This is a genomic window from Pseudomonas sp. LM13 (genome assembly GCF_041381355.1).
Taxonomy (GTDB): domain Bacteria; phylum Pseudomonadota; class Gammaproteobacteria; order Pseudomonadales; family Pseudomonadaceae; genus Stutzerimonas; species Stutzerimonas frequens.
Genome location: NZ_JACBXH010000025.1, coordinates 1 through 54,044 on the forward strand (window position 1 = coordinate 1; position 54,044 = coordinate 54,044).

At 66.5% G+C, this 54,044-nt stretch carries 58 protein-coding genes and 1 pseudogene (1 of these 59 running past the window's edge); 32 read left to right on the top strand and 27 right to left on the bottom strand.

Translation table 11 applies throughout. From position 1 onward, the window contains the following. Window positions 1-273: hypothetical protein (locus HZR81_RS15425; RefSeq protein ID WP_500128618.1), on the bottom strand; the 273-nt coding region annotated here is incomplete at its 3' end. A gap of 559 nt (window positions 274-832) precedes the next feature. On the opposite strand from HZR81_RS15425, the gene HZR81_RS15430 reads away from it, so the two are divergent. From HZR81_RS15430 to HZR81_RS15450, 5 genes are all read left to right on the top strand, one after another. Next, the gene (locus tag HZR81_RS15430; RefSeq protein ID WP_500128619.1) at window positions 833-2,668 is read left to right on the top strand and encodes an ABC transporter ATP-binding protein; all 1,836 of its coding nucleotides are present in this window, start codon (window positions 833-835) and stop codon (window positions 2,666-2,668) included. A gap of 150 nt (window positions 2,669-2,818) precedes the next feature. Beyond that, window positions 2,819-3,439: a Type 1 glutamine amidotransferase-like domain-containing protein gene (locus HZR81_RS15435; protein ID WP_500128620.1), complete on the top strand. Its 621-nt coding sequence runs from the start codon at window positions 2,819-2,821 to the stop codon at window positions 3,437-3,439. Between the two features lie 143 nt (window positions 3,440-3,582). Continuing rightward, complete coding sequence (locus tag HZR81_RS15440; protein ID WP_500128621.1) at window positions 3,583-3,876, top strand: GNAT family N-acetyltransferase; 294 nt, start codon at window positions 3,583-3,585, stop codon at window positions 3,874-3,876. Between the two features lie 170 nt (window positions 3,877-4,046). Continuing rightward, complete coding sequence (locus HZR81_RS15445) at window positions 4,047-4,451, top strand: hypothetical protein (RefSeq protein ID WP_208217080.1); 405 nt, start codon at window positions 4,047-4,049, stop codon at window positions 4,449-4,451. 162 nt (window positions 4,452-4,613) lie between these two features. Continuing rightward, complete coding sequence (locus HZR81_RS15450; protein WP_285360507.1) at window positions 4,614-5,117, top strand: DUF4126 family protein; 504 nt, start codon at window positions 4,614-4,616, stop codon at window positions 5,115-5,117. A gap of 149 nt (window positions 5,118-5,266) precedes the next feature. On the opposite strand, the gene HZR81_RS15455 is transcribed toward HZR81_RS15450, so the two are convergent. Together HZR81_RS15455 and yghU are read right to left on the bottom strand one after the other, a co-directional pair. Beyond that, a complete protein-coding gene (locus HZR81_RS15455; RefSeq protein ID WP_500128622.1) occupies window positions 5,267-6,043 on the bottom strand; it encodes a hypothetical protein in 777 nt (258 codons plus the stop codon). A gap of 228 nt (window positions 6,044-6,271) precedes the next feature. Next, window positions 6,272-7,114, bottom strand: coding sequence for a glutathione-dependent disulfide-bond oxidoreductase (gene yghU / locus HZR81_RS15460; protein WP_500128623.1), 843 nt, complete (start codon window positions 7,112-7,114; stop codon window positions 6,272-6,274). Window positions 7,115-7,373: 259 nt separating this feature from the next. Between yghU and HZR81_RS15465 the strand changes: the two genes are divergently transcribed. The 4 genes from HZR81_RS15465 to HZR81_RS15480 all read left to right on the top strand — a co-directional run bounded on the left by HZR81_RS15465 (window position 7,374) and on the right by HZR81_RS15480 (window position 9,572). Further along, window positions 7,374-7,610 carry a helix-turn-helix domain-containing protein gene (locus tag HZR81_RS15465; protein ID WP_500128624.1) on the top strand — a complete coding sequence of 79 codons (237 nt, stop codon included), beginning with the start codon at window positions 7,374-7,376 and terminating at the stop codon, window positions 7,608-7,610. Further along, window positions 7,607-8,848, top strand: a complete 1,242-nt coding sequence (locus HZR81_RS15470) for a type II toxin-antitoxin system HipA family toxin (protein WP_500128625.1) — start codon at window positions 7,607-7,609, stop codon at window positions 8,846-8,848. Before HZR81_RS15465 ends, HZR81_RS15470 begins: the two co-directional genes overlap by 4 nt. A gap of 161 nt (window positions 8,849-9,009) precedes the next feature. After that, window positions 9,010-9,381, top strand: coding sequence for a hypothetical protein (locus HZR81_RS15475; protein WP_316958704.1), 372 nt, complete (start codon window positions 9,010-9,012; stop codon window positions 9,379-9,381). Then, on the top strand, window positions 9,381-9,572 hold the full coding sequence (locus HZR81_RS15480) for a DUF1289 domain-containing protein (protein WP_500128666.1): 192 nt from the start codon (window positions 9,381-9,383) through the stop codon (window positions 9,570-9,572). The genes HZR81_RS15475 and HZR81_RS15480 overlap by 1 nt, the downstream gene beginning before the upstream one ends. Before the next feature lie 170 nt (window positions 9,573-9,742). On the opposite strand, the gene trpA is transcribed toward HZR81_RS15480, so the two are convergent. After that, window positions 9,743-10,564, bottom strand: coding sequence for a tryptophan synthase subunit alpha (trpA, locus tag HZR81_RS15485; RefSeq protein WP_500128626.1), 822 nt, complete (start codon window positions 10,562-10,564; stop codon window positions 9,743-9,745). After that, window positions 10,561-11,772 (bottom strand): tryptophan synthase subunit beta, encoded by a 1,212-nt coding sequence (trpB, locus tag HZR81_RS15490; RefSeq protein ID WP_500128627.1) that lies wholly within the window; start codon window positions 11,770-11,772, stop codon window positions 10,561-10,563. The genes trpA and trpB overlap by 4 nt, the downstream gene beginning before the upstream one ends. Window positions 11,773-11,979: 207 nt before the next feature. On the opposite strand from trpB, the gene HZR81_RS15495 reads away from it, so the two are divergent. Further along, window positions 11,980-12,879: a LysR family transcriptional regulator gene (locus HZR81_RS15495; RefSeq protein ID WP_500128628.1), complete on the top strand. Its 900-nt coding sequence runs from the start codon at window positions 11,980-11,982 to the stop codon at window positions 12,877-12,879. A gap of 119 nt (window positions 12,880-12,998) precedes the next feature. On the opposite strand, the gene HZR81_RS15500 is transcribed toward HZR81_RS15495, so the two are convergent. Then, window positions 12,999-13,988 carry a GlxA family transcriptional regulator gene (locus HZR81_RS15500; protein WP_500128629.1) on the bottom strand — a complete coding sequence of 330 codons (990 nt, stop codon included), beginning with the start codon at window positions 13,986-13,988 and terminating at the stop codon, window positions 12,999-13,001. A 102-nt stretch (window positions 13,989-14,090) separates the two neighbouring features. On the opposite strand from HZR81_RS15500, the gene HZR81_RS15505 reads away from it, so the two are divergent. After that, complete coding sequence (locus tag HZR81_RS15505; RefSeq protein WP_152482021.1) at window positions 14,091-14,642, top strand: cysteine hydrolase family protein; 552 nt, start codon at window positions 14,091-14,093, stop codon at window positions 14,640-14,642. Window positions 14,643-14,704: 62 nt separating this feature from the next. Here the strand turns inward: HZR81_RS15505 and galE are convergent, their stop codons facing one another. After that, window positions 14,705-15,766 (bottom strand): UDP-glucose 4-epimerase GalE, encoded by a 1,062-nt coding sequence (gene galE / locus HZR81_RS15510; RefSeq protein ID WP_500128630.1) that lies wholly within the window; start codon window positions 15,764-15,766, stop codon window positions 14,705-14,707. Window positions 15,767-16,185: 419 nt separating this feature from the next. Here galE and HZR81_RS15515 point away from each other — a divergent pair, with 419 nt between their 5' ends. From HZR81_RS15515 to HZR81_RS15540, 6 genes are all read left to right on the top strand, one after another. Then, window positions 16,186-17,370, top strand: coding sequence for a glycosyltransferase family 1 protein (locus HZR81_RS15515; RefSeq protein WP_500128631.1), 1,185 nt, complete (start codon window positions 16,186-16,188; stop codon window positions 17,368-17,370). Further along, window positions 17,358-18,578, top strand: a complete 1,221-nt coding sequence (gene glf, locus HZR81_RS15520) for a UDP-galactopyranose mutase (protein WP_500128632.1) — start codon at window positions 17,358-17,360, stop codon at window positions 18,576-18,578. The genes HZR81_RS15515 and glf overlap by 13 nt, the downstream gene beginning before the upstream one ends. Before the next feature lie 86 nt (window positions 18,579-18,664). Then, window positions 18,665-19,819, top strand: a complete 1,155-nt coding sequence (locus tag HZR81_RS15525; RefSeq protein ID WP_500128633.1) for a glycoside hydrolase family 1 protein — start codon at window positions 18,665-18,667, stop codon at window positions 19,817-19,819. Beyond that, window positions 19,816-21,621: an ABC transporter ATP-binding protein gene (locus HZR81_RS15530; protein ID WP_500128634.1), complete on the top strand. Its 1,806-nt coding sequence runs from the start codon at window positions 19,816-19,818 to the stop codon at window positions 21,619-21,621. Before HZR81_RS15525 ends, HZR81_RS15530 begins: the two co-directional genes overlap by 4 nt. After that, window positions 21,618-21,833, top strand: coding sequence for a KTSC domain-containing protein (locus HZR81_RS15535; protein WP_500128635.1), 216 nt, complete (start codon window positions 21,618-21,620; stop codon window positions 21,831-21,833). Before HZR81_RS15530 ends, HZR81_RS15535 begins: the two co-directional genes overlap by 4 nt. 277 nt (window positions 21,834-22,110) lie before the next feature. After that, on the top strand, window positions 22,111-22,326 hold the full coding sequence (locus HZR81_RS15540) for a dodecin (RefSeq protein WP_003303828.1): 216 nt from the start codon (window positions 22,111-22,113) through the stop codon (window positions 22,324-22,326). Window positions 22,327-22,346: 20 nt separating this feature from the next. On the opposite strand, the gene HZR81_RS15545 is transcribed toward HZR81_RS15540, so the two are convergent. From HZR81_RS15545 to HZR81_RS15560, 4 genes are all read right to left on the bottom strand, one after another. Next, complete coding sequence (locus HZR81_RS15545) at window positions 22,347-23,699, bottom strand: cation:proton antiporter (protein WP_500128636.1); 1,353 nt, start codon at window positions 23,697-23,699, stop codon at window positions 22,347-22,349. Window positions 23,700-23,824: 125 nt separating this feature from the next. Beyond that, the gene (locus tag HZR81_RS15550; RefSeq protein ID WP_500128637.1) at window positions 23,825-24,823 is read right to left on the bottom strand and encodes an LLM class flavin-dependent oxidoreductase; all 999 of its coding nucleotides are present in this window, start codon (window positions 24,821-24,823) and stop codon (window positions 23,825-23,827) included. Window positions 24,824-24,863: 40 nt separating this feature from the next. After that, window positions 24,864-25,280: a PA0061/PA0062 family lipoprotein gene (locus HZR81_RS15555; protein ID WP_011915133.1), complete on the bottom strand. Its 417-nt coding sequence runs from the start codon at window positions 25,278-25,280 to the stop codon at window positions 24,864-24,866. Window positions 25,281-25,374: 94 nt separating this feature from the next. Further along, a complete protein-coding gene (locus HZR81_RS15560) occupies window positions 25,375-25,800 on the bottom strand; it encodes a PA0061/PA0062 family lipoprotein (protein WP_011915132.1) in 426 nt (141 codons plus the stop codon). Window positions 25,801-25,942: 142 nt separating this feature from the next. Here HZR81_RS15560 and HZR81_RS15565 point away from each other — a divergent pair, with 142 nt between their 5' ends. From HZR81_RS15565 to HZR81_RS15575, 3 genes are all read left to right on the top strand, one after another. After that, window positions 25,943-27,001, top strand: coding sequence for an aminopeptidase (locus tag HZR81_RS15565; protein ID WP_500128638.1), 1,059 nt, complete (start codon window positions 25,943-25,945; stop codon window positions 26,999-27,001). A 216-nt stretch (window positions 27,002-27,217) separates the two neighbouring features. Then, window positions 27,218-28,387 (top strand): hypothetical protein, encoded by a 1,170-nt coding sequence (locus HZR81_RS15570; protein WP_011915130.1) that lies wholly within the window; start codon window positions 27,218-27,220, stop codon window positions 28,385-28,387. A gap of 10 nt (window positions 28,388-28,397) precedes the next feature. After that, a complete protein-coding gene (locus HZR81_RS15575) occupies window positions 28,398-29,117 on the top strand; it encodes a ferritin-like domain-containing protein (RefSeq protein WP_500128639.1) in 720 nt (239 codons plus the stop codon). 968 nt (window positions 29,118-30,085) lie between these two features. Here the strand turns inward: HZR81_RS15575 and HZR81_RS15580 are convergent. The 3 genes from HZR81_RS15580 to HZR81_RS15590 all read right to left on the bottom strand — a co-directional run bounded on the left by HZR81_RS15580 (window position 30,086) and on the right by HZR81_RS15590 (window position 33,604). Continuing rightward, a complete protein-coding gene (locus tag HZR81_RS15580; RefSeq protein WP_125867457.1) occupies window positions 30,086-30,493 on the bottom strand; it encodes a DUF1850 domain-containing protein in 408 nt (135 codons plus the stop codon). Continuing rightward, a complete protein-coding gene (locus HZR81_RS15585; protein WP_500128640.1) occupies window positions 30,490-32,514 on the bottom strand; it encodes a TRAP transporter permease in 2,025 nt (674 codons plus the stop codon). Before HZR81_RS15585 ends, HZR81_RS15580 begins: the two co-directional genes overlap by 4 nt. Before the next feature lie 136 nt (window positions 32,515-32,650). Next, on the bottom strand, window positions 32,651-33,604 hold the full coding sequence (locus HZR81_RS15590; RefSeq protein ID WP_500128641.1) for a TAXI family TRAP transporter solute-binding subunit: 954 nt from the start codon (window positions 33,602-33,604) through the stop codon (window positions 32,651-32,653). A 371-nt stretch (window positions 33,605-33,975) separates the two neighbouring features. Between HZR81_RS15590 and HZR81_RS15595 the strand changes: the two genes are divergently transcribed. Both HZR81_RS15595 and HZR81_RS15600 read left to right on the top strand, forming a co-directional pair. After that, window positions 33,976-34,404, top strand: coding sequence for a DNA methylase (locus HZR81_RS15595; protein WP_500128642.1), 429 nt, complete (start codon window positions 33,976-33,978; stop codon window positions 34,402-34,404). 71 nt (window positions 34,405-34,475) lie between these two features. Beyond that, window positions 34,476-34,718, top strand: a complete 243-nt coding sequence (locus HZR81_RS15600) for a hypothetical protein (RefSeq protein ID WP_046617387.1) — start codon at window positions 34,476-34,478, stop codon at window positions 34,716-34,718. Window positions 34,719-35,031: 313 nt separating this feature from the next. On the opposite strand, the gene phnP is transcribed toward HZR81_RS15600, so the two are convergent. The 13 genes from phnP to phnC all read right to left on the bottom strand — a co-directional run bounded on the left by phnP (window position 35,032) and on the right by phnC (window position 45,602). Next, window positions 35,032-35,781, bottom strand: a complete 750-nt coding sequence (phnP, locus tag HZR81_RS15605; RefSeq protein WP_500128643.1) for a phosphonate metabolism protein PhnP — start codon at window positions 35,779-35,781, stop codon at window positions 35,032-35,034. Continuing rightward, window positions 35,772-36,326, bottom strand: a complete 555-nt coding sequence (phnN, locus tag HZR81_RS15610; RefSeq protein ID WP_102839038.1) for a phosphonate metabolism protein/1,5-bisphosphokinase (PRPP-forming) PhnN — start codon at window positions 36,324-36,326, stop codon at window positions 35,772-35,774. Before phnN ends, phnP begins: the two co-directional genes overlap by 10 nt. Window positions 36,327-36,422: 96 nt before the next feature. Then, complete coding sequence (locus HZR81_RS15615) at window positions 36,423-37,568, bottom strand: alpha-D-ribose 1-methylphosphonate 5-triphosphate diphosphatase (protein WP_500128644.1); 1,146 nt, start codon at window positions 37,566-37,568, stop codon at window positions 36,423-36,425. After that, window positions 37,558-38,262, bottom strand: a complete 705-nt coding sequence (phnL, locus tag HZR81_RS15620; protein WP_500128645.1) for a phosphonate C-P lyase system protein PhnL — start codon at window positions 38,260-38,262, stop codon at window positions 37,558-37,560. The genes HZR81_RS15615 and phnL overlap by 11 nt, the downstream gene beginning before the upstream one ends. An 11-nt stretch (window positions 38,263-38,273) precedes the next feature. Next, window positions 38,274-39,086: a phosphonate C-P lyase system protein PhnK gene (gene phnK, locus HZR81_RS15625; protein WP_500128646.1), complete on the bottom strand. Its 813-nt coding sequence runs from the start codon at window positions 39,084-39,086 to the stop codon at window positions 38,274-38,276. Further along, window positions 39,083-39,952, bottom strand: coding sequence for an alpha-D-ribose 1-methylphosphonate 5-phosphate C-P-lyase PhnJ (locus HZR81_RS15630; RefSeq protein WP_500128647.1), 870 nt, complete (start codon window positions 39,950-39,952; stop codon window positions 39,083-39,085). Before HZR81_RS15630 ends, phnK begins: the two co-directional genes overlap by 4 nt. Then, window positions 39,949-41,058 carry a carbon-phosphorus lyase complex subunit gene (locus HZR81_RS15635; RefSeq protein ID WP_500128648.1) on the bottom strand — a complete coding sequence of 370 codons (1,110 nt, stop codon included), beginning with the start codon at window positions 41,056-41,058 and terminating at the stop codon, window positions 39,949-39,951. The genes HZR81_RS15630 and HZR81_RS15635 overlap by 4 nt, the downstream gene beginning before the upstream one ends. Beyond that, window positions 41,058-41,666 carry a phosphonate C-P lyase system protein PhnH gene (gene phnH / locus HZR81_RS15640; protein WP_500128649.1) on the bottom strand — a complete coding sequence of 203 codons (609 nt, stop codon included), beginning with the start codon at window positions 41,664-41,666 and terminating at the stop codon, window positions 41,058-41,060. The genes HZR81_RS15635 and phnH overlap by 1 nt, the downstream gene beginning before the upstream one ends. Further along, a complete protein-coding gene (gene phnG, locus HZR81_RS15645) occupies window positions 41,666-42,112 on the bottom strand; it encodes a phosphonate C-P lyase system protein PhnG (protein WP_500128650.1) in 447 nt (148 codons plus the stop codon). Before phnG ends, phnH begins: the two co-directional genes overlap by 1 nt. Before the next feature lie 11 nt (window positions 42,113-42,123). Then, window positions 42,124-42,831 (bottom strand): phosphonate metabolism transcriptional regulator PhnF, encoded by a 708-nt coding sequence (phnF, locus tag HZR81_RS15650; RefSeq protein WP_500128651.1) that lies wholly within the window; start codon window positions 42,829-42,831, stop codon window positions 42,124-42,126. Window positions 42,832-42,865: 34 nt separating this feature from the next. After that, window positions 42,866-43,660, bottom strand: a complete 795-nt coding sequence (gene phnE, locus HZR81_RS15655) for a phosphonate ABC transporter, permease protein PhnE (RefSeq protein WP_500128652.1) — start codon at window positions 43,658-43,660, stop codon at window positions 42,866-42,868. A gap of 62 nt (window positions 43,661-43,722) precedes the next feature. After that, window positions 43,723-44,724 (bottom strand): phosphonate ABC transporter substrate-binding protein, encoded by a 1,002-nt coding sequence (phnD, locus tag HZR81_RS15660; RefSeq protein ID WP_500128653.1) that lies wholly within the window; start codon window positions 44,722-44,724, stop codon window positions 43,723-43,725. A 47-nt stretch (window positions 44,725-44,771) separates the two neighbouring features. Then, the gene (phnC, locus tag HZR81_RS15665) at window positions 44,772-45,602 is read right to left on the bottom strand and encodes a phosphonate ABC transporter ATP-binding protein (RefSeq protein ID WP_500128654.1); all 831 of its coding nucleotides are present in this window, start codon (window positions 45,600-45,602) and stop codon (window positions 44,772-44,774) included. A 278-nt stretch (window positions 45,603-45,880) separates the two neighbouring features. On the opposite strand from phnC, the gene HZR81_RS15670 reads away from it, so the two are divergent. The 10 genes and pseudogenes from HZR81_RS15670 to madM form a co-directional block, all read left to right on the top strand. After that, window positions 45,881-46,645 (top strand): SDR family oxidoreductase, encoded by a 765-nt coding sequence (locus HZR81_RS15670; protein ID WP_042925826.1) that lies wholly within the window; start codon window positions 45,881-45,883, stop codon window positions 46,643-46,645. Between the two features lie 174 nt (window positions 46,646-46,819). After that, window positions 46,820-48,487 (top strand): malonate decarboxylase subunit alpha, encoded by a 1,668-nt coding sequence (gene mdcA, locus HZR81_RS15675; RefSeq protein ID WP_500128655.1) that lies wholly within the window; start codon window positions 46,820-46,822, stop codon window positions 48,485-48,487. Further along, window positions 48,487-49,359 (top strand): triphosphoribosyl-dephospho-CoA synthase, encoded by an 873-nt coding sequence (locus HZR81_RS15680; protein ID WP_500128656.1) that lies wholly within the window; start codon window positions 48,487-48,489, stop codon window positions 49,357-49,359. The genes mdcA and HZR81_RS15680 overlap by 1 nt, the downstream gene beginning before the upstream one ends. A gap of 2 nt (window positions 49,360-49,361) precedes the next feature. Beyond that, complete coding sequence (locus HZR81_RS15685; RefSeq protein WP_003281886.1) at window positions 49,362-49,661, top strand: malonate decarboxylase subunit delta; 300 nt, start codon at window positions 49,362-49,364, stop codon at window positions 49,659-49,661. Further along, window positions 49,654-50,520, top strand: a complete 867-nt coding sequence (locus HZR81_RS15690; protein ID WP_014598092.1) for a biotin-independent malonate decarboxylase subunit beta — start codon at window positions 49,654-49,656, stop codon at window positions 50,518-50,520. The genes HZR81_RS15685 and HZR81_RS15690 overlap by 8 nt, the downstream gene beginning before the upstream one ends. After that, window positions 50,517-51,302: a biotin-independent malonate decarboxylase subunit gamma gene (gene mdcE, locus HZR81_RS15695; RefSeq protein WP_500128657.1), complete on the top strand. Its 786-nt coding sequence runs from the start codon at window positions 50,517-50,519 to the stop codon at window positions 51,300-51,302. Before HZR81_RS15690 ends, mdcE begins: the two co-directional genes overlap by 4 nt. Before the next feature lie 71 nt (window positions 51,303-51,373). Next, a complete protein-coding gene (locus tag HZR81_RS15700; RefSeq protein WP_500128658.1) occupies window positions 51,374-51,991 on the top strand; it encodes a malonate decarboxylase holo-ACP synthase in 618 nt (205 codons plus the stop codon). Then, window positions 51,988-52,914: a malonate decarboxylase subunit epsilon gene (gene mdcH, locus HZR81_RS15705; protein WP_500128659.1), complete on the top strand. Its 927-nt coding sequence runs from the start codon at window positions 51,988-51,990 to the stop codon at window positions 52,912-52,914. Before HZR81_RS15700 ends, mdcH begins: the two co-directional genes overlap by 4 nt. A gap of 120 nt (window positions 52,915-53,034) precedes the next feature. Then, a pseudogene (gene madL / locus HZR81_RS15710) lies at window positions 53,035-53,446 on the top strand (malonate transporter subunit MadL). A 5-nt stretch (window positions 53,447-53,451) separates the two neighbouring features. Next, window positions 53,452-54,044 carry the 5' portion of a malonate transporter subunit MadM gene (gene madM / locus HZR81_RS15715; protein WP_500128660.1) on the top strand. Its footprint extends 172 nt past the window's final position, so the window shows 593 of its 765 coding nt (coding positions 1-593); its start codon is at window positions 53,452-53,454; its stop codon lies off the right edge, out of view.

Sequence of the window (54,044 nt, forward strand, 5' to 3'; positions counted from 1 at the left end):
GTCCTCGCTCGCCCGCATATCCACCGACCGCGTGGTAAACAGCGGGCTGCGAAATACCTTCGACCCATCCGCACGGTCGACGATGCGTAAATAGGACAGTCCTCCACCAGGAGCTAGGAGGCCCCGTACCGGCACGCTCTCTATGAGATGACGACCTTGCGGGCTGACTTGTGACACCGACGGAGGCGCGTTCAGAACATCGTTCAGGCTCCAGCCAAAGAGCAGGGCGAACGCGGCGAGAAGGCTGCAGACGGTGAGAGCGGGTTTCTTCATATCAGCGTTTCGGCAGGGTGATGGCGGGCGTGCCGGGTGCAAAGGTTTGCGTAGGAGATCGGAGAATACTCGGAAGTCTCCGCTTCGTTATGTATCTGGCCCGGAGTTTGGGAAATGACTGTTCAGCACAAGCAATGCAGCGAGGTGGTCTGAACTTAACGCGTGGAAAAGGCTTCGCCGTTTTCCACCCTACGCATGCGCGGTGTGTTGGCAGCCGGGTAGGGTGGGCCTTAGCCCACCGGGGCGGTTCGGTTATGGGGGTGGTGGGCTGAAGCCCACCCTACGGTGCTGCGCTCGGAGGCAGGCAGCGAGGTGGACTGAACGTAACGCGTGGAAAAGGCTTCGCCGTTTTCCACCCTACGCGTGCGCGGTGTCGGCAGAGGAGTGCGGAGTGGCGTAGGGTGGACAACGCTGCGCTTGTCCACCGATGCGAATCGACGGGCCGGTTGTATGGTTGGCGAAACGCTCGCGGGCTCGGGGCGTCCAACCGGGATGCCGCGCCCGCGCGGTCGTATTTGCGTACGACGTTCGCCCACCTCGCCACGAAGCAGACCTCCCCATGCTGTTCCGCCGTTTCGAAAACCTGATCGATGTCTTCAAGCCCAGCCCGGACGTTGCGCCGCCGGCCGGGATGCTGCGTTTCTATGCCCATTACCTGAAGCAGGTCTGGCCATTGATGACGGCGGTGCTGGTGGTGGGCTTCTTCGCGGCGCTGATCGAGGTGGCGCTGTTCAGCTTTCTCGGCCAGCTGATCGATATGGCCCAGGCGACCGATGACGCGCGGACCTTCTTTGCCGAGCACCGCAACGACCTGCTGTGGATGGCGGCGGTGGCGCTGGTCATCCGGCCGCTGGTGTTCGGCCTGCACAACCTGCTGACGCATCAGGCGATCAACCCGGGGCTGACCAATCTGATCCGCTGGCAGAACCACCGCTACGTGCTCAAGCAGAGCCTGAACTTCTTCCAGAACGACTTCGCCGGGCGCATCGCCCAGCGCGTGATGCAGACCGGGCCGTCGCTGCGCGATTCGGCCATGCAGGTGATCGATGCGCTCTGGCATGTGGTGGTCTATGCCGGCAGCGCGCTGTATCTGTTCGCCGCCGCCGACCTGCGCCTGATCGTGCCGCTGGCCTTGTGGATCGTCGGCTACAGCGCCGCGCTCTGGTACTTCGTGCCCCGTATCCGCGCGCGCTCAGCGGCGGCGTCGGCGGCGCGTTCGAAGGTTATGGGGCGGGTGGTGGACGGCTACAGCAACGTCGCCACGCTCAAGCTGTTCGCCCATTCGCGCGAGGAGGAGAGCTACGCCCGCGAGGCGATGCAGGAGCTGCTCGGCAAGTTCCGCCTGCAGTCGCGGGTGATCACCAGCCTGGATTTCCTCATCACCTGCATGAACGGCCTGCTGATCGTCGGCACCGGCGCGCTGGCACTGTGGCTGTGGAGCGAGGCGCTGATCACCACAGGCGCCATCGCCCTGGCGCTGGGCCTGGTGATCCGCATCAACAACATGGCCGAGTGGATCATGTGGGTGGTCAACGGCATCTTCGAGAACGTCGGCACCGTGCAGGACGGCATGAAGACCATCGTCCAGCCGCGCGACGTGCTCGACCCCGAGGACGCCAGGCCGCTTGAGGTGGAGCGGGGCGGCGTGCGCTTCGAGGATGTGCATTTCCACTACGGCAAGCAGGGTGGGGTGATCAGCGGGCTGACCATCGACATTCGCCCGGGCGAGAAGATCGGCCTGGTCGGGCCGTCGGGCGCGGGCAAGTCGACGCTGGTCAACCTGCTGCTGCGCCTCTATGACCTGGAGAGCGGGCGCATCCTGATCGACGGGCAGAACGTCGCCGAGGTCAGCCAGGAAAGCCTGCGCGCCAATATCGGCGTGGTCACCCAGGACACCTCGCTGCTGCACCGTTCGATCCGCGATAACCTGCGCTACGGCAAGCCCGACGCCACCGAAGAAGAACTCTGGGCCGTGGCGCGCAAGGCCCGTGCGGATGCGTTCATCAAGACCCTTGACGACAGCCAGGGCGGCAAGGGCTTCGGGGCGATGGTGGGCGAGCGCGGCGTGAAGCTCTCCGGCGGGCAACGGCAGCGCATCGCCATCGCCCGGGTGCTGCTCAAGGACGCGCCGATCCTGGTGCTCGACGAAGCCACCTCGGCGCTGGACTCGGAGGTCGAGGCGGCGATTCAGGAGAGCCTGGATACCCTGATGGAAGGCAAGACGGTGATCGCCATCGCCCACCGGCTGTCGACCATCGCGCGCATGGATCGGCTGGTGGTGATCGACAAGGGGCAGGTGATCGAGACCGGCACCCACGCCGAGCTGATCGCCCGCGGCGGTCTCTATGCGCGGCTGTGGCAGCACCAGACCGGTGGCTTTGTCGGGGTGGATTGATGGGAAACGGGCAAGCCAGGGTTTTTTCGTCCACTCTGCTTGTCGGCCTGTTGGAACGCGCGGCGCAGCAGCGCTGAGCTATCCCGCCGTGTTCTCAATAACCAGGGGCGGGTTGGGCGAGCCTGAATTCAGTCGAGCGCAGAGGTGCAAATGAACATTCTCCTGACATCCTCCTTTGCTGAAGTCGTGGACTTGTTTGTCAGCTTCACCAAGGGCGAGTGCAGCGGTAGGACGGTTACGTTGATTCCTACGGCAAGTCTTGTTGAGGAGGTCAATTCATACCTGCTCGCGGCCAAGGACGCACTCACCAGGGCGGGCCTGGTTATCGATGAGCTGGACGTTTCCAGCGCAAGTCGGGAAGAGATCGTCAGCAAGCTGGAACGCGGCGATTACATCTATGTGTCTGGCGGCAACACCTTCTTTTTGCTGCAGGAGCTCAAGCGCACAGGTGCGGACCTGCTGATCGCCGAACACGTCAGAGCCGGGAAGTGCTACATCGGCGAATCCGCCGGCTCCGCGATACTCGCTCCCAGCATCGAGTACATAACGGCGCTGGACGATGTTTCTGCCGCGCCTGATCTCGAGTCCTTTGCGGCCTTGGGGCTGGTCGATTTCTACCCGCTGCCGCATTACCGAAACGAGCCGTTTGCCGAGGCTGTCGAGCAGGTGCTGAAAGAGCATGGGGATGCGTTGGATCTCCGGCCATTCAGCAATAACCAGGCGATCGCCTTGTCGGGCGGCCATGCCGAGCTTCAAACCAGCGGAGACTGAGTTTCATACCCGGCCCGAGCCTACCTGCGGCACACCTTGGGCGAGTCGGCGCAGGGTGTTTCGTCGTCGCTCCATCTGAACCCTCCCACACCGCGTCCACTCGTACTTCTAGCCACAGCCAAAGAACCGAGAGGGAGTCTGCCATGACCGATAAACAAGCCAGCGTCCACCACGATGCCGCGCAGCAGCGCTATGAGCTGCTGGTCGAGGGCCAGCCACTCGGCTTCGCTGCGTATAGCGAGCAGGGCGAGCGGATGGTCTTCACCCATACCGAGGTCGACCCCAGCCTGTCCGGGCAGGGGCTGGGAAGCGTGCTGGCCGAGGGTGCGCTGGACGATGCGCGGCGGCGCGACAAGCGCGTGGTGCCGCAATGCGAGTTCATTGCCCGCTACATCGAGCGCCACCAGGAATGGCAGGACCTGGTCGATCCGGCCTGACCGGCCGTTACCGCTCGGACGACCGGGTAAAGCGGTGGGCTGAAGCCCACCCTACGGGTGCGGTGGTCGATGCGCTGTAGGGTGGGCTTCAGCCCACCAACGGTAGCGACCGGGGCGGCGGTCTTGTCGAATGCTAGTTGCCGCCGCCTGGTTTAGCAGAGGGTGATCGCATGGATGGTCGAGAGTTTGTCTGGGCGCATTTCAAGCTCAATGCCGAGCAGCGCCTGCGCGGTTTCAACTTCTTCGTGGTGCTGGCGATGTTTGCCGATGGCGGTGTGCTGGCGGCGCTGCAGCAGGGCTTCTCGCCGGGGCTGCTGATTCTGCTGGGTGCCTTCACTGTCCTGCTGGCGCAGGTGTTCTGGCTGGTGGACGCGCGCAGCCGACAGCTGCTGGAGCTGACCATCGCGGCGCTGAAGGAAATGGAAGCTGACTATCCCGAGAGTTACCGGCTGTTCGCCGCCGATGCGCTGGGGCAGAGCCGGGTGATCAGCTACACCTTCGCCATCCGCGCACTGCTGCTGGCGCAGATGGGCTTCGGCCTGGGTGTGGTCGGCTACGGGCTTAACCAGTGGTGATGTGCGGTGCGGTTGTCTGGCGCGGTGGAAGCTGCGCATCGAGGTTCTGACGCGCGGAGTCACCGAGGCGGCTGGCGTGCCATCCGTCGATGGCCACGGGACTGCGGCGAACGCTCCTTGCGTCAGGCCGGTCGGTACTAGCAACGACCGGGAGAACTGACGATGTCGACATCGAGCAATCTGTTATGGGCCGCTCTGGCGATCGGCGCGGTGACGGGCATGCGTAGCATGCTGGCGCCGACGCTGGTCAGTCGCGCGTTGAGCGAGCGGGATGATCTGCACGGTGCGGGCGAGGCGGCGCGGCTGCTGACGTCCGATTCCGCGCAGACCTTCCTGCCGGTACTGGCGGCCGGGGAGATTGCCGGCGACAAGATGCCCTTCGCCCCGGATCGCACCATCGTGCCGTCGATGATGTTTCGCGCGGTATCGGGTGGGGTCAGTGCCGCCGCGCTGGCCGGCGTGCGGCGCGAGCCGGTACTGCTGCCGGCACTGCTGGGTGCGACGGCGGCGCTGCTCGCCTCGAAGATCGGCCTGAGCCTGCGTAAACCCTATCAGCCGCATTCGCTGCTCAACGCCGCACTCGGCACCGCCGAAGATTGCCTGGCGCTGAGTCTGGGCCGAAGCGGGCTGCGCCAGGCGCTGGGCGAGAACCAACGCCGGCGTTGAGGTGTGAACGCGTAGGGTGGGCTTCAGCCCACCAGAGAGGCGTGCGCATGTGGCGGTGGGCTGAAGCCCACCCTGCGGGCGGAACGGGACGCGGCGTGGGAGGGTGACAACATGGTTCGCCCTGTTCTCACCCTTCCAGGCGAAAGCCGTCAGCTCGGCCGCTGGATCACGCAGATGCGGTCACGGCACAGTCCCGACTCGCGTGTACCGACACCGGGCGCTACCTCTGGGGTGCTGGCGCTGGCGCCGTGGGCGCTGCTGCCGGCCCCGGTCGGCGCCGTGGTCGCGGTGGTTGGCGGGTAGTCGGTACCGGCGCGTTTGCCGGCACTGCCAATGCCATGGCTGCCCGTATCCTGCTCGGTGGTACGCGAAGCGCTACTGCCCGCGCCCAGGGTTTCGCTTTCCCCGTGGCGACCTGCCATGGCGCCAGCATGGTGCATCTGCTGGCCGGTAAAATGCTTGTCCAGATGGCTGTCACCGCCGGTTGCGCCGGCATAGGGGCTGGTGGGGCCGGGGTAACCGTCCGCTGTGCCAGTGGCGCCATGTTCGTCGATATCGATGGCGCCGTTGTACTCCAGCGCATCACGGGCCTTGGCCAGCTGATCCTCGTCGACCACGTCCACCGCGATCACCAGGGCGCCGCGGCGCACCGCCTCCGGATAAGCCGTCGCATGATGGCGATGCTGCTCGTGCGGCTCATGGCCAAACCGCGATTTGAAGAAGTGCGCGACCTTCGATTCGTGCTCGGTGCGGTCCACCGGCGTATCGGGCGTGGTGCTATAGGGCGCGTCATAGGCGTGGATGTCGGCGCTCTCGGCGCCCACTGCATGGATCTGTTCACGCGGGATGCCGCGTGCCATCAGGTCGCCGCGGGTTCGATTGGCGTCGGTCAGCGTGGCGAACGCTGCTACCAGTGTGTGTTTCATGGCTCACCTCACGTTGTGCTGTACAACCGGGTTGGAGCGCTGTGCATGGCGAACACGAAGAGGGATCAGGACATGAGAGCCCCTGCTGATCGATGGCAGCGCTCATATCTGATTGGGTAGGCAGCTGCCGTGAGAGTTCAGCAGGCGGGATCGGCGGTCAGTGGGCTCGGCCGCTGGCGCAGGCGGGAAAGGCGCTGCCGTTCGCGCCTGCGCAGGGTTGTCGACGGCTCAGTCGAGGTCGGCGGCGCTGTGGCGCTCGGGCGCCTGCTCGGACTCATCGCCCCAGCTGCGGTTGACCTTGCGCCCGCGGATGACCGCCGGTCGCGCTGCAATCTCCTTGGCCCAGCGCTGCACGTGCTGGTACTCGTGCACCGAGAGGAATTCGCCGGCGCCATACAGCTCGCCCAGCACCAACCCGCCGTACCAGGGCCAGATCGCCATGTCGGCGATGCTGTAGTCGTCACCGGCCACGTAGCGATGCTCCGCCAGCTGGCGGTCGAGCACGTCGAGCTGACGCTTGACCTCCATGGCGTAGCGGTTGATCGGGTATTCGTACTTCTCCGGCGCGTAGGCGTAGAAGTGGCCGAAGCCGCCGCCGAGGAAGGGCGCCGAACCCATCTGCCAGAACAGCCAGTTCAGCGTCTCGGTGCGCGCGCGGACCTCGGTCGGCAGGAAGGCGCCGAATTTCTCGGCGAGGTAGACCAGGATCGAGCCGGACTCGAACACCCGCAGCGGTTCGCCGTCGACGCTGCGGTCCACCAGCGCGGGGATCTTCGAGTTCGGGTTGATCTCGACGAAGCCGCTACCGAACTGGTCGCCCTCGCCAATCTTGATCAGCCAGGCGTCGTACTCGGCGCCGCTGTGACCGAGGGCGAGCAGCTCCTCGAGCATGATGCCCACCTTCACCCCGTTGGGCGTGGCCAGCGAATACAGCTGCAGCGGGTGCTTGCCCACCGGCAGCGGCTTCTCCTCGCGCGCGCCGGCGGTTGGCGCATTGATATTGGCGAACTTGCCGCCGGAGGGGGCATCGTGGGTCCAGACCTTCGGCGGTACGTAAGCGGTATCGGGCATGTCGATCTCCTCGAGCGGGAACGGGGTGTGCAGGGCATGCTACGCGCTCGGCGGGCGCGGTCGAAATCAAGCCGGTCGATATTGGTCATCGATGGCTGAGGGTTTGTTCTGCGTGGTAGTTCTTTGAGATGCACCAGAAGATCTTTTTTCCCGATCGGTAAAAATTCGGTGCACCGACCAGCGGCAGAGAGTATTTTCCCTATTGGGAAAAAATTGGAACTGAGCTGTTTCCGAAGGACAAATTATACGGAACGGGAAAATGGCTAAACCTACTGCATTTGTTTCGATGGCCGAGCTGGGCAAGCTGATCCAGCGCACTCGCAAGGGTCAGGGGCTGCGTCTGGTGGACGCTGCCGGCCTGTGTGGCGTGAGCGTGCGCTTTCTGAGCGAGCTGGAAAACGGCCGCGAGAGCTGTTCGTTCGGACGGGTGCTGAACGTGTGCCACACGCTGGGCATCGAGCTGCTGGCGGCTAGACGTGACGGGGGCGACCTGTGAGCGGACTGCTCGGCGTCTACCGGGGTGATGACCGTATCGGTGAGCTTTGGCTGGGTGACGATGGCCGGAGCATGGGTTTTCGCTATAGCGAAGCAGCGCGGTTTGCAATTTCCAATAGCTTGCCGCTTGCAACCGGTATGTTTGCGCCAACGCTCGGCACGGCACACAACTGGTTTGCCAATCTACTTCCCGAAGAAGCTTCGCGGCAGTTGCTGGTGAACCGGCTTGGGATCGCCGATGACGACTTTTCGCTGTTGGCCGCCATAGGTGGTGATTGTGCCGGTGCGTTGCGCATTGTTGACCCGGAGCGGGCCGATGCGTTGATCGAATCTGGCCAGGAGCCGGTCGACCCCAATCAGCTGGCGCGCTGGGCACAGGGTAAAGAGCGCTACGCCTTGTTCCAGCCGGGCAAGGCGACACGTCTTTCCCTTGCCGGCGCTCAGGACAAGATTCCCGTGATCCTCGAAGGCGGCCAGCTCTACCTCCCGAGCGGTGCCGCCGCCTCTTCGCATCTGATCAAGTTCTCGCTAAAGCCGGCGTTGGTTTTCAACGAGCTCTATATGAACCGTCTGGCTCGGATCGCTGGGCTTGTGGTTCCCGACTCGCACGCAGGTCTGGCAGGGAAGGCTCACTATCTTGCCGTGGCTCGTTACGATCGTGAGCGAATGGATAACCAGATCGAGCGTGTGCACCAGGAGGACATGTGCCAGGCGCTTGGCTATCCGCGGCGGCTCAAGTACCAGGAAGAGGGCGGCCCGACGCTGGCGGCCTGCGCAGGCCTGTTGCGTGCGGTGACGGCCACGCCTGCGCTGCAGGTGCGCCAGCTGCTGCGCTGGCAGATATTCAACGTGCTGGCCGGCAACAGCGATGGCCATGCCAAGAACATCTCGTTGTTACAGGACGCCAAGGGGCGCTGGTCATTGGCGCCGGCCTATGACCTGGTATGTACGATGGTGCTGCCATACAGCCCCAGTCTTGGTTTCGCGGTCGGCAGCAACTTCCATCCGCAGCAGCTGCGCAGAGCCGATTGGGAAGAGCTGGCACGCCACATGGGCCTTGCGCCGCCGTTCGTACTGCGGGAGCTGCGGCAAATGCTGGATCTGCTCGAGCCAGCTGCCAATAGCGCCGAGTTGCAAGCCGAGCTGCAGACGGTTGGTATGGATGAGGTGGGTTGGGCGAAGGTGCAGCATGTGCGCAAATATGTCGTTCAGCAGTGCCGCCGCTACCGCAAGTTGTAGTGGCTAGGGTCCTGCCTTCGGGAATGTGCTTCGCAGCCTGGGATGTATCGATCAGCGGTACTGCCAACAAGCGCTGCCGATGATCCGGCATGGAGCGCTCGCGTTAGACTCTTTCCTACTGTCCCTTCGACGCGGGGCCAACCCTGATACAGGACGTCACGATGCTTCTCGGCAAACGCGATCAGACCCGTATGGAACGGCAACTCTCCAGCTGCCTGACCCAGGCCTGCGAAGCGGGCAAGGCGGAAATCGTCGGCTTCAGCTGGCTCACCCATGAGGTCGATTACGCGCGCTTCCCCGAGAGCCTGCAGGTCACCTGGGTATTCGCCACGGAGGCGCAGCGCGCTATGGCGATTGGTCAAGGTCAGGGCGCCCGCATGCAGGCGCTCACCCGGGCGGCGCTCGCTGAGGCGGGTATCGACATGGATGCCCTGATCGCACCGGTGCGTTTCGACAGCGAGGAAGCCTGCAAGCGCAACGATGGCGGTGACTGGCAGCGTCGCCTGGCCCGCAACGCCACGACACGGCACTGATAGTAGGCAAGGACGTCGAGAATCCGTGCGTTTCCGTCTGCAAGCTCACGGACGAGGTGTGTACCAGCTGTGGTCGCACCAAGGACGAGATTCGCAAATGGAAGCGCATGAAGCGGCCGGACAAGAAGGCCACGGTAGAGCGCGCGGCGCAGCGGTTGAAGGCACTGAAGAAGAAGAAAAAGAAAGGCTGAGCCCACAAGGGGCGCCACACGTGGGTGTCGCCTGCCGGTGCTGGATGGAGTGGCCGGCATGTCCATGCGTGATGCCGGTCGGCAGGAAACTGCTGAAAAGCCCGCTACAGGAATGAAAAAGCCGCTGCCTCTCACGGGGGCAGCGGCTTTTCGGTTACGGCATTAAAGCCTCAGCTGCGGGCGCCGTGCACGCCAGCGCTGATCTCGCGGCACAGGCCAAGCACGCCTTCTACCGCAGCCTCCGGGCTCTTGGCCCCGGCGATCTGGTCGATCAGCGCCGAGCCGACCACCACACCCTCGGTGAGCCGGGCGATAGCCGCGGCCTGCTCCGGGGTGCGGATGCCGAAGCCGACGCACACCGGCAGATCGGTGTGGCGCTTCAGGCGTGCCACGGCCTCCTCGACGTGTTCCAGAGTCGCCGAACCGGCACCGGTCACGCCGGCAACCGAGACGTAATAGACGAAGCCGGAGCTGCCGTTGAGCACCACCGGCAGACGCTGGTCGTCGGTGGTCGGAGTGGTCAGACGGATGAAGTCGATGCCGGCGGCCTGGGCCGGGTCGCAGAGTTCGTCGTTATGCTCCGGCGGCAGGTCGACGACGATCAGGCCATCGACACCGGCCTCTTTCGCGTCTGCCACGAAACGCTCGACGCCATAGGCGAAGATCGGGTTGTAGTAGCCCATCAACACCAGCGGCGTGCTCTGGTTGGTCTCGCGGAAGTCGCGGACCATCTGCAGCGTCTTCGGCAGGTTCTGCTTGCCGGCCAGGGCGCGGATGTTGGCCAGCTGGATCGCCGGGCCGTCGGCCATCGGGTCGGTGAACGGCATGCCCAGCTCGATCACGTCGGCACCGGCGTCCGGCAGGCCCTTGAGGATGGCGAGGGAGGTGGCGTAGTCCGGATCACCGGCGGTCACGAAGGTGACCAGCGCGGCGCGGTTTTCCTGCTTCAGCTGTGCGAAGCGGGCCTGCAAGCGGGAATTCACCGAGCTCATACGTGTTCTTCCTGTTCGTCGTAGTGGTGCATGACGGTTTGCATGTCCTTGTCGCCGCGGCCGGAGAGGTTGACCACCATCAGGTGCTCCCTGGGCAGCTTGGCCGCGCGCTTGAAGGCTTCGGCCAGCGCGTGGGCCGATTCCAGCGCGGGGATGATGCCTTCCAGGCGGCAGCACTGGTGGAACGCTGCCAAGGCTTCGTCATCGGTGCAGGGCACGTATTCGACGCGCTTGATCTCGTGCAACCAGGCGTGCTCCGGGCCGACGCCTGGGTAGTCGAGGCCGGCGGAAATCGAATGCGCGTCGGTGATCTGGCCGTCTTCGTCCTGCAGGAGGAAGGTGCGGTTGCCGTGCAGCACGCCCGGCGCCCCGCCGGCCATGCTGGCGGCGTGCTTGCCGGTGTCGATGCCGTGGCCGGCCGCTTCGACGCCGACGATCTGCACGGACTCGTCATCGAGGAAGGGGTGGAACAGGCCGATGGCATTCGAGCCGCCGCCGATGCAGGCGACCAGCGAGTCGGGCAGGCGGCCCTCCTTCTGCATGATCTGTTCGCGAACCTCGTTGCCGATCACCGACTGGAAGTCGCGCACCATGGCCGGGTAGGGGTGCGGACCGGCGGCGGTGCCGATCAGGTAGAAGGTGTTGTGGACGTTGGTCACCCAGTCGCGCAGCGCCTCGTTCATCGCGTCCTTCAGCGTGCCGGTGCCGGCGGTGACCGGAATCACTTCGGCGCCCAGGAGCTTCATGCGGAAGACGTTGGCCTGCTGGCGCTCGATGTCGGTGGTGCCCATGTAGACCACGCACTGCATGCCGAAGCGCGCGGCCACGGTGGCGGTGGCCACGCCGTGCATGCCGGCGCCGGTCTCGGCGATGATGCGCTGCTTGCCCATGCGCTTGGCCAGCAGGATCTGGCCGATGCAGTTGTTGATCTTGTGCGCGCCGGTGTGGTTCAGGTCTTCGCGCTTGAGGTAGATCTTCGCGCCGCCGAAGTGCTCGGTCAGGCGCTCGGCGTAGTACAGCGGGCTGGCACGGCCGATGTAGTCGCGCTGGAAGTAGGCCAGCTCCTCGAGAAAGGCCGGGTCGCTCTTGGCTTTTTCGTATTCGGCGGCCAGCTCGTTGATCAGTGGCATCAGGGTTTCGGCGACGAACTGGCCGCCGAAGCGGCCGAACAGCCCGCGGTTGTCCGGGCCGGTGCGGTATGAGGTCATGCGAGGCTCCTTGGAGGGTGCCGACACGCAGTCGGGGTGAGCGTAGGGTGGACAACGGTGCAGCCTTGTCCACGCGATCGATACGCCAGCGTGGAAAATCGCTTCGCGGTTTCCACCCTACGGCAATCATTGAGGGTGAGCTTACGGCTGCCGGCGCCGGGTTAAAAGCGATAAGATCGCCCGAACCTGTCAGGAAAACTCACATATATGGCCCGCGATCTGCCACCGCTCAATGCCCTGCGTGCCTTCGAGGCGGCTGCCCGCCTGGGTAGCGTAAGCGAAGCCGCACGCGAGCTGCACGTCACCCACGGGGCCATCAGCCGGCAGCTGAAGCAGCTCGAAGAAGCCCTCGGTCTGGCCCTGTTCGCCAAGGAAGGGCGCGGCGTAAAACTCACCGATGCCGGCGTGCGTCTGCGTGACGCCGCCAGCGAGGCCTTTGAGCGCCTGCGCAGCACCTGCATCGAACTGCAGCGACAGACCAGCGAGGCGCCGTTTGTGCTCGGTTGTCCCGGCAGCCTGCTGGCGCGCTGGTTCATTCCGCGGCTGGACCGGCTCAATCGCGACCTGCCCGAGCTGCGCCTGCAGCTGTCGGCCAGCGAGGGCGAGCTGGACCCACGCAAGCCGGGGCTGGATGCGACGCTGTGGTACGCCGAACCGCCATGGCCGGCGGACATGCAGGTGTTCGAACTTGCCGCCGAGCGCATCGGCCCGGTGCTCAGCCCCTACCACCCGCGTTGCGCCGAGCTGCGCGCCGCGGCGCCGGCGGCCCTGCTCGAGGAGACGCTGCTGCATACCGCTTCACGCCCGCAGGCCTGGCCGAACTGGGCGCGCCAGCAGGGGCTGGACCCTGCACGGCTGCGCCTGGGGCAAAGCTTCGAGCACCTGTACTTCCTTCTCGAGGCGGCGCTGGCCGGCCTTGGCGTGGCCATCGCGCCCCAGCAACTGGTCGCCGACGATCTGAAGTCCGGCCGGTTGCTGGCGCCCTGGGGCTTCGTCGAGACCAGCGCACGGCTGGCGCTCTGGGTGCCGGCGCGGCGGCTGGATCGGCGTGCGGAGCGGCTGGCGGACTGGCTGCGTGCCGAACTGGGTGACAAGCCGATCGAATGACACGACCTTAGGCGCATCGGCGACTCGCCGCTCCAGCGGGACGTCGTCATCCGCCGCCAGTGGATCGATCGCCAGTTGCGTCGGACGTACTCCTGGGCTGGCATCTGGCCGGCCGGGCCCTACAACGGCGGCGCACCGATGCCGAAGCGTCGGCGGTAATCGCCGGGCGACAGCCCCACCAGTTTCTGGAACACCTTGCGAAATGCGCCGGGGTCCTGATAACCCACCGCCCAGGCCACCTGTTCGATGCCCCGATTGGTCAGCTCCAGCAGCTCCCGGGCCTTGCCGACCCGCAGCTGCTGGCAGTATTCGGTCGGCTTGAGGCCGGTGGCGGCGCGGAATCGACGCAGAAAGGTGCGCTCGCCCATCCCCGCCTGGGCGGCCATAGCAGCGACCGGCACTGCGCCGGTGCTGTGGGTCTGCAGCCAGTGCTGCACCCGCAGCACGGCCTCGTCGCCATGGTTTAGCCGCGGGGCGAAGCTGCTGAAGTAGCGCTGCGAATGGCGGGTCAGATCGATCACCAGAAAACGCGCGGTTTCCGAGGCGATGGTCGGCCCGAGCAGCCGCTCCACCAGCGCCAGCCCGAGGTCGGTCCAGGCCATCAGGCCGCCGGCGGTGATGATGTCGCCGTCATCGACGATCATCCGGTCCGCATCGACCTGCACCTTCGGAAAGCGCTCGCGCAAGGCCTGGGCCAGGCCCCAGTGGGTGGTCACGGTGCGGCCGTCGAGCAGCCCGGTTTCGGCGAGCAGAAAGGCCCCGGCGCAGACCGAGCCGAGGGTGACGCCAGCCTGGTGGCACTGCCCGAGCCAGGCGGCGAACGGCTGGATCACATGCGCCTCGGGGCGGGCGTCCAGACACGGCGGCAGGATGACGATACGCGGCGAGCTCGCGCCAGTCGGCTGGCTGTCGAAGACCCGCCGAATGTCTGGCGTGCCGTCCTGCCTGGCCCAGTGGCTGACACGCAGGGTCGGCAGCTTTGCGGCCTGGCGCTCGGCCGCCATGCGGTTGGCCACGCTGAACAGGTCGGTCAGCCCGTAAACGGCCGCCAGCTGGGCGCCCGGGTATAGCAGCAGGCCGATTTCCAACGTCTCGGGTGCGCCAGGCATGTCAGTTTTTCCCGCGTTATTGTCGGTCTCGCCCATCCACGGCCGTGGCCGGGGGATCTAAAGTCTCGCTGCGGGCAACGGGCTCGCTGACAGGAGAGAGCGATGGGCAAGCGAGCGTTGGTTCTGGTCGACATCCAAAACGATTATTTCCCGGGCGGCAAGTGGACGTTGCATGGGATCGAAGCGGCAGCGGACAACGCGGCGCGTGTGCTCGAGGCTGCGCGTGCCGCGGGCGATCTGGTGGTGCATGTGCGGCACGAGTTCGCCTCGGCGGATGCTCCGTTCTTCACGACGGGCTCGGAAGGCGCGCGGATCCATCCCAAGGTCGCCGTGCGCGAAGGCGAGGCGGTGATCCTCAAGCATCAGGTCAACTCGTTTCGTGACACCGAACTGGAAGCGCTGCTGAGAGGGCGCAGCATCGAGCAGCTGACCATCGTCGGCAACATGAGCCATCTGTGCATCGACGCCATCACCCGCGCCAGCGCCGACCTGGGGTTCAGCGCCACGGTGATCCATGACGCCTGCGCGTCGCGTGACCTGGAGTTCGATGGCACCCAGGTGCCGGCGGCGCAGGTCCATGCGGCGATCATGGCGTCGCTGGCCTTCGCTTACGCCAAGGTGCAGTCCACCGAGGCCTACCTGGCCGAGCACTAGCCGCGCCGGGCGATTGCCTCGTCGTGCCTGTCGCGCGCTGCGGTTCGCCGCGCGGCCCGGCCTCAGCTGGCCAGGGCGGTCTGCGAAGCGACCTCTGCGGCGGCGACTTTTTCCTCGGCGTAACCGCGCGGATTGCGGCTCTGCCAGCGCCAGGCATCGGCGAGCATGGTGGTCAGGTCTTTCTCGGCACGCCAGCCGAGTTCCAGTTCGGCCTTGGTAGGGTCCGACCAGCATTGGGCGATGTCGCCACTGCGGCGCGGTTTGATCACGTGGGGCAGCGGTCGGCCGGTGACTGCCTCGAACGCGGTGATCATCTCGCGTACCGAGTGACCCTTGCCGGTGCCGAGGTTCCACGTGGAAACACCGTGGACCAGTTGCAGGCGCTCCAGCGCCTTGAGATGCCCCCGGGCCAGGTCGACCACATGGATGTAGTCGCGCACGCCGGTGCCATCCGGCGTCGGGTAGTCGTCGCCGTAGACGCTGAGCTGCTTACGCCGGCCCACCGCCACCTGCAGCATATACGGCAGCAGGTTGTTCGGCACGCCGTTGGGATCTTCGCCGATCAGCCCGGACTCGTGGGCGCCGATCGGGTTGAAGTAGCGCAGCAGACCGATGGACCAGCGCGGGTCGGAATCGGCCAGGCCCTTGAGCACGTTCTCGGCCATCAGCTTGGACTGGCCATAGGGATTGGTCGGTACGCCGGTGGGACGGTCCTCGGTGATCGGCATCAACGGCGACTCGCCGTAGACAGTCGCCGATGAGCTGAACACCAGCTTGAAAATGCCCGCTTCGGCCATCGCCTGGCACAGCGCGATGCTGCCGCCGACATTGGTCTCGTAGTAGCGCAGCGGCTCGCGCACACTTTCGCCAACGGCCTTGAGGCCGGCGAAATGCATCACTGCGGTGATCGGGTAGGCAGCGAATAGCGCCTTGAGCAGCGAGCGGTTGCGCACATCGCCCTTGACGAACTGCAGCGGTCGCCCGGCGAGCTGCTCGACGCGGTCCAGGGCGGCCTGCGAGCTGTTGCACAGATTGTCCAGCACCAGCACTTCATGCCCGGCCTGCAGCAGTTCGAGCACCGCGTGTGAGCCGATGTAGCCGGCCCCTCCTGTTACCAGAATCATCTGTCTACCTCCGCATTCGCTGTCTTTTCGACACGCTCGGGACACTGCCGCTGGCCAGTGAATGGCGCTGCATGAGTCTCCGTAATCTGGAATCGGCGAAACGGAACGGGACGGCGACGACGAGCTGCGCGCGTGGGTTCCGGTGCCGGTGTTAAGGCGTCCTGTTGATACGGACGGGGCAAGGTTCTGGCGAGTTCCATCCAGCCGCCGGACGGCCGACGGGCTGCGCTATCGGATGATTGGCGGGAACCCGAACCGCCGATTGCCGTCCACTACCGGCGGACGACGCGGGTTGCAGGCCATCTGACGGCTCGTAATCGTGGCGCGATGACACGCCTTACGCAGGGCAGCGCTGGCATCGACGTGGCATGGTGAGTGGGCAGGAACGCCCGGGCACGGCTACCGAAATGAGGTGCTACATGAGTTGGGCCGGCCCGTTCCAGTACGACATCGGCAAATCCCGCAACGCGCAGAAGGCGCCGGCCGAAGTGGTCTTCGACGATCAGATCCCGACGCTGCTGTGCCTCTCGCACCTGCGCTGGAGCTTCGTCTACCAGCGCCCGCAGCACCTGATGTCGCGCTTCGCCCGCGACTACAACGTGCTCTTCCACGAAGAACCCATCCCCACAGAAGACGCCGAACCCTGGCTGGAAGTGCGACCCGAAGAGAACGGCGTGCAGGTGCTGATCCCACGCCTGCCAGCTGGCTGCGAGGGGGAGGATGCAACCCGCGTGCAGCGCCAGTTGCTCGATGGCTACCTGGAGAAGCTCGGCGTCAGCGAGCTGATGCTCTGGTACTACACGCCGATGAGCCTGGCGTTCTCCAATCATCTGGCACCGAACCTGATCGTCTACGACTGCATGGACGAACTCTCGGCCTTTCGCGGTGCGCCACCGCAGCTGATCGAGCGCGAAGTGGCGTTGATGTGTCGCGCCAATCTGGTCTTTACCGGCGGCTACAGCCTCTACGAGGCCAAGCGCCAGCGCCACGACAATGCGCATCCGTTCCCCAGCAGCGTGGATGTCGAGCACTTCGCCGCCGCGCGCCGGCCGCAGCATGACCCGGACGACCAGGCGGAAATCCCCCATCCGCGCCTGGGCTTCTACGGCGTGATCGACGAGCGTCTCGACCTCGAACTGATCGAGCAGGTCGCGCGGATGAAGCCGGAATGGCAGATCGTGCTGATCGGTCCGGTGGTCAAGATCGACCCGGCCGACCTACCGCAACGCGACAACATCCACTACCTCGGCGGCAAGACCTACGACGAGCTGCCGCAATACCTGTCGGGCTGGGACGTGGCGATCATGCCGTTCGCACTGAACGAGTCGACCCGTTTCATCAGCCCGACCAAAACCCCCGAGTACCTCGCCGGGGGTTGCCCGGTGGTGTCCACGCCGATCACCGATGTGGTGCGCACCTACGGTGACACCGGGATCGTGCGCATCGCCGACAGCGCCGAGGCGTTCGTCGCTGCCAGCGAAGCCGCCCTGGCCGATGCCGAAGACCGTGACGCTCTCCTGGCCAAGGCCGACGAGATCCTCGGCGACATGTCCTGGGATCACACCTGGAGCCTGATGAAGGAGAAGATGCAATGCGTGATATGAGCCCGCAGGACAGCAACCCGGAACGTCTCGGCGCAGGCGCGGGCGGCCAGCCACAGGCGCGCAGGCGCGGCTTCGACTACCTCATCGTCGGTGCCGGTTTCGCCGGCAGCGTGCTCGCCGAGCGCCTTGCCGCGGGGCTGAACAAGCGCGTGCTGGTGGTCGACCGGCGCCCACACATCGCCGGCAACGCCTACGATTACCACGACGAATCCGGCGTGCTGATCCATCGCTACGGCCCGCACATCTTCCACACCAATGCCCAGCGCATCGTCGATTACCTCTCCCGGTTCACCGAGTGGCGCCCCTACGAGCATCGCGTGCTGGCGCAGGTGGATGGCCAGCAAGTGCCGATCCCGATCAACATGACCACGCTGAACCGGCTCTATGGCCTGAACATGACCACCGAACAGGAAGCGGCCGACTTTCTCGCCAGCCGCGCCGAGCCGGTGGAGAACATCCAGACCAGCGAGGACGTGGTGATCAACGGCATCGGCCGTGAGCTGTACCAGAAGTTCTTCCGCGGCTACACCCGCAAGCAATGGGGGCTGGACCCGTCGCAGCTGGACAAGTCGGTGACCTCGCGCATCCCCACGCGCACCAACACCGACGACCGCTACTTCACCGACAGCTTCCAGCAGATGCCCAAGCACGGCTACACGAAAATGTTCGAGAAGATGCTGGCGCACCCGAACATCAAGGTCATGCTCAACACCGACTACCGCGAGATCCGCGACGAGGTGCAGTACGACCAGCTGATCTTCTGCGGGCCGATCGACGAGTACTTCGACTACCGCTTCGGCAAGCTGCCGTACCGCTCGCTGAAGTTCGAGCACAAGCAGCTCGAGCAGGAACAGTTCCAGGCCGTGGGCACGGTCAACTACCCCAGCGAAGACGTGCCCTACACACGCATCAGCGAGTACAAGCACCTCACCGGGCAGGTCCACCCGAAGACCAGCATCACCTACGAGTACCCCTCGGCCGAGGGCGATCCCTACTACCCGATCCCACGGCCGGAGAACGCCGAGCTGTACAAGCGCTACCAGCAGCTGGCGGACGAGACGCCGGGCGTGACCTTCGTCGGCCGCCTGGGCACCTACAAGTACTACAACATGGACCAGGTGGTCGGGCAGGCGCTGGCGCTGTACAAGCGCATCGAGGAAGCCGAGCTGGCGAGCCAGCCGCAAGCGGTGCCCGAGCAACTCGGCTGAAGCGCAGCGGTCGTTATGCCTGAGGCTCGCCGGACGGCGAGTCCTCGGCCGCCCTGGCGGCCATCGAGTCATCCATGAGGTCAGCGATGCATCACCCCAGTCTGTTCAAGAGCTTTTTCCTTGGCGGTTTCGAGTGTTCCAACCACCGGCGCAGCGACGGCCGCCGTCTCGATCTGCTCGCCGCGACCGGCCACGACCGCTGGGCCGCGCACGACTACGCCGAGCTGCACCGGCATGGCCTGCACAGCGTGCGCGACGGCCTGCGCTGGCACCTGATCGAGCGCACGCCGGGGCAGTACAACTGGTCGAGCTTCCTGCCGATGCTTGAGGCCGCGCAGCGCCAGGGCACCCAGGTGATCTGGGACCTCTGTCATTACGGCTGGCCGGACGACATCGACATCTGGCGGCCACAGTTCGTCGAGCGCTTCGCCCGCTATGCCGCGGCGGTGGCGCAGCTGATCAGGGACGAGAGCGACGAGGTGCCGTTCTACGCACCGCTCAACGAGATTTCCTTCTGGGCTTGGGCCGGTGGCGACGAGGCCTACTTCAACCCCATGGCGCGCGGCCGCGGCTTCGAGCTCAAGCACCAGCTGGTGCGCGCCACCATCGCCGCGATGCAGGCGATCCGCGCGGTCGAACCGCGGGCGCGTTTCGTCCAGGTCGACCCGGCCATCCATGTGATCGCCGGCAACGACCGGCCCGGCCCGCAGCGCGATGCCGAGCGTTTCCGCCAGTCGCAGTTCGAGGCCTGGGACATGCTCTGCGGCGAGCAATGGCCGGGGCTCGGCGGCGCACCGGAGTTTCTCGACATCATTGGCGTCAACTACTACTCGGACAACCAGTGGTACCACGGCGATGGCCGCACCATCGAGCGCGACAACCCGGATTACCGGCCCTTCAAGGGCATCCTGCGCGAGATCCACCAGCGCTACCAACGCCCACTGCTGATCGCCGAGACCGGCGCCGAGGGCGACCTGCGCGGAGACTGGCTGCGTTACGTCAGCGAGCAGGCCGGCCTGGCGATGCAGACAGGGGTGCCAGTGGAAGGCATCTGCCTGTATCCGGTGCTGGACTACCCCGGCTGGGCGGACGAGCGGCATTGTCCGGTTGGTCTGCTCGGTTTTCCCGACGAGCACGGCAAGCGCTGCGTGCACGAGGGCCTGGCCGACGAGCTGCGGCTGCAGCAGATGCGGTTCAGCCAGTCCAGCCCGGCCCCGCAATTCGCCGAAGCCACGCCGTGAACCAGGCGGCCGCCGTGCCTCGGGCCAAGCCGGGCGAGCTGCCGCTACCCAGCCGCCCGGTCGCTTTCCTCTGGCACTACATCTGTGCGCGGCCCTGGCATTTCGGCGGCCTGCTGGCACTGATCATCGGCGCGGCCAGCTGCGCGGTGGCGGTGCAGTACGGCATGAAGCTGCTGGTCGATGCCATGGCGCAGGGCAGCAGTGATCGCGCCTCGGCCAATGTCTGGTGGCCGCTGGGGCTGTTCATCGGCCTGATCGTCACCGAGAACCTGTTCTGGCGCCTCGGCGGCTGGCTTGGTTGCCGTACCGTGGTGGCCAGCGTGGTGGATATCCGCGTCGACCTGTTCAAGCACCTGACCGGCCACCCGATGCGCTATTTCACCGAGCATTTCGCCGGCTCGCTGGGCAATCGAATCTCCGCCCTGGGCGCCGCGGCCGGTTCGATCTATGGCGGGCTGGCGTGGAAGATCGTGCCGCCGATCGTCGACTTCCTCGGCGCCGTGGTGGTGCTGTTCACCGTCGGCTGGCAGATGGCGCTGGCGCTGATCGTCTTCGTCGCCATCGTCGCGGCGCTGATCACCGGCTTCGGCATTCGCGGGCGGGCCAAACACCAGCGTTTCGCCGCGCAGTCGGCGCGGGTCGGCGGCGAGCTGGTGGACGCGGTCTCCAACGTCTGGACGATCAAGGCCTTTTCCGCCCGCGACCGCGAGGCCGAACGCCTGGCCCATGAGATCGGCTACGAGGCCCGTGCCCAGCGACGCAGCTGGATGTACCTGGAAAAGGCCCGTGTGATGCACGACATCTGCCTGTCGGTGATGGCCGGCGGCATGCTGATCTGGGCGATCCAGCTGTGGATCGGCGGTTCGGTCACCGCCGGTGACGTGGTGCTGGTCAGCGCGCTGACCTTCCGCATCCTGCACGGCTCGCGCGACCTCGCCCTGGCGCTGGTGGACACCACCCAGCAGCTCGGTGCCATCGACGACACCCTGCGCATCATCGTCCAGCCCCATGGCCTGGAAGACCCGGACAACCAGCTGCTGCTGGCCGAGGGCGATATCACCTTCGACGGCGTCTGCTTCAGCTACCCCGACCGTGGTGCGGTGTTCGACCACCTCGACCTGCACATTCCGGCCGGGCAGAAGGTTGGCGTGGTGGGCTCGTCCGGAGCCGGCAAGTCGACCCTGATCAACCTGATCCAGCGCCTCGATGATGTGCGTGACGGGCGCATCCTGATCGATGGTCAGGACATCCGCAGCGTCAGCCAGGACAGCCTGCGCGAGAAGATCGCCGTGGTCCCGCAGGAAACCGCGCTGTTCAACCGCAGCATCCGCGAGAACATCCGCTACGGCCGCCCGGATGCCAGCGATGAGGAGGTGATCCAGGCCGCGCGCAGCGCCTTCTGTGACGCCTTCATCCGCGAGCTGCCACAGGGCTATGACACCCTGGTCGGCGAGCGCGGCGTGATGCTTTCCGGCGGCCAGCGCCAGCGGTTGGGCATCGCCCGGGCGTTCCTCAAGGATGCGCCGATCCTGATTCTCGACGAGGCCACCTCGGCGCTCGACACCCATTCCGAAGCGGAGATCCAGGCGGCGCTGAACAACCTTGTGCATAACCGCACCGTGGTTGCGGTGGCGCATCGGCTGTCGACCCTGGCGAGCTTCGACCGGATCATCGTGCTGCGTAACGGCCGCATCGTCGAAGACGGCGCGCCGCAGGAACTGCGCCGCCAGGGCGGTGAGTTCGACAGCCTGTGGCGCATGCAGGCCGAAGGCTTCACCCAGCAACCCGATGTGGTGCCATGAAGCGTGTCGTGGTGAGTTCCAGCAGCCTGCGTGCGCTCGGCTATGATCCCGAGCAGCAGGTGCTGGAGGTGGAATTCAGCAGCGGTGCGCTCTATCGCTATGAAGCGGTCCTGCCCGAAGCGGTGCAGGCCTTGCTCGAAGCCGACTCGCTGGGCCGGCATTTCAACCAGGTATTCAAACCGCAGCATTACCGTTATCGGCGCGTGGAGTGAGCGTGCCGGGAACCGCGCGGATAAGCTGCGCGTTATCCACCCTACGTATGCATAGGCCGGGCGGCCGCGCGGTGGACGTAAAGAGCGACATCCACCCTACGGAGCACAACGTGGATGCGTAGGGTGGAAAACTGCGCGGCATTTTTCACCGGGGCGATTCGCCGCCCGCCATCGTCGGATCGACCGCTGCGCTGAACTTCCGGGGCGCTCTGCGGGCCTCAATCAGGCAGGACGCGTCATTCCCGAGCGGAGGCTCTTCAGACCAGAAGGGGACATCATGTCGGACCATCACACGTACAAGAAGGTTGAAATCGTCGGCTCCTCGCGCAACAGCGTCGATGAGGCGATCCAGAACGGTATCGCTGAGGCGTCCAAGTCTCTGCAGAACGTCGAGTGGTTCGAGGTCGGTGAAATCCGCGGCCATGTCGAGAACGGCAAGGTCGGGCATTTCCAGGTCACCATGAAGGTCGGCTTCCGCCTCGAGAACAGCTGATGACCATGCGCGGTCGCCGTTCAGTCGGCGACGGCGCGGCTGCGCTCATAGCGGCGCAGCAGCGGCTGGGTGCTGAGCCCGTGCAGCACGATGCTCAGCGCTACCACCGATAGCACCAGGCTGATAACGGTCTGCGCTTCGTCCGGCAGCAGGCCGTGGGTCACTGCGTAGCTCAGGTAGTAGAGGCTGCCGATGCCACGAATGCCGAACCAGCCGGCGGTCAGGCACTGGGCGCGGTCGAGGTAGCGCCGGGGCATCAGCAGCATCACGCTCAGCGGCCGAATCAGCAGGAATAGCGCCAGGCCGAGCGGAACCGCACGCCAGTCCCAGTGCACCGAGACCAGCACCCCGAGCATGGTCACCAGCAACACCTCCAGGCTGCGTTCCAGCTGCCCGCCGAATGCCAGCACATCACCCATCAGCACGCCCGCGGCGACCTTTGGCTGGCCCAGCTGGCGATCGTCCAGCGACAGCGCGCGGGGCGCCAGGCCGCCTTCGGCGAGGTGCGGGACGGCGTCGTTGATCAGCTCCTCGGATGGCGTCTCGGAGCGCCCGGCGGCGGCGATTTCCGCGTGACGCAGGCCGAGACCGGCGGCGAACACCGCGAGAAAGCCCCAGGCACCAGCCAGCTCGGCGCCGACGTAGGCCAGCGCGATCAGCGCCAGGGCCAGCGAGTCGTTGGGCGACATCGCCGTATCGGTGTGGCGTGCGCGCAGATAGATGGCCACGCGGCCGACCAGTTTGCCGAGCAGAAAGCCGATCAGCAGTCCCGCCGGCACCGCCCACAGCAGCCGGTGCAGCGCCCACTCGCTGACCCAGTCGGCCTCCAGCTGGCCCTGGGCGATGAGCATCAGGCCAAACACCACGAAGGGAAACGCGGTGCCATCGTTGAAGCCCGCCTCGCCGGACAGGCCGTAGCGCAGGCGGTCGCTGTCGCGGGCATCGTTGACCTGCACCAGGCTCGCCAGTACCGGATCGGTGGGCGCCAGGATCGCCCCGATCAGCACCGCGACACCCCAGCTCAGGCCGAACAGGTAGTGGCAGAGCAGGGTGACGCCACCGATGCAGGCGAGCATCACCGGCCCGGCCAGTACATAGGCGCTCTTCCACGCCGGATGCCGTAGCGGCATGCGCAGCTTGAGGCCGCTGACGAACAGCGAGACCAGCACGGCGACTTCGGTGAGGTGTTCCATCCAGCCGGCGATATGCAGGAATTCCATCTCCCACAGGCCGATGCCAAGCTGGCCGATGAGCACGCCGAAACCGAGGTAGATCAGGGACGTGGTGATTGGCAGCCAGCGCAGGAAGGCCGAGGCGAGGGCGAGGATCAGCAGCAGGACGCCGAGTACGGCCATCCATTCGAGAAAATTCATGCGTGTTCCGATGGCGGGGCGCGGTGTTGCGCCCAGGGGTGTATGCCATTGGAACGGTGGCCGGCGGCAGGGTTCGCCGGCAGTGCCGCGTGAGGCCGCCACCGGTCAGGGCAGCGGCCGGCTTTCTACTGGCGCAGCTCGGCGACGATCTCGAAGGCGCGATGGCGGTCGGCGGTTTCGTAGAGGTCGCAGGTAAAGATCAGCTCGTCGGCCTGGGTCTGCTCCAGCAGCACGTCGAGACGCGCGCGAACCTTCTCCGGGCCGCCGATCAGCGCCAGGCCGAGGAAGTCGCCCACGGCCTGCTGCTCATGCGGCAGCCACAGGCCCTGCATGCTCTGCACCGGCGGGCGCAGCACCAGGCTCTGTCCGCGGATCAGCGAGAGAATGCGCTGGTAGACGCTGGTCACCAGGTACTCGGCCTGCTCGTCGCTGTCGGCGGCGATCAGCGGCACGCCGAGCATCACGTAGGGCTTGTCGAGCACCGCCGAGGGCTTGAAGTTGTCGCGATAGAGCTTGATCGCCTGATGCATGTAGCGCGGCGCGAAGTGCGAGGCGAAGGCGTAGGGCAGTCCCTTGGCCGCGGCCAGCTGGGCACTGAACAGGCTGGAGCCGAGCAGCCAGATCGGTATGTTGCTGTTCACTCCCGGCATGGCGATGACGCGCTGATTGGGCTGGCGCGGACCGAGCAGCAGCTCCAGCTCCTCGACGTCCTGCGGGAAGTCGTCGGCGCTGCCCATGCGGTCGCGGCGCAGCGCGTGGGCGGTGAACTGATCGGCGCCGGGGGCGCGACCGAGCCCGAGGTCGATGCGGCCCGGGTAGAGCGCTTCCAGCGTGCCGAACTGCTCGGCGATCACCAGCGGCGCGTGGTTCGGCAGCATCACCCCACCGGCACCGAGACGGATGCGCGTGGTGTTGGCGGCCAGGTAGCCGAGCAGCACCGCGGTGGCGGCGCTGGCGATGCCGTCCATGTTGTGGTGTTCGGCCACCCAGAAGCGCTGGAAGTCGAGCCCCTCGACGTGACGCGCCAGGGCCAGGGCGTTGTGCAGCGCCTGAGCCGGCGTGCCGTCGTCGCGGATCGGCGCCAGGTCGAGCGCGGAGAAGCGGGTGTTTGCAATGCGGGACATCGTTTACCTCATGACGTAAGGCGGTCGGGTGCGAGCGGGCTCAGTGGCAATGCTCGGCCTCGGCCTCGACCAGCACGTTGCGCTGTTCGTCGCGCAACCAGCCTTGCGGGGTGAAACCCAGCGAGCGGGCCTGGAACAGGTAGCGCTGGCCGGGTTGGAAGTCGTCGTAGCGGATCACCAGGGTGCAGCGAATGGTGTGGGTTTCGCCGAACAGGCCGAAGTCGCCCCCTGTCACTTCGAATTCGTAGCGCGCTTCGAGTTCATGGGCACCCGGCGGGACCTGGAAATAGCGACCGTCGGGGGTGCGTTTGCCGTCCAGCTGGTCGGACATGAAGATGTCGCTGGGCTGTGCGGTCATGTCGACCCAGGCCATGTTCGGGTCGGGTTGCGGCAATGGCCCGGCGCAGCCGGCCAGGGCGAGAAGGGCGGGCAGGACGAGGGGGAGTGCGCGACGCATGGCTGGATCCTCGGCGGAATGGCGGGGTGAGAAGCGCTGCGCCTCACCGATGCCGTCGAGGGTGCGCCAGATGACGGCGCATTTCAACGCGGACTCAGCGGCCGGCGAGGTCGCCGCAGCCCTTTTCCTCGGCGCGGGCCAGCACGTACTGGTGCTGGTCGTAGAGCTTGGCCCAGGGCCGGAAGCCATAGCCGCCGGCCACCAGGCGATAGCGCGCGCCGGCGGTGAACTTGTCGTATTCCAGGGTCAGCTTGCAGTCGCGCGGCAGCGGGTTGCTGCCGGGGCCGACATTGGCGCCATTGACCTCGAAGCGGTAGCGCATCTCCAGCTTGCGGCTGCCAGGCTGAACCTGGAAATAGCGGTCGTCTTCCAGTGTCTTGCCATCCACGGCCACCGCCTGCAGCTGGGTTTCGCCGTTCGGGTTGAGCTCGATCCAGGCCTGCTCGGGATCGGGCTTGGGCATCCACATGGAGCAGCCGGCCAGGCTGGCGAGCAGAGTGACGAGAAGGAAACCGCGCATGTACAAGGCTCCAGCCGGTGATCATGGCCGGCGAGGGTTCGATTGGGCGTCATGCGCTGCCGCAGGTTGCAATCGGCAGCACGGCCTTTGTAGGGTGCGCTACGCGCGCTGGCGCCAGTCCGACAACTGAGCGGTACACCCGATGCTCAAGCCCAACGCCGCCTCCATCGACAGCCGCAGCCTGCGCTGGGTTCCCCTGCTGCTTGCCGTCTGTCTGAATGGTTGCAGTTATTACGGCCAGCTCGCCGCCGGCCAGCTGGAGTTGCTGCGCCAGCGCGAACCCATCGAGGCGCTGATCGTCGATGAATCGCGCGATGCGGCGTTGCGCCGACGGCTGGGCGAGGTGTTGCAGGCGCGTCGCTTCGCCAGCCAGGCGCTGGAGTTGCCGGACAACGACAGCTATCGGCTCTACGCCGAACTCGGTCGGCCCTATGTGGTGTGGAATCTGTTCGCCACCGAGGAGTTCTCGGTCAAGCCGCTGGAGCACTGCTTTCCCATCGCCGGCTGCGTGGCCTATCGCGGCTACTTCCGCCAGGGTGCCGCCCGCGGCGAGGCGGCGCGGCTGCGGCTGAGCGGGCTGGATACCCATGTGGCGGGTGTCGAGGCCTATTCCACGCTGGGCTGGTTCGCCGATCCGCTGCTCAGCTCGATGCTGCGGCGCAACGACGAGCAGCTGGCGGCGCTGATCTTCCACGAGCTGGCTCATCAGCAGCTCTATCTTCCCGGCGACACCGCCTTCAACGAGTCCTACGCCACCTTTGTCGAGCGCGAGGGCCTGCGCCAGTGGCGGGCGCATCGCGGCTTGCCACAGCGGGATGAACAGGCGCGGGTGCGCTATCGACAACTGGTTGAGCTGCTACTCGAGACTCGCCAGCGCCTCGACCGGCTGTATGCCTCGGGTCGCTCGCCAGGCGAGATGCGCGCGCTGAAGCAGGCCGAGTTCGCGACGCTGCGTCAGCGCTATCGACACTTGCGTGACAGCCAGTGGAACGGCGATAGGCGCTTCGATCGCTGGTTCGCCCAGCCGCTGAACAACGCCACGCTCTTGCCGTTCGGCCTGTATGACCGCTGGGTGCCGAGCTTTGCCGAGTTGTTCGAGCGGTGCGAGCGGGACTGGGCGCGCTTTCACCAGGCGGTCGCGGCGCTCACGGAACTGCCTGCCGACGAGCGGGAAGCCAAACTTTCAAAACTGGCCGACTGAACAAGCGAAACGGCGCGGCCTGTTGCCGCGGGCGTTACGCGCCGTCATGGCTCTTGCGTCGAAAATCCCCGATCTGCCGTTCATCGGCAGCGATACGCCTGTCCGCTGAACGGTGCGAATCGTTTTTCGAACCCTCCGGTCCTCTTTACTAGGTCGCCGATTTCATACGGCGGCGATCCCTCATGCCTGATACCCACGCATAGCAACGGAGGCTCCATGGAGACCATTTCCGGAATTCTCGATAACAAAGGCACGCCACTGGAGAAGCAGAAGTTCACATGGAAGGAAATGGCCGGCAAGCCGATCAGCAAACTCGATGACGATGCGTTTACCCGTGTGCGCATCATCCTCATGAACGGCGTCGAGACCGACGCCCTGCGCCTCAAGCACGGCATTGCGCGCTTCAACAAGGAGCTGCGCCTGCCGCTGGCCGAGATCCGCCGCGTCGAGCAACACCAGGCGACCATGGTCAACTGGCTGATCGGCGCCGACCACTCGCCGCTGGAAACCACCGTCGCCTACGAACAGGTGGCCATCGAGGTGACCGCGGCCGTGGCGCAGAATGAGCCCGACCCCTACCAGGCGCAGACCTATCGCTTCGGCCTGCTGGAAGACTTCGATCACCTGTACCGCTACTCGGCGATGCTCGATCGCCTCGAGGGCAAGGATGCCAACAACATCCTGCAGGGCTATACCGATATCGTGCCCGGGCGGAAAACATCGGAGCACCATCGTCATCCGGAAAACGACATCCGCGACAACTACGAGAAGAACTCCGCCGCGCTCATTACCAAGATCCACGCGGCGCTTATCACCGGCGCGGAATACCAGACCCACGACTACTACATGAACATCGGCCCGCTGTTCGCCGACCCGCTGGCGCGCCAGCTGTATGCCGAAATCGCCTCGGTGGAAGAGCAGCACGTGACCCAGTACGGCGCGCTGTCCGACCCGAGCGAGAGCCATATGGAGAAGTGGCTGGTGCACGAAGCGATGGAGGTCTACATGTACGCCAGCTGCGCCGAGCAGGAGACCAACCCGCGCATCAAGGCCATGTGGGAGCGCTTCCTCGACTATGAGCTGGGCCACCTCAATGTCGCCTGCGAATGGTTCAAGAAGCTCGAAGGCCGCGACCCGGCCGAGGTCCTCGCCGGCCCGCTGCCGAAGATGGTCGAGTTCAAGAGCCAGCGCGATTTCGTGCGCCAAGTACTGGCCGCCGAGGTCAACCTGCGTACCGCCGGCCCCGCCTACGTGGACAAGGGCAAGGAGCCGCAGTCCTCGCTCGATTACCGCAACCACCTCGCCTCGCAAGGGCTCGCCTCGGACATCGTCTCGGCGGGTTACCAGTGGGCGCCGGGTGGCGAACTGATGCGCAAGGCTTCCTGAGGAGACGAACATGGCTACTGCAGCGAAAGTGGGTTCCAACTTCACCGGCGTGCAGATGTCCCCGAAGGACACCAAGCGCCTGCTCGACGCGGTCAACGACATCCACCCGGACGTGCCGGGCGATGAGCGCGGCATGCTGGTCGAGCGCACCGAACGGGCCGCCGAGGCCGACCGCATCGGCTCCGTGCCGGTGCCTGGCTCGGCCAAGGGCATGCTCAAGACCAGCTTCGACATGATGAAGGGCAAGAGCCCCGAGGTGTTCATCGACAAGCTCGGCGAGCGCCTGGCCTTCGAACGCAACGGCGTGCGCCTGTACGAGGCGATGATCGCCAAGGCGCGCAACCTCGACTCGGGCAACGACCTGGTGGGCGTGCTGCAGCACATCCGCGACGAAGAGTTCGAGCACATGATGCTGGTGCATACGGCGATGGAAAAACTCGGCGCCGACCCCACCGCGCAGACGCCGAGCGCAGATGTCGCCGGGGTCATGGCGATGGGCATCATGCAGGTGCTGACCGATCCGCGGACCAACGTCGCGCAGTGCATGAACGCACTGCTGACGGCCGAGCTGGCTGACAACGCCGCCTGGGAACTGCTGATCGAACTGGCGCAGGCGGCCGGTCATCCGAACATCGCCGACAGCTTCGGTCATGCCAAGACTCAGGAAGACGACCATCTGGTGAAGATCAAGACGCTGATGCGTCGGGATCTGATCATGCAAACCAAGTAACAGCGTGCGAGCGGGACGCTTTGGCGCACACCACCGAAAGGGGTGTGCGTCTTTTTTTTGGTCGGGGAAAAGGGTGGTGCGGCGTTAGGAGGGAACGATCTTGGGCTGTTGAGTGTTGAGTTTTTGGAACTATTTGCGAGCTGCTTGGGAGTTTGGTTTCGCCCTGCTGGGCGAGTCACTTTTTCCAGGCGCGGAAAAAGTAACCAAAAACGCTTTGCCCCTGCATCCGGCCCTGCGCTTCGCTCCGGGTTCGTTCCCTACGCCGCCGTTCCGAGGGTCGCCGTACAAGGGCCATCCATGGCCCTTTACGGCTCTCGCCGCATCCCTGCGGCTCGCCCCTCTCCACGACGGCTTCGTTCACCCTCCTGAAGGGGCGTATGGAGTCGCCTGAATCCCTGTGCACAAAAAGCGTTATTAAAGCCAAGCCAAGAATTCGTTAATTGTCCCCAAGCCCCTGAGTAGAAAGCTGCCCCCGGCGCTACCGCGCTACCGCGCTACCGCGCTGCTCAATGCGTCTGCCATAGGATTGCAGTAGTGGCTCCCGAGAGTCCTAGGGCTTCTCATGTTCTTGCTGTTGTTCGCACAGAGTATCAGGCGATACGCAAGCGCCCCATCAGGAGGGTGAGTGGAATCGCTGTGTAAGGGGTTGAGCCGCAGGGATGCGGCGAAAGGCTTAAAGGGCCATGGATGGCCCTTGTAAGCCGACCCCTGGAGCAGCGATGGAGCGAACGTACCCCGCGCGAAGCGCGGGGCCGGATGGCAGGGGCAAGACCTTTTGGTTTCTTTTGGGGCGACTGCCAAAAGAAACTCGCCCAGCAGGGCGAAACCAGACTTTCAGGCGACTCGCTAAGCGCTATCAAACAAACCGTTCATCCAGCGCACCCAGCCTTGCCTGGCCGGAAAAGAACCAAAGAAAAAGGGGTGCCGCCTGCGCGAACACCCCTCCTCAACGATCACCGGCGAGCCGGTCAATCGTTCCCGACACTCGCCGTTTGCACGGTACAGCCCCAGACTTCCAGCGCCGGCTGGTCCGCTTGTGGCGGGCCGAGCCATTCGCTCATGGCGTGGCAACGCTGGTCAAAACACAGTTGGTAATCTCCTGCCTCGGGGGTTCGCCCCAGGCGCAGGAGTGGCAACGCAGGCATCTGGCGCTGGTAGTGCCAGGCCCCGTCGCGCAGTTCGGCGTCATCCGGGATTTCCATCCCGGCACCAGAACCCTTGACCCGCGCTTCGCCGAGCAGCAGCCCGTCCGGCGTCACGCGGTAATCCTCTTCCCAGCGGATCTTCTCGATCGTGTGGTTCCACGCCAGGGTGAAGGTGGGCGTGGGCACTTCGGCCCACACCACACCGGCCAGCCCCAGGCACAGACCGATCACGCCGCCGCCGGCTCGGCGCGACGGGCGCGCCAGATGTGCTGAGCGAGGAAGATCGCGCCGAGGGCGAAGCCGATCTCGTCACTCATCGGCGTGGCGAGGATCATCGCCGCACCGGCGACGAAGCCCAGCACTTTTTCCCACAGCGCCATGGGCCGCTCCAGGTAGCCTGTGAACACAGCGCCCCACAGGCCGATGGCGAACGCGGCTTTGAGCAGCATATACAGCGTGGCGCCCCAGTCGCCGCCTTGCATCATCAGCGCCGGGTTGTACACCGCCATGAATGGCACCACGAAGCCGGCAACGGCGATACGGATCGCCCACAGGCTGATCTTCAGGCCCTTCTCTTTGGCGATGGGGGCCGCAGCGAAGCAGGCCAGCGCCACCGGCGGAGTGAGGTCGGCCATGATGCCGAAGTAGAAGACGAACATGTGCGAGACGATCAGCGGCACGCCCAGGTCCAGCAGTGCCGGTGCGGCGATGGAGCTGGTGATGATGTAGTTGGGAATGGTCGGGATGCCCATGCCCAGCACCAGGCAGGTCAGCATGGTCAGCACCAGCGAGAGGAACAGGTTGTTCTCGCCGACCGCGAGGATGTAGCCGGCGAAGGTCGAGGCCACGCCAGTCAGCGAAACGATCCCGATGATCACGCCCACCAGGGCACAGGCGATACCCACCGGCACCGCATGGCGCGCACCTTCGACCAGCGCGTGCAGGCAGATGGTCAGGGTGTCGCGGCCGCCCTTGATGAACCAGCATACGGCCACCAGCGCGGCGATGACGCCGAAGATCACCCCGATGCCGAGCTGGAAGAACCCGGCGCAGAGCAGGCCGAGGGCGATCCAGAAGGCAATGCGCAGGCCGAACGACGACACCTTGAGGATGATCGCCGAGCCGAGGATGACGATGGCTGTCAGCGACAGGCCAATGGTGCCGGCGAACATCGGTGTGCGTCCGGAGAACAGCAGCCAGACCAGCACCAGCAGCGGGATCAGCAGGTACCAGCGCTCCTTCACTGCGGCCCAGGCACTCGGGCACTCGTCCTTCGGCAGGCCCTTGAGGCCAGCGCGCTTGGCTTCCAGATGGACCATCCAGAACACCGAGCCGAAGTACAGCAGCGCCGGAATCAGCGCGGCCTTGGCGATCTCGACGAAGGGCACGTTGATGGTCTCGGCCATGATGAACGCTACCGCGCCCATCACCGGCGGCATGATCTGGCTGCCCATCGACGAGGTGGCCTCGACACCACCGGCGAAGGCCGGGCGATAGCCGAAGCGCTTCATCAGCGGGATGGTGAACTGGCCGGTGGTGACCACGTTGGCCACGCCGGAACCGGTGATGGTGCCCATCAGCGCTGAGGACACCACCGACACCTTGGCCGGGCCGCCGAGCTTGTGGCCGAACAGGCCCATGGCGAAGTCGGTGAACAGCTTGATCATCCCCGCCTGCTCGAGGAACGAGCCGAACAGGATGAACAGGAAGATGTAGGTCGCCGAAACGTAGGTCGGCGTGCCGTACAGGCCTTCGGTGCCGAACGACAGCTGGTTGACGATCTGGTCCAGGTAATAGCCGCGGTGCGCGAGATCACCGGGCAGGTATTCGCCGAGCAGGCCGTAGGCGAGGAACAGCCCGCAGATGATCGGCAGGGCGATGCCCATGACCCGGCGCGCGGCCTCGAAGACCAGCACGATCAGCGTCAGGCCGACCACCATGTCGGTGGTAGTCATGTCGCCGGAGCGCTGGATCAGGTCAGCCTCGAAGTACCACTGGTAGAAGAAGGTGGCGAAACCGGCCAGGCCGAGTGCCCAGGCAACCGGCTGGAACGGCTTGCCGTTGCCGCGCGCCGGGTAGCAGAGAAACACCAGCAGCAACAGGAAACCGACGTGACCGGCACGCAGTACCTGGCTGGACACCGGGTGAAAGGCGGCGGTGACGATCTGGTAGATGGAGAACAGCAGGGCGACGTAGAACAGCGCCCTCGGCCATTCGCTGGGACTGGCGTGCAGCCCTTGGCTTTCGCTCATGGAATCACTCTCTCACTGCAAGGTGGGGCCTGTAGAAGCAGGCTTGCCAACGAGGCGACGCGGGCAAGCCTGCTGCTACAAGGAAGCGGACTGGAGCAGGCCGCAGGGCCCGCTCCGCCCGTCTATCAGCGCTGGGTTACTTGAGAACCCCGGCTTCCTTGTAGAAGCGCTCGGCGCCCGGGTGCAGCGGGATCGGCAGGTTCTTGGTGGCGTTTTCCAGCTTGATGTCCTTGGCGGCGGAGTGAGCGTTGCCCAGGGCCGACAGGTTGTCGAACATCAGCTTGGTCATCTGGTAGGCCACTTCGTCGGAAACCTTCTCATGGCTGACCAGGATGTTGGTGATGGCCACGGTCGGCACGTCGGCATCCTGACCGTCGTAGGTGCCGGCCGGAATCACGCCGGCCTGATAGGCGTCGCTCTCGATCTTGTCGACCACGGCGGCCGGAATCTCGACGAAGGTCACCGGCATGGTGCTGGCCAGGTCGCGGATGGCGGCCATGCCCAGGCCCGAGGACTGCAGGGTGGCGTCCAGCTGGCGGTTCTTGATCAGCTCGACCGACTCGGCGTAGGGCAGGAACTCGACGCGGCCCATGTCCTCGTAGCTCAGGCCGGCGGCCTTGAAGATCGCGCGGGCGTTCAGCTCGGTGCCGGACTTCGGCGCGCCGACGGAGATGCGCTTGCCCTTGAGGTCTTCCAGAGTCTTGATGCCGGACTCTTCGCTGGCAACGATCTGGATGTAGTTGTTGTAGGTACCGGCGATGGCGCGCAGGCGCTTGAGCGGAGCCTTGAAGCCGGCGTCCTCGACACCGTTCCAGGCGTCGGCCACCGAGTCACCCAGGGAGAAGGCCAGTTCGCCACGGCCGGCCTGCAGCAGGTTGAGGTTTTCCACCGAAGCCTTGGTGGCTTGCACGGAAGTCTTGGCGCCGTCGATCTTGTTGTACTGCTGCGACAGGGCCACGCCGATCGGGTAGTACACACCGCTGGTGCCGCCGGTGAGGATGTTGATGAAGGTCGGCGCAGCGACGGCCGCGGTGCTGGCAGTGAAGGCCGCAGCGGCAGCGAGCAGGCCCAGGCGTTTGGTCAGTCTCATGGTGGATCTCCGTTTCGTTTTTATTGGTTGACGCAGCATGTTGACGATAGACGATGCCGCGTTCGGGAACGCGCCAGACGAGCAAGCAGAGGGGCGATGGCACCGGAGAGATCCGGAGGATGGATATCGCTGGCAGCTCTTCTTGTCGTTGGAATAGCATCGATCAGATTGCTAGTAGCAGAAGCCGTGCCAGGCACGCAAAGCCCCTGCTACAAGGGCTGCTGCCTGCATGGAAAGGCGCGATAGGCAAAAATCCGCCTATGCGATGAGAGGTCTCGGCAAGAAACCGCTTATCGGGGCGGAAGTGAGCGCGAAACTTGTCCGGCGCGCGGGCTTCGAATGCAGACGAATCGTTCGATGGAGGGCTCGCCATGAGCGCGAAAATCAGCGCCAAGGATCTGGGCATCGACATGAGTGACGGTGAGCACGCGCTGTTCAAGTGGTTTCTCGCCAGCTTTCTGTTCGGCAAGCGCATCCAGCAGGACATCGCCGCCGAGGCGTATCGCGTGATCGTCGACAAGCACAAGCGCGATACCCCGCGAAAACTGGGCAACTGCAGCTGGCAGCAACTGGTGGACATGCTCGGTGAAGGACACTACGTACGCTACGACGAGTCCACCGCCGAGCGGCTGCTCAAGCTCTGCGAGAAGCTCAACCAGGAATATGGCGGCAAGCTCGGGCGCATCCATGAACTCAGCGAGAACCGCAAGGAGCTGGAGCGGCGGCTGGCGGAATTCGAGGGGATCGGGCCGAAGACCGTGGAAATCTTCATGCGCGAGGCCGCCAGGGTCTGGTACTGAGCGCGCTGGACGGCACTTGCGCAGCGCGGGCGAAGGGTTAGAGTGGCGCCATCGCAACGCCGAAGTCCGCCATGCGCATCGTTCTGCTCGTCCTCAGTCTGTTCCTGCCAATCGCCGCCAGCGCCGCGCCGGCGCCCTATTACCAATGGCAGAGCAAAGTCGACGGCACCATCATCTGCCGCCAGACCTCACCGGGCGAGGGTTGGCAGAAACTCGACGGTCGCCCGTTCCGTGACCTCAACTGCAGCATGCCGGCCGCGCGGATCGAGCGCCCGAGCAGCGTGCCGGGTTTCCGCCCGCAGCCGGGGCGCTAGCCGACGTCAGCCCGGAAACCGCTTCATGCTTCATGGCTGTAGGGTGGAAAACCGCGAAGCGTTTTCCACGCGTCGGAGGCCCTGCCCGACGTTTCGCCATGCAACGGACCCATGGTGGATAAGCTTCGCGTTATCCACCCTACGCTCCCATCGCCATCGCCATCGCCATCGCCATCGCCATCGCCATCGCCATCGCCATCGGATTGGTACTCGTAGGGTGGAAAACCGCGCAGCGTTTTCCACGCGTCACCAGCGGGCCAACGGCTGTTTCGTCCCTTTCCCTGAAGTTAGCTTTCGCGTCGTCCGTGCAGCGCTAGAGCGTCATCCCGTCGTATGCCAGGCACACCTTGCCCGGCAGTTCCCGTGACGCATGCATGAACCAGGCATCCAGCTCGTGGCCGATGTGGGTCAGCACGGCTTGCGACGGCTGCAGGTCGTCGATGCTCTGCAGCGCACGGGTCAGGTCGTTGTGATTGCGCGGTGGCGCGTCGCGCGGCGGTGTTGAGCAGTCCAGCACCAGCACATCCAGCGCGATGTCCTGCAGCCGTTCACGCGTGCTGTCCGGCAGGCCGACGGTGTCGGTGAGGTAGGCGATACGGCGCCCGTGACCTTCCAGCAGATAGCCGAAGGTGGGTTTCGAATGCACCAGTGGCAGCGCCGTGACCCGCAGCGTGCCGAGCATGCGTTGTTCGAAGGCGGCGAACGGCTCGCTGAAATCGAGGATGCCGGGATGCTTGTAGAGGTCGGCGAGGCCGTGGGGATCGTCCGGGCCGTGCACCGGGATGCTCAGTCCCACGCCCCAGCGCAGCTGCAGCAGGCCCTGGGCGTGGTCGGCGTGGTAATGGGTCTGCAGGATGCCGTTGAAGCTGCCCGGGGCAAAGCGCTCGCAGAGATCAGGCAGACCGCTGTCGAGCAGCCAGCGCTGGTCGCCACATTCCACCAGCGCCGAGCAGGCACGGCGGCGGCGACGCGGGTCGAGCTGCGCGGCGCGGCAGGCCGGACAGGCGCAGTTATACACCGGCACCTGTGCGGCGCCGCCGGTGCCGAGCAGGGTCAGCCGCATTGGCGGTGCTCGTCGAGCAGCTGCAGCAGGCGTTCGACGCTGCTTTGCAGCGAAGCGGAATTGTCCACGCGGACGTAGTCGTCCAGCTCACCGCTGAACAGTGCATTGCGCGCCAGGCGTGCCTCGATCTGCTCGGGCGTCTCCCGGCCGCGGGTCAGCAGGCGCTCGCGCAGCACGTCCTGCTCGACGGTCAGCAATACCGCCAGCAGGTCCGGGTAGCGCTGCCGCGCCTCGGGCAGATAGCCGCGCGAGCCGTTGACCAGCACATCCTCGCCGGCCGCCAGCCAAGCGTCGATTTCGGCGGGAATGCCGTAGGCCAGCCCGTTCGCGCGCCAGGCGAGGGCGAACGCCCGCTCGGCCTCCAGGCGCTCGAACTGTTCGATGCTCACCGAGTGTGCGGCTTCGCCGATGGCTTCGGCCGAGCGGGTGATGACCCGCCGGGCGATGCGCACGCCACGCTCGGCTAGCGGCGCGCGGGCAGCGTCGAGCAGGCTGTCCTTGCCAGCGCCGGACGGGCCGATCAGATAGATCAGGCGGCCTTGCATCAGATCACCTCCAGAGACGGGAGAACGCGGGGCGTGGACCGGCATGGTAGCGGCAGGCCGCCCCGCATGGGACATCATGGTGCGGGCGCGAATGCATCAGAACACGCGCCGGCCCTGGCGCCAGACCTGGCCGATCACCGGCTGGCCCTTGTGCACCTGCGCTTGGACCAGGTCGGCGCGCAGCCCGACGGCGATCTCGCCGCGATCATCCAGCCCGGCCGCGCGTGCCGGCGCCAGGCTGATGGTGGCGATGGCGCGCGGCAGGTCGTAGCCGTTGTCCTGTTCGGCCAGGCCCAGCGCGGCCTGCAGCAGACTGGCCGGGTAGTAGTCGCTGGAAAGGATGTCCAGCACGCCACGCCGGGCCAGATCGGCAGCGGCGATATTGCCCGAGTGCGAGCCGCCACGAACGATGTTCGGCGCGCCCATCAACACCTTCAGCCCGCGTGCGTGGCTGGCCTCGGCGGCCTCGAAGGTGGTCGGGAATTCGGCGATGGCCATGCCGTAGCCGGCCGATTCCTCGACGTGATCGAGCGTCGCATCGTCATGGCTGGCCAGCGCCAGTTCGCGGCTGCGGCAGATATCGACGATGGCGGCGCGCTGCTGGTCGCTGTGCCGCGTCGAGTTGGCCAGCTGCTCGCTGACGAAGTGATCCATCTCCGCCGGGCTCAGGTGGTACTTGCCCATGTAGTACTCGCGGTACTTCTCCATGCGCGCGAACTGGCGCTGGCCTGGCGCATGGTCCATCACCGAGACCAACTGCACCAGCGGCTGCTCGACCAGCTCGCGGAACAGCTCCAGGCACTGCTGGTGGCTGACTTCGCAGCGCAGGTGCAGGCGGTGTTCGGCGCGGGTCTGTCCGGCCGCTTCGGCCTCGGCGATGGCCTCGAGCATCACGCCGAGTTGCTGCATGCGCTTGCCCTTGGGATTGATATCGCCGATCGACAGCGCATCGAACACCGTGGTGATGCCGGCGGCGACGATCTGTGCGTCATGGGTCAGTACTGCCGAGGCGGACGGCCAGTCCACGCCGGGGCGCGGGCTCATGTGCTTTTCCAGATTGTCGGTGTGCAGTTCCACCAGCCCCGGCAGCAGCAGGGCGCCGTCCAGGTCCTGGGCCTGCGGCAGGCTGCTGGCGCCTGCGCTGATGTCGGCGATCAGGCCGTCGCGGATCAGCAGGCTGCCGTGGATCACCTGATCGGCCAGCACCAGGCGGGCGTTGCTGAGTATCTGTTCAGCTGGCATGGGCCAGGTCCTCCTGCGTCATGTCCAGGTAACGATCGGCGACTGCCTCGCGGATCGCGCGGTCGTGGAAGATGCCGATCTGCGCGCTGCCGGCGGTCTTGGCTTCGTCGATCAGTTCCAGCACCACGGTGGCGTTGGCTTCGTCCAGCGAGGCAGTGGGTTCGTCGAGCAGCAGCACCGGCCAGCTCACCATGAAGCCGCGCGCCAGGTTGACCCGCTGCTGCTCGCCGCCGGAAAAGGTGCCGGGGGCCAGCTGCCAGAGCCGCTCGGGAATGTTCAGCCGGGTCAGCAGCGCCTCCGCCCGCGCCTCGGCGTCGACACGCGTCCAGCCGCGCGCCAGCGCCGGTTCCATCACCACCTCCAGCGCCGGCACCCGTGGAATTACCCGCAGGAACTGGCTGACATAGCCCAGCGTCTGCCGGCGCACCGCCAGTACCTGGCGCGGCTCGGCACCGACCAGCTCCAGCCAGTCGCCGGCGTGGCGGATACGGATGCTGCCGCCGGCCGGCAGGTAGTTGCCGTACAGCGTGCGCAGCAGCGTCGACTTGCCGGCACCGGACTGGCCGTGCAGCACCAGGCACTCGCCGGCGGCGACGGTGAAGTTCAGCCCGCGCAGCACCTGCAGGCTGACGCCGTGCTGCTGGTGCAGGGTGAAGGTCTTGGCGAGGTCGCGGACCTCGATCAGGTTCGTCATGACGGATTCCTTCATGGCTGCAGCACCGAGGACACCAGGAGCTGCGTGTAGGGGTGCTGCGGGTCGTCGAGGATCTGGTCGGTCAGGCCCGACTCCACCACCCGCGAGCGGCGCATCACCATCAGCCGGTCGGCCAGCAGGCGCGCCACGGCGAGGTCGTGGGTGACGATCACCACCGCCAGGTCCAGCTCGCGCACCAGCCCGCGCAGGAGGTCGAGCAGGCGTGCCTGCACCGACACGTCGAGGCCGCCGGTGGGTTCGTCCATGAACACCAGCTTCGGGCTGGAGACCAGGTTGCGGGCGATCTGCAGGCGCTGCTGCATGCCGCCGGAGAAGGTCCGCGGCAGGTCGTCGATGCGCGCCGGGTCGATCTCCACCTGTCTGAGCCAGTCCAGCCCGGCGGCGCGCAGCTGGCCGTAATGCCTGACGCCCTGGGCCATCAGCCGCTCGCCGATGTTGGCGCCGGCGGAGACCCCCATGCGCAGGCCGTCGCGCGGGTTCTGCTCGACGAAGCCCCACTCGGTGCGCAGCAGCGTGCGCCGCTCGGCCTCGCTGGCGGCGTAGAGGTCGAGCCAGTCGCCGGCAGCGTCGCGGTACTGCACGCTGCCGCGATCCGGCGGGCAGCGGCCGCAGAGCAGCGAGAGCAGGGTGGACTTGCCCGAGCCCGACTCGCCGACGATGCCCAGCACTTCGCCGGGGTAGAGGTCGAAGGACACGCCCTGGCAGCCCTTGTCCGGGCCGTACAGACGGGTCAGGTCGCGCACCGCGAACAGCGGCTCGGTGCCGACGCCCGCGGCGGGCAGCAGTTGTTCGGCGGCACTCATGGGCGGCTCTCCTGTTGCTGGGCGCGCTGCGCGCAATAGTCGGTATCCGAGCAGACGAACTGCTTGCTGCCGGCGTCGTCGACGATCAGCTCGTCGAGGTAGGAATCGCCGCTGCCACAGATGGCGCAGCACTGTTCCCACTGCTGGATCTGGAACGGGTGATCCTCGAAATCCAGGCTGACCACGCGGGTGTACGGCGGCACGGCGTAGAGGCGCTTCTCGCGGCCGGCGCCGAACAGCATCAGTGCCGGGCTGCGGTCCAGCTTGGGGTTGTCGAATTTGGGAATCGGCGACGGGTCCATCACGTAGCGCCCGTCCACCGTCACCGGGTAGGCGTAGCTGGTGGCGATGTGGCCGAAGGTGGCGATGTCCTCGTAGAGTTTCACGTGCATCACGCCGTAGTCGCCCAGCGCGTGCATGGTGCGCGTCTCGGTTTCCGATGGCTCGATGAAGCGCAGCGGCTCGGGAATCGGCACCTGGTACACCATGATCTGCCCGGCGGCGAGCGGGGTTTCCGGGATGCGGTGGCGCGTCTGGATCACCGTCGCTTCCGGGGTGCGTTCGGTGGTGGCGACCCCGGCGGTGCGGGCGAAGAAGCGGCGGATCGACACCGCGTTGGTGGTGTCGTCGGCGCCCTGGTCGATCACCTTGAGCACGTCGTCGGCGCCGAGAATGGCGGCGGTCAGCTGCATGCCGCCGGTGCCCCAGCCGTAGGGCAGCGGCATCTCGCGGCTGCCGAAGGGCACCTGATAGCCGGGAATGGCGACCGCCTTGAGCAGTGCGCGGCGGATCATGCGCTTGGTCTGCTCGTCGAGGTAGGCGAAGTTGTAGCCCGCCTCGCGGGCGGGAATGGCCTGGGCATTCATGCGCGTTTCTCCTTAGCTGGCGTCTCGGCGTCTGCTTCGGTCTGCTCGGCTTGCGGCTGGCGCAGCTTGCGGATCAGCTCCAGTTCGGACTGGAAGTCGACGTAGTGCGGCAACTTCAGGTGCGAGACGAATCCGGCGGCCTCGACGTTGTCGCAGTGCATCAGGACGAATTCCTCCTGCTGCGCCGGGCCCTGCACTTCCTCGCCGTACTCGCCGGCACGCAGCGCGCGGTCGACCAGCGCCATGCCCATCGCCTTGCGCTCGGCATAACCGAAGGCCAGGCCGTAGCCGCGGGTGAACTGCGCCTGCTCGGCGCTCTCGCCGACGAACTGGTTGACCATCTCGCACTCGGTCAGCTCGATCTCGCCGAGGCAGACCGGGAAGCCCAGCTCCTGCGGCTCGATCCAGACCTCGGCGGTGCCGATGCGAATCTCGCCGGCGAACGGGTGGTTGCGGCCGTAGCCACGCTGGGTCGAATAGCCCAGCGCCAGGAGAAAGCCCTCGTCACCGCGGGCCAGCGCCTGCAGGCGTTCGGCGCGGCTCGTCGGCAGCTCCAGCGGCTCACGGGTGAGGTCCGGCACCGGCTCGCCGCGGTCGACTTCCGGCGTCATCAGGCCTTCCTCGCCGAGCAGACCGAGTACCCGCGGGCAGTTGCCCAGCGTGGCGCTTTCATCCACCGGCGGGCCGGCGCGTTCGCCTTCGGCGAGCAGGGCGAAATCGAGCAGGCGGTGGGTGTAGTCGAAGGTCGGGCCGAGCAGCTGGCCGCCGGGCACGTCCTTGAAGGTCGCCGAGATGCGCCGGCTGAGCTGCATGGCGCCGGTGTCCAGCGGCAGGCTTTCGGCGAAGCGCGGCAGCGTGGTGCGGTAGGCGCGCAAGAGGAAGATCGCCTCGACCAGATCGCCGGCGGCCTGCTTGATCGCCAGCGCGGCGAGTTCTTCGTCGTACAGCGAGCCTTCGCTCATCACCCGCGCCACGGCGAGCGGCAGCTGCTGGCGAATCTGCTCGACGCCGAGTTCGGCGATGCCGGTATCGCCGCGGCGCTTCTTCGCCAGCAGCGCGTGGGCGTTGTCGATGGCCTGTTCGCCACCCTTGACCGCGACGTACATCAGGCCACCTCCTGCAGCGAATCGCCGATGCGGGTGCTGCGCGGCAGGCCGAGCACTTCGCCGTCAGCGCAGAACAGTGCGTCGAGCCCGCGCGGGAAGTCGTTGCGCGCGGCGCGCTGCTGCCAGAACGCCGGTTTCAGAGGCAGGCCGACCAGGCGGCTGCCGTCGATGCCCGGGCCCTGCCAGCTCAGCGCCGGGCCGCGGTCGAGACGGTCGAGCTGGATCAGCAGCGTGCAGGACTGGTCCGGGTAGCGCTCGCTGCCGGCGTAGAAGCCGGAGAGGTCGTCCAGCGCGGCGGCATCAAGCAGGGCGAACATCGCCTCCTCACGCGCCTCGACGATCGGGCAGCCACAGTGGAAGGCCAGGTTCGCGCGGATCGTGGGGGTGTCGAAGGCCGGCGCCAGCCACAGCGGTGTGTCGTTATCCAGCAGGCTCAGGCACAGCGCGTAGCCGGCGGCCTGCAGCGGCTCGATGGCGGCGACGCTGACCAGCGGCTGGCGCGTGCCCGGCTCGGCCAGGGACTTGAGCGCGGCGCGAAAGCTCTTCTGTGCATCCAGCACCGGGTCGGCGAAGGCGGCCTGCAACAGGTCGGATGGGGCGCGATTCATCAGTCTTCTCCTCGCAGCAGCGTGAAGAACTCCACGCGGGTAGTGGCGGTTTCGGCTGCCTTTTGCGCGGCGCGCCGGGCCTGCGCGGTGGCCAGCGGTTCGATCAGTTCAGTGAGCCAGCGGCTCTGTTGCGGGCCTTGCAGGTGGGCGTCGGCGAGCGCGGCGAGCTCGGCCTGGCGCTTGTCGCGGCCGGCGCGGTAGCTGTAGCCGGTGCTGCCATCGGCCAGGCGCACCACGCAGCGGGTGACGCTCATCTCGCCGAGGTTGAACGGCGCACCGGTGCCGCCCATGCGGCCGCGCACCAGGGTCATGCCGATTTCCGCGGGGCGGATCAGCTGGTAGGCGCAGTCGCGCAGGTCACTCTCGAAAGGCGCCAGATCGGCGGCGCTGGCGCGGGCCAGCACGGCCATCCAGCGCTGGCGCGGGGATTGTTCGCGGGTGTGCATGGGGTTCTCCATCAGGTGGCGACCTGGTACTGGAAGCGGTCGGAACGGCTGGCCGAAAGGGCGATCTCCACCGGTCGGCCGGCGGCATCGCAGGACAGGGTGAACACCGACAGCAGCGGCATGCGCAGGGGCATCAGCAGCTGTGCGGCCTCGTCGCGATCGGCCAGGCGTGCGCCGATCAGGCTGAAACGGCGCGTCAGCGGCAGGCCGCGTTCGCCGAGGTAGCGGCGCAGCGAGCCGCCCTGATAGTCGGCGAGGCGTTCGGCGTGGCTGGCGCAGTAGCGGTGGCGGATCAGGCTGACCGGCTCGCCGTCGAGCAGGCGCAGGGTGCTCAGCTCGATCAGCGCGGCGCCTTCGGTAAGTTGCAGGTGGCGCGCTTCCTCGGCGCTGGCGCTGAGCTGGCGCCGCTCGAGCAGGCGCGCCTCGGTGCGCACGCCGAGGGCGGCAAGCGCATCGCTGTAGGCGCTGTCGGCCTGCAGCGGATAGACCAGCGGGCGTTGCAGCACCTGGGTACCCTTGCCCTGGCGGCGCAGCAGGCGGCCTTCCTGTACCAGCTCGTCGACGGCGCGGCGCAGGGTGTGGCGGTTGACCGCGAAGCGGCGCGCCAGCTGCATCTCGCCGGGGAGGAAGTCGCCGATGCGGTAGTGGCGCAGCTCGCCGCGCAGCACCTGGGCCAGTTCGAGGTAGAGCGGTTCGCTGGGTTGTCTAGACAACTGCATGGTTTTTTCGAAGGCCGGGCAGGCCTTCACTCCGTCAGATGAAGAGCTTGCGCAGGCGCTGGGAGAGCAGGTCGATCAGGCTCACCACGGCGATGATGATCAGCAGCAGGGCGGCGGTCTGGCCGAACTGGAAACCGCGGATGGCTTCCCAGAGGATCACGCCGATGCCGCCGGCGCCGACCATGCCGACCACCGTGGCCGAGCGTACGTTGGATTCGAAACGGTACAGCGAGTAGGAAATCCACAGCGGCAGCACCTGCGGAATCACCCCGAAGATGACTTCCTGCAGCGCACTGGCACCGGTGGCGCGCACGCCTTCCACCGGGCCTGGCTCGATGGCTTCCACCGCCTCGGCGAACAGCTTGGCGAGCACGCCGGTGGTGCTGATCCACAGCGCCAGCACGCCGGCGAAGGGGCCGAGGCCGACGGCGACGACGAAGAGCATGGCGAAGACCATCTCGTTGATCGAACGGCAGGCGTCCATCAGTCGGCGCACCGGCTGGTAGATCCACCAGGGCACTATGTTCTCGGAGCTGAGGATGCCCAGCGGGATGGCGCAGACGATCGCCAGCAGCGTGCCCCAGAGGGCGATGTGCACCGTGGTGAGCATCTCCTTGAGGTACAGCTGCCAGTTGCTGAAGTCTGGCGGGAAGAAGTCGGCGGCGAAGGTCGCCATGTTGGCGCTGTCGCGGATCAGCAGCAGCGGATTCATCTCCGCGCCCTGCCAGGACCAGGCCAGTACGGCCAGGCACAGGCCCCAGCCGAGCAGGCGCAACCAGCTGCGCTTGTCGTTGCTCGCCAGCGGCGGTGTGGTGCTCAGAGTGGTCATGTTCGGTTCTCGAAAACGGCGCGGATTGGAGCGTGGCGCCAGCGCGCCACGCCCGGCGTTGCTCAGCTGGCCTTGGCGACGTTCTTCTGCTCGCGCTCGGCCATGCGCTGTTCCAGCTTGGCCAGCTCGTCGTCTATGCCCTGCAGCTTGGCCTGGCGATCGCTGTCGGAGAGCTTGCTATCGGCGGCGACTTCGCTGCGCTTCTTGAACAGTTCCAGCTGGCGGATTGGCAGCAGCTGGTCGTTGTCGGAGGCGCGGAAGGGTGCCCACTGCAGGCCGGCGAGGATTTCCTTCTCGGCCGGCTTGGCGCCGTAGCTCATGAAGAACTCGCGCAGCCTGTTCTTCTGCTCGTCGCTCAGGCTCTTGCGCCACACCAGCGGGTCGGCCGGGATCAGCGGCGAGGTCCAGACGATCTTCAGTTGCGCGGCCTTGTCCGGCGCGGTGATCTCAAGACGCTCCATGCCTTCGCTGTTGAAGGTGCCGACATCGACCTGCTTGTTCGCCACCGACAGCGCGTTCACTTCGTGGCTGCCGTTGAGGCTGCGCTTGAAGGCCTGGCCGGCGTCGACCTTGTTCTTGGCGAACACGTAATAGCCGGGCACCAGGTAGCCGGAGGTGGAGTTCGGGTCGCCGTTGGCGAAGGTCAGGCTCTTGGCGTTCTTCAGTACGTCCTCGACGGAGTTCAGGGCGCTGTCCTTGTGCACGATCAGATGGCTGTAGTAGCCCGGGCTGCCGTTGGCGGCGACGGTCTGGGCGAAGATTTCTCCGCCGGCACGATCCACCGCTTCCATCGCCGACTTGTTGCCGTACCAGGCCATATCGACCTTGTCGAAGCGCATGCCCTGGATGACCCCGGCGTAATCGGGGGCGAAGAAGGCCTCCACCTCGTAGCCGGTCTGCTTGCTCATGTCGGCGAGGAAGGGTTCCCAGACGCTGCGCAGGTTCTGCGAAGACTCGGTGGAAATGATGCCGAAGGTGATGGTCTCGGCGGCTTGAGCGGTGCCGGCGAGGGCACCGGCCAGCAGCGTGGAGGCGGCGAGAGCACGGCTGAAGCGTTTCAACATGGAGGTCACTCCTTGGGTGTGGCGTTGGTTGTCGGGTGGCGTGGAGCTCAGCCGTTGACCAGCTGCAACGACCGCGGCTCGGCATTGCGGGCGCGGTCGGAGAACAGCAGGCTGGCGTCCAGATCGGCGCCGTAGAGGTCGTTGAGCAGGCGGTCGCTGAGCGCCGCCGAGGGGCCGTCGTAATGGATGCGCCCGCCCTTGAGCGCCACGGCGCGGGGGCAGTAGCGCAGGGCGTAATCGACCTGATGCAGGGTCACCACCACGGTCTTGCCGTCCTGGCGGTTGATGTCGGCGAGGATTTCCATGACCTTGCGCGCCGACTCCGGATCGAGCGAGGCGATGGGTTCGTCGGCGAGGATCACCTTGGCCTGCTGGGTCAGCGCACGGGCGATCGCCACCCGCTGCTGCTGGCCGCCGGAGAGCGTCGAGGCGCGCTGCGCGGCGCGCTCGGCGAGGCCGACGCGCTCCAGTGCGGCCATGGCCTGGCGCTTCTGCTCGTCGCTGAACATGCCCAGCGATCCGCGCCAGCGCGGCATGCGGCCGAGAAAGCCGAGCAGGACGTTGTCCAGCACGCTGAGGCGGGTGACCAGGTTGAACTGCTGGAAGATGTAGCCGATGTCGGCGCGCAGGCGGCGCACCTCGCCATGCAGGCGGCCGGTGGCCTGTACCTCGCGGCCGAGCACCTCGATGCGTCCGCCGGCGGAGCGGTCGCAGCAGGCCAGGCCGGCCAGATGGCGCAACAGCGTGGACTTGCCGGAACCGGACGCGCCGATCAGCGCCACCATCTCGCCCGGCTGTATCGCCAGGCCCAGGTCGAACAGCGCCTGCTTGCCGGCGAAGGTCTTGTTCAGTCGCTCGACTCGAATAGCCGCATTCATGTCTTGCCCTCTCGTCTGCGCGGTCGGGGAGGTCGGCCAACTTGTCTAGACGAGAAGGTAGTCAGGCTCTGTTGCAGTCCCGCTAAGCGTCCGTGAACCTGCGATGACCATTCGGTGAAGCTTCGACGGCCAACGCAGCGGCGGCCGGCTGGCGCGCGATCAGCGCACGCGGCGCTTTGCCTTCGCGGCGCGGCCCCCTAAGCTGGACGCCGTCATTGCGTCCCGTGCTGGCGCGTCGTCTACGCGACCGTCAGGCATCGAAGAGAAAGAGGAAGAGCATGAAACAGAAGATCGTATTCATCACCGGCGCCACCTCCGGCTTTGGCCGCGCCACTGCCCGCCGCTTCGCCGAGGCCGGCTGGGCGCTGGTGCTCACCGGCCGGCGCAGCGAGCGCCTGGAAGAGCTGCAGAGCGAGCTGTCGGCGAAGGTGCCGGTGCATATCGCCACCCTCGACGTGCGCCATGCCGGCGCGGTGACGGAGGTGGTCGAGCAGCTGCCCGCCGAGTTCCGCCAGATCGATTGCCTGGTCAACAACGCCGGCCTGGCGCTGGCGCCGCAGCCCGCGCAAAAGGTCGATCTAGCCGATTGGCACACCATGATCGATACCAACATCACCGGCCTGGTCAACGTCACCCATGCCTTGCTGCCGACGCTGATCGCCACCGGCAAGGGTGCCAGCATCGTCAACATCGGCTCGGTGGCCGGCCACTGGCCGTATCCGGGTGGCCACGTCTACGGCGCGACCAAGGCCTTCGTCGAGCAGTTCGGCTACAACCTGCGCTGCGACCTGCTTGGCACCGGCGTGCGCGTTACCGACATCGCCCCGGGCATGGCCGAGACCGAGTTCACCCTGGTCCGCACCAAGGGCGATCAGGATGCCAGCGACCGGCTGTACCGCGGCACCACGCCGCTGACCGCCGAGGACATCGCCGAGCAGATCTTCTACGTCGCCACCCTGCCGGATCACATCAACATCAACCGTCTGGAAGTGATGCCGACACGCCAGGCCTGGTCGCCGTTCAACATCGATCGCGACAAGTAATCGGCTCCTAGGAGGCGTGGCGTGCAATGCGCCGCGCCTGCTGCATCCCCGGCAAACCGGCCGTCCAGACATATCGTTAACTCAAGCGTAACGATTGCGTCCGCTGCTTGATTGATGACCCTTCGGTCACGTCCCTACTGTGCGCTCCACAAGCGGAAAAACTGTGGAGTCGCCATGACAACAACAATCTCCCCACCGCCGCAGTGGTCGCGTCGTCGCGCTGAAAAAGCCCGTCGTCTCGATCAGGTGCGCAGCCTCGCCGATGGCGTGGTACTGCCCAGCGAGCGGATCGTCGAGGCCCTGGAACTGCTGATCGCCCCCGGTGATCGCGTGGTCCTCGAGGGCAACAACCAGAAGCAGGCGGACTTCCTCTCCCGCTCCCTGGCCCAAGCCGACCCCGGCAAGCTGCATGACCTGCACATGATCATGCCGAGCGTCAGCCGCGCCGAGCACCTGGATCTGTTCGAACGGCAGATCGCGCGCAAGCTCGACTTCTCCTTTGCCGGCCCGCAGAGCCTGCGCATCAGCCAGCTGCTCGAAGACGGGCTGCTGGAAGTCGGCGCCATTCACACCTACATCGAACTCTATTCGCGCCTCTTGGTGGACCTGATTCCCAACGTCGCGCTGGTCGCCGGCTTCCAGGCCGACCGTCACGGCAACATCTATACCGGCCCCAGCACCGAAGACACCCCGGCGCTGGTCGAGCCGACCGCCTTCAGCGACGGCATCGTCATCTTCCAGGTCAACGAGATCGTCGACGAGCTGCCGCGTGTGGATATCCCGGCGAGCTGGGTCGACTTCGTCGTGGTCGCCGACAAGCCGTTCTATATCGAGCCGCTGTTTACCCGCGACCCGCGCCATATCAAGCCGGTGCACGTCTTGATGGCGATGATGGCGATCCGCGGCATCTATGAAAAACACAGCGTGCAGTCGCTCAACCATGGCATCGGCTTCAACACCGCCGCCATCGAATTGATCCTGCCGACCTACGGCGAATCCCTGGGCCTGAAAGGCAAGATCTGCCGCAACTGGACGCTCAACCCGCACCCGACGCTGATCCCGGCGATCGAGACCGGCTGGGTCGAGAGCGTGCATTGCTTCGGCACCGAGCTGGGCATGGAGAACTACATCGCCCAGCGCCCGGACGTGTTCTTCACCGGCCGCGACGGCTCGATGCGCTCCAACCGCATGATGTGCCAGTTGGCCGGGCAGTACGCCGTGGACCTGTTCATCGGCGCGACCCTGCAGGTGGATGGTGATGGGCATTCCTCCACCGTCACCCGCGGGCGCCTGGCTGGTTTCGGCGGCGCGCCGAACATGGGCCACGACCCGCGCGGCCGGCGCCATCCGACCCCGGCCTGGCTGGACATGGCCATGCCCGGCGGCGAAGCCCCGGTGACCCTGCTCGAGCGCGGCAAGAAGCTCGTGGTGCAGATGGTCGAGACCTTCCAGGAAGGCGGCAAACCCACCTTCGTCGAGCAGCTCGACGCGGTGGAGGTGGCGAAGAAGAGCGGCATGCCGCTGGCGCCGATCATGATCTACGGCGACGACGTCACCCATCTGCTCACCGAGGAAGGCATCGCCTACCTGTACAAGGCCCGCTCGCTGGAGGAACGCCAGGCGATGATCGCAGCGGTGGCCGGCGTCACCAGCATCGGCCTGCGGCACAACCCGAAGGACACCGAGCGCATGCGCCGCGAAGGGCTGATCGCCCTGCCGGAAGACCTCGGCATCCGCCGCAACGACGCCACCCGCGAACTGCTCGCCGCCAAGAGCATCGCCGAGCTGGTGGAGTGGTCCGGCGGCCTCTACAACCCGCCTGCCAAGTTCAGGAGCTGGTGATGAGCGCACTCATTGCACGACAGGCGCCGTCCGCGGCCGAGCGCCTGGCCGATCTGGCGGTGCAGGCGCTGGTCGACGAGGCCGACCTGTCGCCCAAGCCGGGGCTGGTCGACCGGCGCGGCAGTGGCGCGCACAGCGATCTGCACCTGGGGCTGATGCACGCCTCGGCGCAGTCGCTGTGGCCGGCGTTCGCCGCCATGGCCGATGCCGCGCGGAGCGAAGGTCGGGTCAGCCAGGCGCTGCGTGAAACCCTCGGCCAGCTGGGCCGCGACGGCGAAGCGGAGATGTTGCGCGTCACCGCCGGGGTCAACACCCATCGCGGCGCGATCTGGGCGCTGGGGCTGCTCAGCGCGGCGGCCATGCTGGAAAGCGGCGCTTCGGCCGGCGGGATCGCCGCCAGCGCGGCCGCCCTGGCGCGGCTGGACGACCCGGCCGTGCCGCACAACCCGGACAGCCACGGCGCGCGGGTCTGCCGCCGCTACGGCGTGCTCGGCGCCCGCGAACAGGCGCAGCACGGCTTCCCCGCGGTCATCGAGCACGGCTTGCCGCAACTCCTGGCCAGTCGCTGCGCCGGCGCCGGCGAGCAGAACGCCAGGCTCGATGCACTACTGGCGATCATGAGCAGCCTGACCGACACCTGCGTGCTGCATCGCGCCGGTCTGGAAGGGCTGACCCGCATGCAGGCCGGAGCCCGCGCCGTGCTCGAAGCCGGTGGTGCCGCCAGCCTCGCCGGTCGTCGCCAGCTGCGCCTGCTCGATCGCGACATGCTCGCCCTCAACGCCTCGCCGGGGGGCGCCGCCGACCTCCTGGCCGCCACCCTTTTCCTCGACCGTCTGGCGCCGCATGCGCCGGCGCCGACTGGGAGCAACTGAACATGGAAACTCTGTCTTTCGAATTCGCCGCCGGGCAACCCGCCCGCGGCAAGGCCCTGGTCGGCGTGGTCGGCTCGGGCGACCTGGAAGTGCTACTGGAACCCGGCCAGGCCGGCAAGCTGGCGATCCAGGTAGTCACCTCGGTCAATGGTGCCGAGCAACGCTGGAAGAGCCTGTTCGAGCGGATGTTCCGCGAGCAGACGCCACCGGCATTGAACATCGATATTCACGATTTTGGGGCCACGCCCGGCGTAGTGCGTCTGCGCCTGGAGCAGGGACTGGAGGAAGTCGGCCATGACTGATGTGTCCGCTAACACCGTGGCCCGTTTACTCGAGTCGCGCAGCTTCGTCGAACTCGGTGCCCGCCAGCGTGCCCGCGCACTGCTGGACGAGGGCAGCTTCCGCGAATTGCTCGATCCGTTCGATCGCGTCACCTCGCCCTGGCTGCCGAAGCAGGGCATCGTCACCCAGGCCGACGACGGCGTGGTGGTCGCCAAGGGCACCCTTGACGGCCAGCCGGCGGTGATCGCCGCCATCGAAGGCGCCTTCCAGGGCGGCAGCATGGGCGAAGTTGGCGGCGCGAAGATCGCCGGCGCGCTGGAGCTGGCTGCCGAAGACAACCGCAACGGCATCCCGACCCGCGCCGTGCTCCTGCTGGAAACCGGCGGCGTACGTCTGCAGGAAGCCAACCTGGGCCTGGCCGCCATCGCCGAGATCCAGGCGGCCATCGTCGAGCTGCGCGACTACCAGCCGGTGATCGGCGTGGTCGCCGGTTCCGTCGGCTGCTTCGGTGGCATGTCCATCGCCGCCGGGCTGTGCAGCTACCTGGTCGTCACCCGCGAAGCCCGCGTCGGCCTCAATGGCCCGCAGGTGATCGAGCAGGAAGCCGGGCTCGACGAGTACGACTCGCGCGACCGCCCGTTCATCTGGAGCCTGACCGGCGGCGAGCAACGCTATGCCTCGGGTCTGGTGGACGCCTACGTGGCCGACGACACCGACGCCATCCGGGCGCAACTGCACGAACTGTTTGCCCTCGGCAAGCCGCTGCAGCCGCGCAGCCGCCGCCACGCCTGGTACCTCCAGCGCCTGGCCGACGTCGACACCCGCACGCAGCTCGATGCCGCCGCCGTGCGTGCCCTCTACGAAGGAGATGCCCAATGAGCCGTGGACTGAACTGGTTGCAAGCCCTGGCGGGCGGTCAGGCACTGGCGGGCTATCCGGCCTCGGTGAAGGTGGTCGACGGCACGCTCGGTGAGCGCGCCGCCCGCTATATCGCCGTGGTGCCGGACGCCGAGAATCCCTTTCCGCGCGCGCGCAATGGCGAGGTCGGTCTGCTCGAAGGCTGGGCGCTGGGCCAGGCGCTGGGCGAGGTGATCGCGGCCGATCGCGACAAGGCGGACAAGCGTGTGGTGGTCGCCGTGGTCGACGTGCCGAGCCAGGCCTATGGTCGCCGCGAAGAAGCCCTCGGCATTCATCAGGCGCTGGCCGGCGCGGTGGACGGCTATGCCCGCGCACGGCTGGCCGGGCACCCGGTGGTCGCGCTGCTGGTGGGCAAGGCCATGTCCGGCGCCTTTCTCGCTCATGGCTATCAGGCCCAGCGGATCATCGCCCTGCGCGATCCGGGCGTGATGGTGCATGCCATGGGCAAGGCCGCCGCGGCGCGCATCACCCTGCGCAGCGTCGAGGAGCTGGAAGCCCTGGCCGAATCGGTGCCGCCAATGGCCTACGACATCGACAACTACGCGACCCTCGGCCTGCTCTGGGAAACCCTCTCGGTGACAAACATCGAGCAGCCGGGCAGTGACGATTTGCAGAAGGTCCGGGATTGCCTGCAGAAGGCCGTCGAGGACATCGGCAGCAGCAGCGACCTGCGCGGCCGCCTCGGTGCGCCGAATCGCGAGGCCTCGTCGCGGGTGCGCGAGCTGTTGCGCGCGCAGTGGTAGCGAACACCTGACGCGGCCCTATTCGCCACAGCGATCAGCGACTCGACAACAACAATCCGAGGAGGCTGTAGATGCACGACACACCTCGCCCCCACGACCTGCTCTGGGGCATGACTCCAGCACAGCTGCCGGCCGATGCGCCCGCCTGGGCGGTTGCCGTGCTCGCCGCTGGCCAGCCGGTGGTGGTGCGGCGTGCGCGTGTGGCTGCCGGCCTGGTTGCGGTCGGGTTGCGCGGGGCGACGCGTGATCAACGCCTGGCCGCGCTGATGCCGATCGAGGCGATCGCTCATCGGTTGGCACCGGAAGATCTGCTCGCTCGTCAGGCCAGTGAGGATCTGCCGGTGTTCCGCGTGCTGGCCGAGTTACGCCCCTTGCTCGATGCGCTGGGCCACGCCTGGGGCGTTACCGGCTCGGCGGGTTTTCAGCTCGCCACCGGGCTGCCGACGGCGCACCCGGACAGCGATCTGGATCTGCTGCTCAGAGCCGAGCGCCCGCTGCCACGCAGCGAGGCGCGCCCACTGTTGCAGCTGCTGGAAGGTCGCGCCTGCCGCGTCGACCTGCAACTGGAAACTCCGCTGGGCGGTGTGGCGCTCGGCGAATGGGCCGGTGGCGCCGCACGGGTGCTGGTCAAGACCGCCGAAGGACCGCGTCTGGTGAGCAATCCCTGGGCCACGGAGCGTGCGGCATGAGTAGCCTGTTCGCCTTTCCCGGCCAGGGCGCGCAGAAGACCGGCATGCTCCAGCGTCTGCCACAGGAGCCTGAAGTCCTCGAATGCCTGGCGCAGGCCAGTGCGGTGCTGGGTGAGGACGCGCTGCTGCTCGATTCGGCCGACGCGCTGCAATCGACCCGAGCGGTGCAGCTTTGCCTGCTGATCGCCGGGGTCGCCGGAGCGCGGCTGCTGATGCGCGATGGCCAGCGACCGGACTACGTCGCCGGGCTGTCCATCGGTGCCTACGCCGCGGCGGTGGTCGCCGGGACGCTGGACTATCGCGACGCGGTGCGGCTGGTCTCGCTGCGTGGCGAGCTGATGCAGCAGGCCTACCCGCAGGGCTACGGCATGACCGCCATCCTCGGCCTGTCGCTGAGCACGGTCGAAGGCCTGTTGGCGGAGGCCAAGGCGCCCGCCTACCTGGCCAATATCAACGCCGACAACCAGCTCGTCATCGCCGGCAGCGATGCCGCCATGGCGGCGGTCGCCGCCCGCGCCAAGGCCCTCGGTGCCTCCTGTGCGCGGCGTCTGGCGATGAGCGTGCCGTCGCACTGCGCGTTGCTCGAGCAGCCGGCGCGGCAGCTGGCCGAAGCCTTCGCCGGCGTCAGCCTGCGCGCTCCGCAAATTCGCTATCTGAGCAGCTCGTCCGCACGCCCGATATTCGATAGCGAGCGCCTGCGCGACGACCTGGCCTTCAACATGTGCCGCGTCGTCGACTGGCACGGCACTCTGCGCACCGCCTACGAGCGCGGGGTGCGTCTGCAGATCGAACTGCCCCCGGGCCAGGTGCTCACCGGCCTGGCGCGGCGGGTTTTCGAACAGGGTACGCTGGCCGCCTTCGACGGCGCCCGGCTCGACACACTGGACACCTTGCTGCGTCAGGAGGGCAGCCAGAGCCGATAGACCGCGTGCACATTCAGCGCGAGCAAGCCTTACTCGCGGCTGATCGATGGATAACAACAACGACCTCGACAACACGCGCCACGCCCTCTGCAGGCCGGCGCAACCAAAAGGACAAGAACAATGATCATCTTTGGTGTGGCCTTCCTGGCCTTGTGTACCCCTCACCGGCATCTTCGTCGGCGAGCTGCTCGGCAAGCTGATCGGCGTACCGGCCAACGTCGGTGGCGTCGGCATCGCCATGGTGCTGCTCATCCTCGTCGGCAGTTACCTTAAGAACCGCGGCCTGTTCAAGCCGGAAACCGAACAGGGCGTGAAGTTCTGGAGCGCCGTCTACATTCCGATCGTGGTCGCCATGGCCGCGCAGCAGAACGTCTACGGCGCGCTGTCCGGCGGCCCGATGGCGATCCTCGCCGGCGTCGCGGCGGTGGTGCTGGGCTTTGCCCTGCTGCCGGTGCTGGACCGCATCGGCCGAAAAAAGCCTGAGGCCGAGCCGGCCGCGGCCGTCAAACCTGTCGTCGGCGCGCGGGGGTAACGGCCATGTACGAATCTCTGATGAAAGTGGTGTCCGGCTACGGCCTGATCAGTGGCTTCGCCCTCATCGGCGCGACCATGTGGCTGTCCTACTGGCTGTCGGACAAGCTGACCAAGGGCCGTCTGCACGGCTCGGCGGTGGCGATCCTCATCGGCCTGTTGCTCTCCTACATCGGCGGGGTGGTGACCGGCGGGCAGAAAGGGCTGGTCGATATCGCGCTGTTCTCCGGCATCGGCCTGCTCGGCGGCGCCATGCTGCGCGACTTCGCCATCGTCGCCACCGGTTTCGGCGTCAGCGTCGAAGAGCTCAAGCGGGCCGGGATGGTGGGCGTGCTGGCGCTGTTCGTCGGCGTGTTCTCGTCGTTCATTGCCGGTGTCGCGGTGGCCATCGCCTTCGGCTACACCGATGCGGTCAGCCTGACCACCATCGGCACCGGTGCGGTGACCTACATCGTCGGCCCGGTCACCGGTGCGGCGATCGGCGCCAGCTCCGAGGTGATGGCGCTGTCGATCGCCGCCGGCCTGGTCAAGGCGATCCTGGTGATGGTGGCCACGCCCTTCGTCGCCCCGCTGATCGGCCTGAACAACCCGCGCTCGGC

What these genes read in the sequence shown, in the direction of transcription:
- HZR81_RS15430 (WP_500128619.1), top strand. Translation starts at nt 833, where the DNA reads ATGCTGTTCCGCCGTTTCGAAAACCTGATCGATGTCTTCAAGCCCAGC.
- HZR81_RS15435 (WP_500128620.1), top strand. Translation starts at nt 2,819, where the DNA reads ATGAACATTCTCCTGACATCCTCCTTTGCTGAAGTCGTGGACTTGTTT.
- HZR81_RS15440 (WP_500128621.1), top strand. Translation starts at nt 3,583, where the DNA reads ATGACCGATAAACAAGCCAGCGTCCACCACGATGCCGCGCAGCAGCGC.
- HZR81_RS15445 (WP_208217080.1), top strand. Translation starts at nt 4,047, where the DNA reads ATGGATGGTCGAGAGTTTGTCTGGGCGCATTTCAAGCTCAATGCCGAG.
- HZR81_RS15450 (WP_285360507.1), top strand. Translation starts at nt 4,614, where the DNA reads ATGTCGACATCGAGCAATCTGTTATGGGCCGCTCTGGCGATCGGCGCG.
- HZR81_RS15455 (WP_500128622.1), bottom strand. Translation starts at nt 6,043, where the DNA reads ATGAAACACACACTGGTAGCAGCGTTCGCCACGCTGACCGACGCCAAT.
- yghU (WP_500128623.1), bottom strand. Translation starts at nt 7,114, where the DNA reads ATGCCCGATACCGCTTACGTACCGCCGAAGGTCTGGACCCACGATGCC.
- HZR81_RS15465 (WP_500128624.1), top strand. Translation starts at nt 7,374, where the DNA reads ATGGCTAAACCTACTGCATTTGTTTCGATGGCCGAGCTGGGCAAGCTG.
- HZR81_RS15475 (WP_316958704.1), top strand. Translation starts at nt 9,010, where the DNA reads ATGCTTCTCGGCAAACGCGATCAGACCCGTATGGAACGGCAACTCTCC.
- trpA (WP_500128626.1), bottom strand. Translation starts at nt 10,564, where the DNA reads ATGAGCTCGGTGAATTCCCGCTTGCAGGCCCGCTTCGCACAGCTGAAG.
- trpB (WP_500128627.1), bottom strand. Translation starts at nt 11,772, where the DNA reads ATGACCTCATACCGCACCGGCCCGGACAACCGCGGGCTGTTCGGCCGC.
- HZR81_RS15495 (WP_500128628.1), top strand. Translation starts at nt 11,980, where the DNA reads ATGGCCCGCGATCTGCCACCGCTCAATGCCCTGCGTGCCTTCGAGGCG.
- HZR81_RS15500 (WP_500128629.1), bottom strand. Translation starts at nt 13,988, where the DNA reads ATGCCTGGCGCACCCGAGACGTTGGAAATCGGCCTGCTGCTATACCCG.
- HZR81_RS15505 (WP_152482021.1), top strand. Translation starts at nt 14,091, where the DNA reads ATGGGCAAGCGAGCGTTGGTTCTGGTCGACATCCAAAACGATTATTTC.
- galE (WP_500128630.1), bottom strand. Translation starts at nt 15,766, where the DNA reads ATGATTCTGGTAACAGGAGGGGCCGGCTACATCGGCTCACACGCGGTG.
- HZR81_RS15515 (WP_500128631.1), top strand. Translation starts at nt 16,186, where the DNA reads ATGAGTTGGGCCGGCCCGTTCCAGTACGACATCGGCAAATCCCGCAAC.
- glf (WP_500128632.1), top strand. Translation starts at nt 17,358, where the DNA reads ATGCGTGATATGAGCCCGCAGGACAGCAACCCGGAACGTCTCGGCGCA.
- HZR81_RS15525 (WP_500128633.1), top strand. Translation starts at nt 18,665, where the DNA reads ATGCATCACCCCAGTCTGTTCAAGAGCTTTTTCCTTGGCGGTTTCGAG.
- HZR81_RS15535 (WP_500128635.1), top strand. Translation starts at nt 21,618, where the DNA reads ATGAAGCGTGTCGTGGTGAGTTCCAGCAGCCTGCGTGCGCTCGGCTAT.
- HZR81_RS15540 (WP_003303828.1), top strand. Translation starts at nt 22,111, where the DNA reads ATGTCGGACCATCACACGTACAAGAAGGTTGAAATCGTCGGCTCCTCG.
- HZR81_RS15545 (WP_500128636.1), bottom strand. Translation starts at nt 23,699, where the DNA reads ATGAATTTTCTCGAATGGATGGCCGTACTCGGCGTCCTGCTGCTGATC.
- HZR81_RS15550 (WP_500128637.1), bottom strand. Translation starts at nt 24,823, where the DNA reads ATGTCCCGCATTGCAAACACCCGCTTCTCCGCGCTCGACCTGGCGCCG.
- HZR81_RS15555 (WP_011915133.1), bottom strand. Translation starts at nt 25,280, where the DNA reads ATGCGTCGCGCACTCCCCCTCGTCCTGCCCGCCCTTCTCGCCCTGGCC.
- HZR81_RS15560 (WP_011915132.1), bottom strand. Translation starts at nt 25,800, where the DNA reads ATGCGCGGTTTCCTTCTCGTCACTCTGCTCGCCAGCCTGGCCGGCTGC.
- HZR81_RS15565 (WP_500128638.1), top strand. Translation starts at nt 25,943, where the DNA reads ATGCTCAAGCCCAACGCCGCCTCCATCGACAGCCGCAGCCTGCGCTGG.
- HZR81_RS15570 (WP_011915130.1), top strand. Translation starts at nt 27,218, where the DNA reads ATGGAGACCATTTCCGGAATTCTCGATAACAAAGGCACGCCACTGGAG.
- HZR81_RS15575 (WP_500128639.1), top strand. Translation starts at nt 28,398, where the DNA reads ATGGCTACTGCAGCGAAAGTGGGTTCCAACTTCACCGGCGTGCAGATG.
- HZR81_RS15585 (WP_500128640.1), bottom strand. Translation starts at nt 32,514, where the DNA reads ATGAGCGAAAGCCAAGGGCTGCACGCCAGTCCCAGCGAATGGCCGAGG.
- HZR81_RS15590 (WP_500128641.1), bottom strand. Translation starts at nt 33,604, where the DNA reads ATGAGACTGACCAAACGCCTGGGCCTGCTCGCTGCCGCTGCGGCCTTC.
- HZR81_RS15595 (WP_500128642.1), top strand. Translation starts at nt 33,976, where the DNA reads ATGAGCGCGAAAATCAGCGCCAAGGATCTGGGCATCGACATGAGTGAC.
- HZR81_RS15600 (WP_046617387.1), top strand. Translation starts at nt 34,476, where the DNA reads ATGCGCATCGTTCTGCTCGTCCTCAGTCTGTTCCTGCCAATCGCCGCC.
- phnP (WP_500128643.1), bottom strand. Translation starts at nt 35,781, where the DNA reads ATGCGGCTGACCCTGCTCGGCACCGGCGGCGCCGCACAGGTGCCGGTG.
- phnN (WP_102839038.1), bottom strand. Translation starts at nt 36,326, where the DNA reads ATGCAAGGCCGCCTGATCTATCTGATCGGCCCGTCCGGCGCTGGCAAG.
- HZR81_RS15615 (WP_500128644.1), bottom strand. Translation starts at nt 37,568, where the DNA reads ATGCCAGCTGAACAGATACTCAGCAACGCCCGCCTGGTGCTGGCCGAT.
- phnL (WP_500128645.1), bottom strand. Translation starts at nt 38,262, where the DNA reads ATGACGAACCTGATCGAGGTCCGCGACCTCGCCAAGACCTTCACCCTG.
- phnK (WP_500128646.1), bottom strand. Translation starts at nt 39,086, where the DNA reads ATGAGTGCCGCCGAACAACTGCTGCCCGCCGCGGGCGTCGGCACCGAG.
- HZR81_RS15630 (WP_500128647.1), bottom strand. Translation starts at nt 39,952, where the DNA reads ATGAATGCCCAGGCCATTCCCGCCCGCGAGGCGGGCTACAACTTCGCC.
- HZR81_RS15635 (WP_500128648.1), bottom strand. Translation starts at nt 41,058, where the DNA reads ATGTACGTCGCGGTCAAGGGTGGCGAACAGGCCATCGACAACGCCCAC.
- phnH (WP_500128649.1), bottom strand. Translation starts at nt 41,666, where the DNA reads ATGAATCGCGCCCCATCCGACCTGTTGCAGGCCGCCTTCGCCGACCCG.
- phnG (WP_500128650.1), bottom strand. Translation starts at nt 42,112, where the DNA reads ATGCACACCCGCGAACAATCCCCGCGCCAGCGCTGGATGGCCGTGCTG.
- phnF (WP_500128651.1), bottom strand. Translation starts at nt 42,831, where the DNA reads ATGCAGTTGTCTAGACAACCCAGCGAACCGCTCTACCTCGAACTGGCC.
- phnE (WP_500128652.1), bottom strand. Translation starts at nt 43,660, where the DNA reads ATGACCACTCTGAGCACCACACCGCCGCTGGCGAGCAACGACAAGCGC.
- phnD (WP_500128653.1), bottom strand. Translation starts at nt 44,724, where the DNA reads ATGTTGAAACGCTTCAGCCGTGCTCTCGCCGCCTCCACGCTGCTGGCC.
- phnC (WP_500128654.1), bottom strand. Translation starts at nt 45,602, where the DNA reads ATGAATGCGGCTATTCGAGTCGAGCGACTGAACAAGACCTTCGCCGGC.
- HZR81_RS15670 (WP_042925826.1), top strand. Translation starts at nt 45,881, where the DNA reads ATGAAACAGAAGATCGTATTCATCACCGGCGCCACCTCCGGCTTTGGC.
- mdcA (WP_500128655.1), top strand. Translation starts at nt 46,820, where the DNA reads ATGACAACAACAATCTCCCCACCGCCGCAGTGGTCGCGTCGTCGCGCT.
- HZR81_RS15680 (WP_500128656.1), top strand. Translation starts at nt 48,487, where the DNA reads ATGAGCGCACTCATTGCACGACAGGCGCCGTCCGCGGCCGAGCGCCTG.
- HZR81_RS15685 (WP_003281886.1), top strand. Translation starts at nt 49,362, where the DNA reads ATGGAAACTCTGTCTTTCGAATTCGCCGCCGGGCAACCCGCCCGCGGC.
- HZR81_RS15690 (WP_014598092.1), top strand. Translation starts at nt 49,654, where the DNA reads ATGACTGATGTGTCCGCTAACACCGTGGCCCGTTTACTCGAGTCGCGC.
- mdcE (WP_500128657.1), top strand. Translation starts at nt 50,517, where the DNA reads ATGAGCCGTGGACTGAACTGGTTGCAAGCCCTGGCGGGCGGTCAGGCA.
- HZR81_RS15700 (WP_500128658.1), top strand. Translation starts at nt 51,374, where the DNA reads ATGCACGACACACCTCGCCCCCACGACCTGCTCTGGGGCATGACTCCA.
- mdcH (WP_500128659.1), top strand. Translation starts at nt 51,988, where the DNA reads ATGAGTAGCCTGTTCGCCTTTCCCGGCCAGGGCGCGCAGAAGACCGGC.